Source organism: Pseudoalteromonas sp. 2CM39R (assembly GCF_023161845.1).
This window is the reverse complement of sequence record NZ_JALNTM010000009.1, coordinates 113,689-171,359: the sequence shown is the minus strand read 5'-3', so window position 1 is coordinate 171,359 and position 57,671 is coordinate 113,689. Positions and strand designations below refer to the sequence as shown.

Here is a 57,671-nt window from a genome sequence, read left to right as displayed (position 1 = left end):
GTCTTTGTAATTTTTTGCATGTACTGCAATATTGGCATATTCACCGTAGTCTTGATCCATACGACGTTTAAAACGAAAAGAGAAAACACCTCTGTAGCTCCAACGCAACTTCAAGAAATCGCACCAAATTACAGGTTTATTAAGTAAAGCAAATTCAAAAAGAGCGGAAGATGCATCACTTATAAGTAAGTCAGCCTGATCTAAAAATGGTAATAGTGAATAGTCCTCAACCCGAGCAAGATAAACATTATCGTAGTTTGACCAATGCTCTAATAAATCACGTTGCTTTTGATAGCGGCTTTTACATATTGAGAAATAGTGAGGTTTGATCAGAATGTTAAATTCAGAAAATTGCTCTGGCCAGTTTTTTGGAAAGCGCTCGATACTACTTGGGTAGAATGTAGGAGCATAGAGAATAGTCTTTTTACTTTTATCAAATTTCGTTAAATCTAAAGCACCATCAAGAGGCACTTGATTAAAAATATCGTCAAGTTTACAAAACCCCACATCAACAAAACAATCATCTGGATACATATTTTGTAAACGCTTAAGGCGATATTGCCCCTCAACAAACCTGACTGTCATGGCTTGTGATGATTTGGTGTAATAACTAGATTTAGGCCCAATGCCATGCCCTAACTGAGCGCTTTTAGACACTTTGTGTAAACGGTCTAAAAACTCGAATGAGTTTGCAAAAAACACCCAATCTGCTCGCTCATTTTCGTAATATTCTATAGCTTGCTTTTGATTATCAACCCAAATATGCTCAAGTTCATTGTCATCTATGATTTGCTGGATTGTTTGTTCATGGCTATTGCGATAAAAAACAAACCTACTAGTTATACCTTTACTAAGTAGTTTTTTATATACCGGAATATATTGCGGTAAGTAGTAGAGACTTTGGGTATCGAAAATTATATTCATAAAAGCTAAACAATCTTTATTATTTTTTTGTGAGATGACAGTAATAGAACAAAAAACTTTTAAAAAAGCTATTGTACATAAATTACTTTATTCTTTCAGCTTACATTCCAAGTTTGTTCTAGCTAAATATCAATTACCTCAGGGCGAAGTGGTGCTAAGCGACTAAGGATTTTATTTTGTACCGTTTGCGGGATCTGTTGTTCGTCCATAGCATTAATCAAAAGCTCTACCACACGGTTAAAGTCTTTTTCAGGGATGTTCATTCCGGTGTGGATATCAACCATATTATCGCCTTTGTATTCACAAGGACCGTCGGTGACGCTACACAAATGAGTAATAAAGCCTTGTCGAAAATGGGCGACATTCGTTTGTTTAAAATAAGCTAAAATTTGTTCGTCACGGCCTATTTGATTGATAAAACTATCAACCAGTTTTTCAACTCCTTGTTCACCATTAATTTGCTGATACAAGGTGCTATTGTTGCTACTTGCACAACCAACTAACATAACGGCAAATACAAATGTAAAAAGTGTTTTCATCATTACCAATACCCTGTTACAGAAAGATACCAACCTGTTTGATCCTTAGCCCCAGCAATACTTCCTAAGTCTAACCAAGCAGCAGTCACGCTAACATATTTATTAGGAAACCAAGCAACAAACACATCCTGCCAATCTTGCTCCCCTAAGCCTAGGTTATTGGACTTTTCACGATACTCAACACCAACGGCTATTTGGTGGGTTAAAAACACAGCTGTCGATGCTTCAAATAACAATTCTTTATCGCTATCAGGGCCGCCAAAGCCTAACAAGCCAAGCTGATTAGCATCGCTATAACGAAAGGTGGTGTTCCAAAACCAGTTATACCCAGCAAGCGCGCCCAAATGTAATTTACTAGCAGCAAGGTATACATCTGTACCGCTGGTATCTTTGGCGCCGAGTAAGTTTGCGATACTGCCGTCATCCAGTGATTTATGTTGTACACCCAAGCTCAATTGCGGCCATTTACTGTAAACGATATCGCCGTATAAGCGTACTTTTGCCCCTGTAATTGATTGCTCAATATCGGTATTTAATGCGGGAACTTCAAAGCGTTGCTCTGCGTAACTAAATTCAACGCGATCATAAATATTTAGCTGCGCGCCACAAACATCTAAGCGGTAATCACTCACATCAGCGCGGCTGCAAAAACCATTTATTGCTATTTCATCATCACTAGCATAGCCTGCAAGCTGCGCCCAAGGGACAATACCACCACCCGCACTACCTTCAACTTGTGAGACACCAGGCGTTGCTAGTAATTTACCCGATGCAGCTAATCCTGAACTTGCAAACGCAAGGCAAGTTAACCCAAATAACCAATTAAGACGCTTCATTGTACACCTCTAACCACTGCAAAAACTGCTCTGATTTTAGTGGCCTACTTAAATAATACCCTTGTGCATAATCGCATTTATTTTGCACTAAAATATCCAGTGAATTTTTGTTCTCAACCCCTTCAGCAACAACCGAAAAGCCCAACTGATGACCTAGAGTCACCGTAGATTGCACTATGTATTGATCTTGACGTGACTGATCTAATTGCAAAATAAAACACTTATCAAGTTTTAGCTCATCAATCGGTAATGACTTTAAACGCCCAAGCGATGTTTGCCCTACACCATAGTCATCCAACGAGATTTTAACCCCCAAGGTTTTGAGGTTTTCTAGCGCCTTAATACCTTGCTCTTCGTTCTCAATCATATCGCGTTCTGTAAGCTCAATTGTGATCAAGCGCCCATTAACAGCATGTTTTTCTAACTGTTTAGCAAGGTGTGAGTAAAAGCTTGGGTATGCAATATCTTGCGCAGAAACATTAATTGCAGCCTGCATAGTAATACCTTGCTGTTGCCATGCAGCAACTTGAGACACTACGGTTTTAACAACCCAAGAAGTTAACTCAACAATCACCCCCGATTGCTCTGCTAAATCAATAAACAGCTCTGGTGAAACCCACTGACCATCTTTGCGCTGCCAGCGGATTAACGACTCAACTTTATCAATGCTATTAGTTTTAATATTTAATTTAGGTTGATAGGTCATGAACAGCTGACCGTCATCATCAACAAGGGCTTGCTTAAGTTCATCAATTATTGCAAGGCGCTCAAGATGCTCTTCGTCTTCACCTTCTTGATAATAATGAATAGTTTTATGCTCGCAAGATGCGGTATCAACAGCAATTAACGAGCGACGCATTAAGTCCTCAGGGCTGACATTTTGTGAAAGGCAATGCACTACCCCAACACTAAAACGTAAGGTAATATTCAAACCTTGAATCAAATAACCTGCTTGTAGCTGAGCCACAAGCTTCATTACTGAATCTTTAAACTGTTTCGCTTCGTCTGCTGGCAATAAGGCTAAAAACTCATCACCACCTATTCGAGCATTCACCCCTTGGTAATGGGCAGAGTATTCACCAATACGCTCAGCAACCGCTTTTAAACAATCATCACCAATACGCGGGCCTAATTTATCATTGATATGACGAAGACCTCGGATATCTATAGCAACCAGTGTGTACTCGGCCCCTTCGGCAAACAAGTTTTCCATATTTTCTAACATAGCAGAACGGGTATAAAAGCCGGTTAATGAATCATGGCTAGCTTGAAAACTTATTTGCTGTTCACGCTCTTTGATGTCGTTACCCATGTTGTTAAAGGCATCAATTAAAGTGGTGATTTCGCTACTTTGCTTTTTACCTACAAATTCAGCTTTATAGTTGCCACGGGCAAATTGCTGAGCAAGTAAAGTAAGCTTTGAAAGCGGTGTCGTGAGGTTTTTAGCTAAAATTCCACTGGTCAATACGCCTATCACAACCGTAATAGCAGCAAGCACAATAATGGTAAAAAACAGCTGTTCAAACTCACGATAACTCTGGGTTAAATCAGCACTTAATAGCACAGAAACTAGGTGTCCGGGCAAAGATGGTAGTTCAACCAGGCGGTTTCTATAAACTGGCTTTTCACCAAATATGCGCTGCGTTGTCTCGTTATTAAAATGCGCTAATACAGAAGTGCTTTGTGGTTGCTTGGACAGCGATGTTTCTACCACACCATCATCTTCACCAATAAAACTCACATCCATTGTGGTGAGGTTTTTAAGCTCTGCAGCAACAAGGTCGTTAATCTCGAACCCCACTAAACTGTAGGCAACAGTTCGCGGTGCGCGCACAGGCAATAAAATAACTTGGTAAAGGGTTTGATCAAGTACAATGAAATTTGATTGTTCAGCATCAATGAGTAACTCATTCATCAATGCAGAAAACTCATCTGGCATATGATTAAATTCAGTATTTGCTGAAACCAATTGCCCTGATAAATCCACAAGCAACATCAAATCAGCATTTATTCGACGACTGTGGTTATTCAATACACTACTAATGGTATCGGCGTCTTGAGTTGCGACCGCTTGTTTAAAGCCAAAATCTGCGGTCAGCACCTTTGCAGCCGTTAATAACAGGCTTTCTTTAGCGCTTAAATATTGCTTAAAAACATTTTCAGCGACATTAATATCCTCACGCAACTTTTGATCATTAAAGCGGTTTGTAGACCACCAAGAGCTCGCTAAACTGACTAAACTAGTTAATAAAACCAGGCTTACGCATAAGGCTATGATCCGCCCTCTTAAACTATGAATCATTATCTGCCTTAAACATCTCACCAAACGTATTACGCGGTGCAGGTTCATTCGTATTAATTGTAATATCAGCGACTTGCTCAGTTACAGTGACTGATAATTTTTTATTGATTTCACTTGCTTGGTTTGGGTGCCAAATCGTTATACTAGTTGGAACAGTAATACCTTTTAATTGTACTTTGCCATCCTCTGCTGTTTTTAGTGTATTAGCGCTATTTGCGACATAGATATAACCCACCATAGAGTCGTGAATATTACAGCCTAAGACTACAACCCCGGTGTTATCAAACAACTCTGGTTTTTCTGGACGGTCAGCGTAAAGCTTAATATTAAAAGGTTTAGCACTTGAAAAAGAATAAACATGATGGCGGATATTATCGCTATTAGGAAAATCAACAGACTGCCCTTGCTGTATCACCAATACATTAGGTGAAAACTGCTTATTTACCTGATCCATCACAGCAACGGGTAATTGCGTGCTCGGTAAGTTCGCATTATTTTCTAATTCGATTACAGCATCAGCCAAAGGCTTACCAAATTGATCACGAACGGTAAATGAAATATCAGCAGCGAATGCAGTTGCTGCGCTGCACAGAACTACAAAAGAACATACCGTGCGAGCACAGTGCGCAAAAAACGTCATAATTGAACCTTGCTTAGCCTAGTTTGCTAATAAGTATAGATTAATCTTAGCTTAAGTTAATGAGAGAGGGTATGAAAAGCAAGAAAAAAGCCAAGCAGTTTTAGTAGAAAACCAACTTGGCTTTAATAATATTGACTTAGAGCATATCTAAGTTAAAAAATAGCAATTAATTGTGCTTAATTAAGCCGTATTCTTTATCTAAAATAGCGATTACTTCACTACGTGGGTCGCTTGGAATAGTAATTTCTTGACCAATGATTTTACTCGCAATGCCAACGTAAGTATCAGACACTTCAAGCATCACTGATTCTGGCAAGGTGTAGTCTTTAGCAAGCTGCTCACGCTCGTCCATGCGGTCTTTATTTAATAACACATCGCTGTCTGGCACGTTATTAATTAATAATTGGCGGAAACCCTCTTTTGAGTTTTCAATGATTTTACCGTCACGGTAAGCTGGGCCATCCCAGATACGTGATGAGTCTGGTGTACCTACTTCATCAATGTAGATAAGCTTATCTGAACCATCAATGTCTTCAACATAACCAAATTCAAATTTAGTATCGACAAAGATTTGGTCAAGCTGTGCAAGTTCATCACTGATCAGCTTAAAGCCTTCAACAAGTAGTTGCTCATATTTAGCGACATCGTCTTCAGACTTGAAGTTAAAAACAGATAAGTTATTGGTGATGTTTTCACGGGTAATGTTCACATCATCTACTTCAGGAATATCAGCAACACCGGTGATAATGCCTTTCGTTGATGGCGTAATTAACACTTCATCTAGCTTTTGGTTCGCAGCTAGTCCCTCTGGTAAGTCAATACCACAGAAATTACGCGTGCCTTTCGCATAATCACGCCACATACTGCCAGTAATATATTGGCGAGCAATGGCTTCAACTTTTACAGTACTTGCTTTACGCACAATCCATACATAAGGGTGTGGAATATCAACAATATGGTTACCAGCAAGGCCTGCTTTATCAAATAACTTAAACCAATGAGATGCCACAGAGTTTAGCGCAATGCCTTTACCAGGAACACCATTTAAACCGTTTTCACCTTGCCAAATACAATCAAACGCAGAAATACGGTCAGAAATAACCATAATAGCTAGCTCAGTTCCTTTTGGAACTTGATAACCTTTGTCATTAATTAAACGAGCGCTGTCTTCATCAGTTAACCAATAAACTGAACGCACTTTACCACTGTGTACCGCACCTTTAGTACGGATCGGTAAATCATCGTTTACGTCTAAAACTTTATAGCTAGTCATGCTATCTCCGATAGTATTTGGCATGCTCTTGTGAGCACATGTATGGGATTGGGGTTATGGCCGCCTATAATAATCTAGACGCTTTGAAAGCTCAATCATTGCACTATCATCATCAGCCTGCGGATGTAATAAAAACCATAAAAATTTAAACTTTCAGTAATTTTGCTGTCATAAACATTATTTCGCTATACTAGTGCCCTCGAAATAGGAGGTTTTCTTGGATTACTTAGCAGCTACCGCAGAAAAAAAATATTTAATGTTTATTTCGCAGAACTATTCGTATGCGATCTTACGCCCATTGCAACGGGAGATTTTAGCTCGTGGTGGTGAAGTTAAATGGTTTTTACATGGAAAAACTGTAAATCGTGATTTTCTTGATGAAACCGAGCAAACCTTAGATAGCGTCGAGGCTATACACGATTGGCAACCCGATGTACTTTTTGCACCTTCTAATAGTATTCCCACTTTTATACCTGGCGTTAAAGTTGGTGTATTCCATGGCTTTGATGCAGGAAAGTTAAACAGTAAAGGCCAAAATGACCACTTTAAAATCAGAGGTTGTTTTGATTTGTACTGTACGCAAGGTCCAAATACTACTGCACCTTTCCAAGCTTTAGCTAAAAAGCATGGCTTTTTTCAAGTAAAAGAAACCGGCTGGCCAACACTCGACCCTTTTTTTAGTGAGATTGAAAACAATCCGTATAAAAACCCAGACGACAACAGAAAAACACTCTTAATTTGTTCGACTTTTTCAAAACGCCTGTCTCTTGCACCTAAATTATACGAACAAGTAAAAGCGTACAGTGAGCAAGGTAAATGGCGAATTTTGGTGCAATTTCACCCGAAAATGCCAAGTGAGCTTGTTGAACGATACAAGGCTCTACAAAACGACAATCTAACTTTTGTCGAGACAGATAATGTATTACCACTCTTACAAGCTGCTGATGTCATGCTGTGTGATACCTCATCTATTTTGCTTATGTTTATCTTACAAAGAAAGCCTGTCGTAACTTTCTGCAATCAAGCTCCCGGCGAGCACCTTATTGATGTCACAGATGTCGATAAACTAACTGAAGCGATTGATTATGCCTTCACACAGCCTGCTGAATTAATGGCGAAAATTGAGCACTTCTGCCAGCAACTGCATCCATATCAAGACGGCTTATCGAGTCAACGTGTACTTGCTGCTAGCAATGAATTACTATTGAGCAATCCTGCACTTAAGCCGAAACCACGTAATTTTATTCGTAATTTTAAAATGCGTAGAAAATTAAATTACTGGCGATGGTAACAATTCATAGGTCGTTATGATCACGCTTGAAAATGTGCTTTTTAAATGGCACGCAAAACAATCCGAGCCGACGATCAATATTACTAAGCTAGATATTGATCAAGGCGAACATGTTTTTCTTCACGGTCCGAGTGGTTGTGGTAAATCAACGTTATTATCATTGCTTGCTGGCGTCACAGTGCCAACACAGGGCAATATCGAGCTGCTTGGTAAAGCGATTAACCAACTTAGTAATACTAAACGTGACCGTTTTCGTGCCGACCATATTGGCTATATTTTTCAAAACTTTAATTTACTACCCTATTTATCGCCCATTGAAAACGTGACTTTGGGTTGCCAATTTTCAAAGCAAAGGCAAAAAAACGCATTAAAAAATAGTGCAACAATAGCCGCTGAAGCAAGCCGCTTACTGAGCGCTTTAGGGCTAAATGATAATTTGCAACATCAAGCCGTTGCACAGCTGAGTATTGGCCAGCAACAAAGAGTTGCCGCTGCGCGAGCCTTTATTGGCAGCCCTGAAATTATTATTGCAGATGAACCTACCTCAGCACTCGACACACAAAATCGCCAAGCATTCGTAAAATTGTTATTTGAGCAGGCAAGCGCAGCAAATAGCACGCTAATTTTTGTTAGCCATGATGAAACATTACAAACGCTATTTACCCGCAGTATCAGCCTTGTTGAGTTACAAGGAGGCACAGATGCTACTCATTAAACTCGCCACAAAAAGTTTATTAAACCGAAAGGCCAGCGCCCTACTCACCCTATTTACCATTGCTATCAGCGTAATGTTATTGATGTCGATTGAGCGGGTTCGAGTTGATGCTAAGAGTAGCTTTAGCAATACAATTTCTGGCACTGATTTAATTGTCGGTGCGCGTACCGGTGATATCCAGTTGCTGCTGTCTTCGGTATTTCGAATTGGTCATGCTAACAATGGTGTGAGTTGGAAAAGTTACCAATACATCTCTGGGCAACGAGGTGTGAAATGGGCTATTCCTATGTCACTTGGCGACAGCCATAAAGGTTTAGCTGTACTTGGTACTAATAAAGACTATTTTGAGCACTATCGTTTTGCTAAAAAGCAGTCGTTAAGTTTTTCACAAGGTCATGAATTTAATCACTTATTTGAGGTTGTTTTAGGTGCAGAGGTTGCCAGCAGCTTAGGCTATCAGCTAGGCGATGAAGTGGTGATTGCGCACGGCATGGGCAATACCAGCTTTCATAATCATGACGATAACCCATTTAAAGTGGTCGGTATTTTAAATCCAACGGGCACGCCTGTTGATAAAACCCTGCATATTCCACTTGCAGCAATTGAGGCGATTCATGGTGGTCATGCTCATCAGCATGAAGCCGCTCAGGCTGATGCAAATGACCACGACCACGACCACGACCACGACCAGCATGATGATGTTGATTTAGTTGGCACACCAAAACAAATAACTGCTTTTTTACTTGGTTTCGATTCACCACTTTATACCTTACAAGTACGTCGTAATATCAACCAATACAAAGATGAGGCTCTGCTTGCCATCATGCCGGGGGTTACTTTGCGTGAACTATGGGAAATGCTCTCTATCGTTGAAAAAATCTTGCTGTTATTTTCTATTGTTGTGGTACTGATCAGTTTGCTTGGCATGTTAACTAGCCTGCTTTCAAGCTTAAATCAACGCCGCAGAGAACTTGCAATTTTACGCTCTGTTGGCGCAAGACCTTGGCATATTTTCACCTTGATCAGTGTCGAATCATTACTCATTACAGGGCTTGGCTGCATTGTTGGTATCGCATTATTCTATGCTTTAATGCTACTCGGCGCAGATTACTTGCAAAGCCATGCCGGAATAAGCCTAAATATAGCCTTATTGTCATCCTATGAACTCATGCTTTTAGCTGCGATAATGGTTGCAGGCTTTATTGTTGGGTTAATTCCCGCAACTCGCGCGTATTTCTACTCTCTTGCTGATGGTATGAGTATTAAAATTTAAGGAATGTTATGCCGTTTTTTCGAAAATTCGTCGCTTTAGTCGCATTAGTTGTGTGTGCTGGAGCTAATGCTGGCGCACCTAAAGAAATCTTCTGGGAAGATTTAATTCCAAAAGGTCATGTGCAAATCGACACCCAAGCGCAAGCAAATCATGAAGGCTCTGAACAAAACTGGGTGCAACCAGACCTTGATGCGCCTGTAGTAAAGGAACTTAATGGGAAGTCAGTGAGTTTGCCTGGTTTTGTTGTTCCGCTTGAAGGCGACAGCGAAGTGATCACCGAGTTTTTATTGGTCCCTTATTTTGGTGCTTGTATTCACGTACCACCACCGCCGCCAAACCAAATTGTGCATGTCACGATTAAAGACGGCGTACCAATCGAAAGCCTATACGATGCGATTGTCGTGACTGGCGTTATCAGCACCGAAACCTGGTCTGGTGAAATTGCTCAAGTCGGCTATAAAATGAAAGCCGTTGGTGTAGCACCATTTGAGTTATAAGTTTTTAAAAGGGCATGTTTTTGCATGCTCTTTTAATTAATCTACCACTTTTTCTTTTTCCAGTTCCTGTTCGCTTAATTCATACCATCCGCCACCAAGAGCTTTATAAAGCGTTGCTAGGCTTTGCAGACGATCATTCTTTGCCTGCGATAACGCTATTTCTGCCGAAAATAACTGGCGCTGTGCATCCATTAAATCAAGGGAGCTGGCAACACCATTGCTATACCTAAGGCGTGCTAAGCGATAATAATCTTGGCTACTGAGCACCAAGCTTCTTTGCGCATCATAGCTTTGCTCTGCAGACTGATAATTCGAAAGCTGATTGCTCACTTCTTGCAGTGCCACCAGCACTGTTTTTTGGTATTTGATACTTGCCTGATAAGCCCGCTGTTCCGCAACCGTTAAATTTGCCTGATTGCGGCCCATATTAAATATTGGCATTAACAGCTCTGAGCCCAGCAACCAAACCTGCGAATTACTGGCAAGCAAATCACTAAAATCAGTACTTTCACTGCCAAGCTCGGCATATAAATTAAGTTTTGGAAATAAAGCCGCTTTTGCGACCCCAATTTCAGCCATGGCCGCTTGCCATTGATACATTGCTTGCTGCACATCTGGTCTACGCTTTAACAGTTCACTAGGTAGTCCTGTGGGTAATTGCTTAGGAAGGGTTTGCACAGATAACTCATTCCCCCCTTGCACATCAGCATTGGCATCACCAATCAAAAACTTTAACTGATTAATAATCCGCCTTTCACTGTGCTGTAAAGGCGGGATCTTCACTTTCGCTGACTCTAATTCAACCTCAGCTTGGCGCTGTTCTAGCCCTGAAATAATACCGCCTTTTTTACGGATACGCGCAATTTCAAGCTCCTTCTCGCGAAGCTTAATCGTACTCAGGCTAATTTTTAATTGCTCTTCAACTTCTTTGAGGGCAAAAAACTGCTGCGCAACATCAGCAATCAAGGCGAGCTGCAACGCGTTTCTTGCTTGCTCTTGGCTATAATAATTTGCCAGTGCGGCTTCGCTTGCGCGTCGGTTGCCGCCAAATAAATCTAGCTCCCAACTTAAGTAACCTTTTAAATCAAAGGTATTTTCTGGGCTGCTATTAAGCTCTTCTTCTCGCTCTGAAGTAAGCCCTACATTCACATCAGGCCATAAAGCGGCATCAGTAATTCGATACCGAGCTCGCGCTTCAATAATTTTCGATTGCGCAATTAACATATCTTGGTTGTTAAGAAGCGCTTGGCTAATCAGCTTTTGCAAATGTGGGTCGCTATAAATTTGCTTCCAGCCCGCTAAAGCCTCCGATTGAGGTGTAGCTGCTGCCCCCATAAAATTAGCAACTTCACTATGCTCTGGTGCTTCAAAATCAGGCCCTACAGCACAGCCATGAATACAGGCGAAACAAAGCAATGGTAACAATTTATGCATCGACTTGCTCCTTTACTACTTTAGAGGCCGGTGTTTGCTGTTTTTTCACAAAGCGTGCAGCGGTAATAAAGAAAAGCGGCACTAATATTATGCCGATAGAGCTTGCCAGTAACATACCCCCTAAAATAGGCATAGATACTGACTGTCGACCAACCGCTCCGGGGCCAGAAGCAAGTACTAACGGCAATACACCAAGTACAAAAGAGGCTGCAGTCATTAATATAGGCCGAAAGCGAGAACGGGCGGCTTCTATTGCTGCATCAGCGGCGTCCATACCTTCTTGATAAAGCTGATTTGCCACCTCAACAATCAAAATTGAGTTCTTTGCCGCAAGGCCGATCAAAGCAATAAAAGCGACTTGGAAGAATAAATTGTTTTCATGTCCCGTCAATAAGGTCAATACAGAGGCTCCCAACATGGCAATCGGGCTTATTAGTAGTACAGCAAACGGCAAGCTCCAACTTTCATAGAGCGCCGCTAAAAATAAAAATACAAACACGATAGCAAGGCTGATAGCGATACTTAGCTGACCCGATGAGCGAATTTCTTGATAGGTTAATCCTGTCCATTCATAGCCAAGGTTAGGCGGTAGTTTTGCCATTTCTTCTTTAATTACGTTAATTACATCACCCGATGCATAGCCTTCAGCTGGCGATACATTCACCATGGCACTGGTAAACATATTAAAGCGATTTATTGCAGACGGACCGGTTGTTAAATTTAACTTAGCAAGCACATTTGATGGCACCATAGCGCCATTTTTTGAACGCACATAAAATTCGTTGAGGTTTTCAGGGCGTGCCCTAAATTCATCTTCAGCCTGAACTTTAACCCGATAAACGCGACCAAATAAATTAAAGTCATTAATTGTTGATGAGCCAGTAAGCACTTTCATTGTGCTGTAAACATCGGCAATCGGCACCTCTAGTGCCATGGCTTTTTCTCTATCTAACTCCAAAAATAGCTGAGGTACAGAACCACGCAGTGAGCTACTTGCTTTAGCAACTTCAGGGCGGTTATTTAAATTTGCCAACAGTACCTCGAGCGATTCAACCAGACTCGTTAAGTTGCCTCCTGTTTTTTCTTGCAGCGCAAACTCAACACCAGAGCCCGAACCAAGCCCTGCCACAGCCGATGGCTGAAACACATTAAATTCAGCATCTGGAATGGCATACAACTGCTCACGAATATCATTCATCACACTTGTGACCGTAAAACCTTGCTCTGCACGCACTTGCCAAGGCTTTAAAATCACCTCCATTTGACCATGTGATTGCGCACTACCAGCACGGCGGTTTTCACCCGCTAGCGTGAATGAATAAGCTACCCCAGCATGGTTCATAACAAATTGGTTGGCTTTACTTATCACCTCATTGGTACGTGAGACCGTTGCCGCATCTGGCAAGGTAATATCAACAAAAAAGCGTCCTTGATCTTCTTGCGGCATAAAGCTGCTTGGTAATTGGTTAAACACAAAGTAACAGCCACCTACCATTATAAAAAAGCCAATATAACTACGTTTTGCTTTTTCAGAGCATGCCTTTACAAGCCAGGTGTATTTTTCGCCAACACCTTCAAGCCAATTATTAAATTTAACAAAAATCTTATTGTTTGATGGGGGGCTAGGTTTTAAGAAAATCGCACATAAAGCAGGGCTCAAGGTTAACGCAACTAGGGTCGAAATGAGTACCGCCACGGTAATTGAAATCGCAAACTCTCGGTACATAATGCCCGTAATACCGGCTAAAAATGACACCGGCACAAACACCGCAGCAAGAACTAAAGAGGTTGCCACTATGGCGCCAGAAAGCTCTGTCATCGCTTGCTTAGTAGCAGCAACTACCTCCATATTTTGCTCATTGATCAGTCGCTCAACACTTTCGACTACAACAATCGCATCATCAACGACGATGCCGATTGCCAATACCATAGCCAATAAACTGACATTGTTTATGGTAAATCCAAATGCAGCCAAGGCGATAAAGGTACCCACTATTGACACCGGCACAGCTAAAGCGGGTATTAAAGTTGTTCGCCAGTTTTGCAAAAATAAATACACCACTAAAATCACTAAGATAAGCGCTTGAATAAGGGTATTGATCACCTCATTAATCGACAGCTTGATAAACTCTGATGCATCATAAAATAACTGCCATTTCACTCCCTTTGGAAAAGCCGCGCTCAGGCGTTCCATCTCAGCCTTAACACGCTCGGTAACCGCTAACGCATTAGAGCCTGGTAACATATAAACCTGCAAAATAGTGGCGGGCTGTTCATTTAGTTTTGAATTTAAAGTGTACGCTGACGATGCCAACTCAACCCTTGCAACATCTCGCAAACGGATCATCGAGCCATCACTATTCACTCGCAGCATAATGTTATTAAATTCATCAACCTTATTAAGCCGACCTTGTGCTCGCACCGGAAAGTTAAGCTTAATTGCATCGCTCATTGGCTGAGCCCCGATCTCCCCAGCAGCGGCCTCTTTATTTTGTGCCTTGATTGCTGTGGTCACATCATTCACGGTTAATTCGTAGCCCGCTAAAATATCAGGCTTTAACCAGACCCGCATAGCATAAGAACGTGAGCCTGTGTTACGCACTTTACCCACCCCAGGAACACGCTTTAAAGCCGCCTCAACATTGATGCTGGCGTAGTTGCTCAAATAGATTTCGTCATAGCGAGGGTCATCAGAGGTCAGTGCCAGTTTCAACAGCTCAACGGAACTTTCATTAGATACATTCACCCCTTCAGTTTGCACATCAACAGGTAAATTACTGCCTGCTTGGCTTGCGGTGTTTTGCACATCAACAAGGGCGAGATCTGGGTCGGTGCCAACATCAAAGGTGAGTGTGATCCCAACACTGCCGGAGTTAGTTGCCTTTGACTCCATATACAACATATTCGGTGTGCCATTTAATTCTTGCTCAAGAGGAATGGCTACCGACTCCGATGCAGTCTCAGCCGTTGCGCCAGGGAATGAAGCAGACACTTTAACCGACGGCGGAGCAATATCAGGGTATTGATCAATCGGTAGAGTAAAGAGCGAGACCAAGCCTGTGAGTAAAATAACTAACGAAATAACGATAGCAAACACTGGACGCTTGATAAAAAAATGCGAAAACATAGTTAAGCTCCCTGCTGATTTTTTTCATCATCTTGTTTGCTTGGTTTATCTGGCGCCAGTGGAATGGAGCCCGTGTTTGGCGTTGATTGGCGTTTTTCAAACTCGGCTAACGAAATCGCCTTGACTTGCTGACCATGACGAATGCGATGCAAACCTTTCACCACCACTTGCTCACCCGCACTCAAGCCACCGCTAGCAACAATTCCTTGTTCACCGTAATGCTCAACAACAATAAAGCGCCGCTCTATCTCACCTGAATCAAGTACCACCATCACATAAATACCACCCTGTTCAACTTGTGTAGCTTCCTCAGGGACGACAATGGCATCTTTCAACTCAGATAATTTAATCCGTGCTTTTGTATATTGCCCAGGTAATAGCTCACTATTAGGGTTAGGTAGCTTTGCTCTTACTTTAAAGGTGCCCGTTTTCGGGCTAATTTTAGGGTCGGTAAAACTCACATCGCCCCAATATCGATACTCGCTGCCATCAGGCAAAGAAATACGTACAAAGCCTTCTAGCGCCTTGCCTTGTTGTTCGGCTTGTAACTGCTCCATCATGCTGGTCATACGCCGCTTGGCATTCAAATAATCAAGTGCCGACATATTAAAATTAACGAAAATAGGGTCTATTTGCTGAATGGTAGTAAGGAGTGAAATACCATTACTGCCGACCAAAGCACCGAGATCGGCTTCAGAGCTACCAACCATGCCACTAATTGGCGCCGTAATGCGGGTATATTCTAAATCGAGCTTGGTTTCTTCAAGTTCTGCTTGGGTTGCTGATAATGACGCTTGCGCTTGCTCTTGAATAGAAATTGCATTGTCGTAGTCGAGCTGACTTGCTGCGTCTTGCTCATAGAGGGGTTTTAAACGAGTAACATCGCGCTTTGCTTTAGCCAGCGCTGCTTGGTCTTTTTGCAGCGCCGCTTTAACGCGATTAAGCTTAGCTCGGTAAGGTCTATCATCAATGGTGTAGAGTAAATCACCTTCGTTTACCCAGCTACCTTCAACAAATTCTACGCTTTGTACAAAGCCAGTGATCCTTGCGCGTACTTCAACATCAAGTGATGCGTCTGTACGCGCCACGTAATTCCCATACAGCGGCACATCAAACTGCTTAACCTCAGCGGTAACAACTTCTTCAACGATAACTTGAGGTTGCTCTTTAGAACAACCCAGCAGTGCCGCTAAGCACACGCACCCTATGACGTATTTGTTTAATAGCATACAACCTTCTCATTCCTTAAGCCTGTCTCTATCTTGCTATCTGTTGCAATACTACATAGATGAGGGATTCTTTGTTATTTTTGACAATTAGAGCAGTACACAGTGCTTCTTTGCCCTAATCTAATTTCTTTTAATGGCTCTTTACACATTACACATGGCTCACCTTTGCGACCATAAACTAGTAATTGCTGGGCAAAATAACCTGGCTTACCATCACTTTGAGCAAAATCTTTTAATGTTGTGCCGCCTTGCGTGATAGCCTCAGCAAGTGTTTCTTTAATAATAGGCACTAATTGCTGATAACGCTTTAAAGACACCTTGCCGGCTTCTCGTTTCGGGTGAATTCCGGCCTTAAATAACGACTCATTGGCATAGATATTACCTACACCAACTACCACAGCGTTATCCATAATAAACTGTTTTATCGGTACTTTTTTATTTCTAGACTGTTCGTAGACACGCTTTGCAGCGAACTCATCGGTAAGTGGCTCCGGCCCAAGCTTGGTTAGCAAGGTATGACATTCGCCTGGTGCTTGCCATAAGCAGGCACCAAAGCGACGCGCGTCGTTGAGTCTTAGCGCTTTACCTGAGGCTAAAATAAATTCGATATGGTCGTGCTTTTTTAATGGCTCATCTGCGCTCACAACTCGTAAGTTGCCCGACATTCCTAAGTGCAAAATAACACTACCCAGCTCACAACCGAGTAATAAATATTTTGCTCTACGCTCCACTGAAGTAACTTTAAGTCCTTGTAATTGATATACATCATCAGGCACAGGCCAACGCATACTGGCGTTATGAATATTTACTTTGGTCACTGTTTGGTTAAGCACATGCGGCGTTATTCCCAAACGGCTAACTTCAACTTCTGGTAATTCAGGCATCTGTGACTCTCTTAAAACGGGTATAACGGAAATAACTTAGCAGCATCAGCTTGTTCAAGCTCAAATACTCGTTGTAACCGCTTATCTAATAAATAGTATTGCTGATCTATGTTGTACAACTGATACACCGCTGGCAACTGCTCCCCGGCTAGCCACACGGAGGCAACATAATCAGCCGATGTCTGTGAAATTTTACTAACAGGGAGACTGGCAATAGTCAGTTTTTGATGTTGCCAAAGTTCAACAAGTTGTTCGAGCTGCTGCTCATCACCTTGCCATGTGGTTTCTTGCAGTGATTGGCTACGCCAAGAGGTGCCGATACGCTCGATTTTTAATTCTGGAAATGCCATCGCCAAAATAAAGCTTTGTTCTGGGAGTAATGCTTGTACTCCTTCTTCAACAGGCTGTGTATTGAGCTTTTTATGTAAACCATTGAAGAAAAAAATCATCAATAGCATCGAAATAATCACCACATTATTCCATGCTTTTCGGCTCAAGCGCATCAGTATCTTCCTCAGTTTTCAATATCTTAAAGTGTAACCAAAAAGGACATTAATTGGCAGTTGTAATTGATCAACAAAATTTCATGTCTGTTATGTATCAATCTGTCGATACTTTGCTAAAATATCCGCCAAATTTAAAGGAGTTCCGTCAATGTCAATGTATGTAGTGGGTCATAAGATCCCTGATTCAGATTCAATTTGCGGTGCAATTGCGCTTGCTTACTTAAAAAACCAGATCAATGAACCTGCGATCCCGACGCGTTTAGGTGAAGTATCACCTGAAACACAATTTATCCTAGATAAATTCGGTTTCGAAGCACCTGAGCTAAAACTTAGCTACGCAGGCGAAGACGTTTATATCGTTGACCACACAGAAAAAACACAAGCACCTGATGACATCGATGAAGCACGTGTTGTAGGTGTTGTTGATCACCACAAATTAGGCGACTTAACATCATCAACACCACTAGAATGTTGGATCCGCCCAGTGGGTTGTTCAAACACTATCATCAAAATGATGTATGACTTCTACAACGTAGAGATTCCAAAAGATATCGCAGGCATCATGTTATGCGCTATCTTAAGCGACACTGTAATCTTTAAATCACCAACGTGTACAACAGCTGATATCAAGTGTGTTGAAGCACTTGCTGAAATCGCTGGCATCGAAGATTTCAAAGAACTTGGCATGGAAATGTTCAAGGTTAAATCAGCAGTTGACGGCACGCCTGCACGCGATTTAGTAATGCGTGATTTCAAAGACTTCAACATGAACGGTAAGCTAGTAGGTATTGGCCAACTAGAAGTTATCGACCTTGCTGTATTTGATGAGATCAAAGCAGACCTTGAAGCTGACATCGCAAAGCTTAAAGAAGAAGGCGGTCGCCACTCAGTATTACTCCTGTTAACTGATATCATGAAAGAAGGCTCTGAAATGCTAATTGCGTCTGATGACGTATCAGTAATCGAAGCTGCCTATGATGTTAAATCAGAAGACGGTCGCGTATGGTTAGATGGCGTATTAAGCCGTAAGAAGCAAGTAGTACCACCACTACAAGACGCTTTTGCAAAAATCTAATCAGAACTGTTAGATACAAAAAAGCCGATGTTACATCGGCTTTTTTTGTGTCTGAAATTTTCGCGGTAGTTAGATTTGCGTTGCATTACGCTGACGTAACACTTCAAATAAACAGATACCGGTCGCAACTGACACATTTAAACTAGATACCGAACCAGCCATTGGGATTTTGACTAATAAATCACAATGCTCACGAGTAAGGCGGCGCATACCATCCCCTTCAGCACCCATAACAACAGCCATTGGCCCTGTTAGGTTTGCATCAAATAACTCTGTATCTGTTTCACCGGCAGTGCCAACAACCCAAACGCCTGCATCTTTAATTTCACGTAGCGTACGCGCAAGATTGGTTACTTGCACCAATGGTACTGTTTCTGCTGCACCGCATGCTACTTTACGCGCTGTGCCATTAAGTTTTGCAGACTTATCTTTAGGAACGATAATCGCGTGTACGCCCGCAGCATCTGCACTACGTAAACAGGCACCTAAGTTGTGCGGATCAGTAATGCCATCAAGCACCAATAAGAAAGGCGTTTCTTCACGGGCTATGATCTCATCAAGATCTTTTTCGTTATACATGCGCGCCGCTTTCACATTAGCGATAATGCCTTGGTGCTGCTCACCATTTGCTTTATTATCAAGCGCTTTACGCTGCATAAATTGTACAGAAATACCGAATTTACGTGCTTGGTCAATAACCGGGTTTAAACGTTTATCTTCACGCCCTTTTAAAGCATATATTTCTAAAAAGCGCTCAGGCTCTTTTGCTAATATTGCTTCAACTGAGTGAAAACCAAAAATTAATTCATTACTCACGTATTATTTGCTCCTCGGCCATTATGTTTACGGGCATTCTTACCCGGTCTTTTTGCCTTTTTGGTGGCTTTTTTCTTGCTCTTCTTTTTGCCGGCTTTTACAGCATCAGCTTGTTTACTATTAGGCTTTTTACGCCCTTTAGAAGGTGAAGACTTGCCACGTTTTTCATTCTCTTTGTCGCCTGATTTTACCTCAAAGCTGCCTGACTGCGCTTTTTTACCAGGAATTTTACCTGCTTTAAGCTGGGCACGAACACTTGGTTTTGCAGGGGCACTGCGGCCACGACGACGCGCATAACGGTCTTGTTGCGCCTCACCTGCTAACACTAAATTTATGCGTCGCTCATCAAGACTGACAGATGACACCTGAACCGTTAATTTATCGCCTAAACGATAAACGGTGTGAGTTTGTTCACCAATCAAGCAATGCTTAGCACCATCGTAATGGAAGTACTCATTGCCCAGGTTAGTTACATGGATCATGCCGTCGATTTGTAAATCATCTAAGCGTACAAATAAACCAAAGTTAGTTACCGATGAGATCACCCCACCAAATTCGTCACCAACATGGTCTTGCATAAATTCACATTTAAGCCAATCAGCTACTTCGCGAGTCGCATCATCAGCACGGCGTTCAGTGGTTGAACACTGCTCACCTAAAATATCAACTTCGTCATCAGTGTAGGCATACTCACCCGATGTTTGCTGACCTTGCGCTTTAAGCACCGCTTTGATTGCACGGTGAACCACTAAATCAGGATAACGACGAATTGGCGATGTAAAGTGGGCATACGCCGGTAAAGCTAAACCAAAGTGACCAATGTTATCTGGCTGATAAACCGCTTGCTTCATTGAACGAAGCAACATGGTTTGAATAAGCTCAGCTTCTGGGCGGTCGCCTAATTTAGCTAACACTTGGGTTATTTCTTTTGGTGTTGGCTCATCGGAAATCGCGGTTTCGATGCCAAGCTCTGATAAAAAGTTTCTGAAGAAACCAAGCTTTTCAGCATCAGGCTCATCATGCACACGATAAAGCGCACTCGCCTCGTGCTTTTCTAATAGTCGGGCTGCCGATACGTTCGCTAAAATCATGCACTCTTCGATAAGTTTGTGTGCATCATTGCGAACCACTGGCACGATTGATTCGATCTTACGATGTGCATTAAACACAAAGCGCGTTTCTAAGGTTTCAAACTCAATCGCACCACGCTCTTGGCGAGCAGCTTTAAGTGCCATGTACATTTGCTGTAAGTCAGTTAAATGTGGCACCATCTTGGCGTACTCTTCACGCAGCTTTTCATCGCCTTGTAAAATCGCATTCACTTTAGTGTAGGTAAAACGAGCGTGTGAATTCATCACCGCTTCGTAAAATTTATACCCAGACAACTTACCCGCTTCTGACACCGTCATCTCAGCAACCATACATAAACGGTCAACTTCTGGGTTCAATGAGCACAAGCCATTAGATAGCACTTTTGGCAGCATTGGAATAACTTGCTCAGGGAAGTAAACTGAGTTACCACGTTCAATCGCTTCTTTATTCAGAGGCGTGTTCATTCCTACGTAGTGCGACACATCGGCAATGGCCACCCATAAACGCCAACCACCTGATGGTTTGCGCTCACAATAAACGGCATCGTCAAAGTCTCGGGCATCTTCACCGTCGATTGTAACTAGCGGTAAGTCACGTAAATCAACGCGACCTTGCTTTGCTTGTTCATCAACAAACTCACCTAAATGAGCAACTTGCTTTTCAACCGCTTCAGGCCAAACGTGGGGAATATCGTGATTGCGAAGTGCAACTTCAATTTCCATACCCGGTGCTAAATGCTCACCCAGTACCTCAGTGACTTTACCTACCGCATTCATATGTCGGCTTGGGTTTTGAGTAATTTGCACCTGCACCATTTGGTTGTGGCGTGCACCATTTTCACTACCCGGTAGAATCATAATATCTTGCGTTATGCGTGGGTCTTCAGCCACAACAACAGCAATACCATGTTCAACAAAATAGCGGCCAACAATCGGCGCACGCTCATTGGTTAATACCTTAATAATGCGTGCATCGCATTTGCCACTTGAGCCTTTGCGATTGCCTTTAGCAAGCACAATGTCACCGTGCAACACCATATTCATTTGGTGCTTCGCGATAAACCAATCTTTACTCTCACCTTCAACTTCTAAAAAGCCGAATCCGTCACGATGACCAATGACCTTGCCTTTAACTAGGCCAGATTCATCAATCAATGCGTAGCATTTAAACTTATTGAAATACAGTTGACCATCGCGTTCCATAGCACGTAAACGACGTTTGAACGCAATTTGACGCTCTGTATCATTCACATGTAATTCGTCACAAAGTTGTGTGAAGTTTGCTGGTTTGGCGCGAGATTCTAAGTGAGTAAGTATAAACTCACGGCTAGGGACGGGGTTTTCGTACTTTTCTTGTTCTCGACTGAGATTTGGATCCTGTTTTGACATTCACTATCTTGTTAGTTGGTTATGTTGTTATTTTAACCCATAACCTAACAATGAGACAGGCAAAAGCTATGAAACTTTTAAGAAATTAATTAAACCTGTTTTCGCACTCAAATTGTTCTATAATTTAATAGCAAAAATAAGGACCTTATAACCACCCTTTTTGTCTTGCTATGCGAGCAGCATCTACTCGGTTTACCGCGTTTAGTTTACTCATTGCTTCTGAAAGATAATTTCTAACCGTACCTTCTGATAAAAACAATGTTTTTGCAATATCTTGAGTTTTTAAGCCATCAGCGGCTAATTTTAATGCTTTGCGTTCTTTATTAGTCAATGGGTCAGTGTCAGATAATGCAAGTAAAGCAAGTTCGGGATCAATGACTCTTCGGCCTTGATTGACTGATTTTATTGCATTAATTAAATGCTCTGAAGGCGCTTCCTTCAAAATAAAGGCGCTAACATCTGCTTTCATAGCACGTTTTATGTAACCTGCTTTTGAAAATGTAGTTATTATCATGGTTTTAATATCAGGATGGCGCTTACTCAGTATTTCTACCAATTCGATGCCTGACATATTGGGCATTTCAATATCTGATAACACAATATCAATCTTATTTTGTTCAATAAATTTAAGTGCAGCTTTGCCATCCTCTGCTTGCCCAACGACATTAATAAATGGATCAAGTCCAACAAGCGCACTAATTGCTTCCCTAACCATTTGCTGATCTTCAACAATGAGTAAATTAATCATGATAAATTCGCTTGAAAATTCATAGTCAGGCTAAACCCTTTTTTATTTTCCAAAATAAGCTCTCCGCCAGGTGCTTCAGTACGCTGCTTAATGCCATTAATGCCATTGCCACTTTTAAATGTGTTTACTATACCGTTATCCTTAATTGATATTAGTTTCTTACTAATATCAATTAAAACTTCATTCCCTTTACTATGTCTTAGAATATTAGTGCAAGCCTCCGTAACAATAAGCGATACGGTTTTTTGGGTTGCTGTCGATAAGTTTGTTAATTCATTGTTTACTATTACATTAAAGCCATTTTGTGTTAGCTCTTCTTGCAAAAACTCTAACTGTTTAGTGAGGTTAAACTGTTTCATATTTGTTACTGCTTTACGAATATCACTGAGTAAATCTCGGCTAATGGCCGCCACTTGCTTTATTTCACTCTGTGCTTGCTCAACGTTATCATTAACAATTAACTTTTCGGCTAGTTCTGCTTTTAGAGCAATCGACGATAGACTGTGACCAGCTAAATCATGAAGGTCTCGTGCAATGCGTTCACGTTCAGCAATCATTGCCAACTGTTCTATTTGATGTTGACTTTTTTGTTCACTTAACTGATGTATTCGTTCACGCCTCTCAGCACGTCCCATAAAATAAAGTGCAATGCTGATGATGAGTGCTGGCGCAATAAAATATGGATTATTCAAATCAAATAAATACACCGCGAGAAAAATACTTAAAGCAACAGCAACTAGCCCTAAAACGCCTTTTTTTTGTCTAAAGTTGAACCCAAAAAAATAGCAAGCAAAGCCAAATAAAGTTTGTGTTCCAAGAGTTAAATATGTACCAAAAGTTGCGATGATAACAATTATAGACACTGGAATGAGCGCATCTTCACCTTTTGCGTTAGCAGCTTTAACATAGTAAAAAATAAAAGTTATATATATCATAACTATAATAAAAGTATCTAAAGCTGCGAATTGCTCAAAATTTAGAATCAACGGTAAAAAATAAAAACTTGAAAAAACAAGTGGCCCCCAGACCCAGTAAGGCTTTTTTTCAATTGCTAAGCTTTGTCTAAAACTATCACTTTTCATTTATGCTCAATCCCATTTTTTGGCTTTTTTAAATCTTATCTAAACTTGGGCAGCATATGGCTGCCCACGATTAGTTACTGCTTATTTTTATTTATCAAAATTTTAGGCCATGTATAGTTTGGTGCAAGGTCAAGTGATGTTTGCCAATCTTGCACTGCTTTTTGTACATCATTTAGTGCTAAATATGTTAACCCACGCCAGACATATGCTTCCGCCTGCCCCCATTTATAACCATCATTATTATCATTTTGATAGTGAATAAGAGACGCATTCAATGAGCTTAGCGCTTGCTGTTTACTTCCACCAAACATGCTAGGTGTGTTTAAAGCAATTATACCTTTAACTAGATGAGCACGAGGATTACTTTTGTCAATTTGCACCGCATTATTTAACGCATTGTTCGATTTTATGCCGTAGTAAAAACCTGTAATAGGTTTAATCGAAATACGATAACCATACACTTGAGCAAGCAATGCGTTTGCCTCACTTTTATCTACGTCAAGTTTATCGTCTAAAAGCGCAGTTTGTGCAATATCAAGTAGGGCAAGCGCTTTTTCAGTTTCACCCATGATATTATGTGCAATAGCAAGGCGATAATTCACAAGCGCTGCATCATACCCTGCTGCATTTTTTGCTATTTCGGTAAGTTCTGACAAGTTATGCTGTTGAGATGCAAGTTCAATACTATCTATAGTACTTTGTTCAGCAAATACGTAATTTGTGTTAAATGTAATTGCCGCAGCGAATAACGCGTAAATATTTTTAGTAATTAGATTCATAGCTATACCCTTTATATTAATGAATGACAAACCGACATGTATCGGTACAGGTATAGTGTTACTTAAAAAAAAATGAGTGTTTAACGACATTTGTAAGCAATACATCATGACAATTGTCATAAAAAAGCTATGAAACTTTAAGAAATTGATTAATTCTGCCAAAAATGAAGCTTTGATATTCTTTGCAACAAACACTCTGTGTTAATATTTTCGGAAAATAACAACAAGCTAACATAATTATATGGATATTAACTTAACCCACTACCTCGCAACGATGGCCTACAACAGCGCCTATATTGGTCTGTTCATTGCGATCATAGCCGTTGCAAAACTGTCGTATAACTTAGCAACCCCTTATAACACCACCAACCAGTTAACCGACAATGCCAACAGTGCCTTGGGTTTATCTATTGGCGGCTACTTAGGGGCAATTACCATTATTTATGGCTTTGTTTTAGCTGGGCCTAGCCAAGGTTTGCTAAGCGACTTGATGAATGTATCACTGTACAGTGTATTTGGTATGGTGCTGCTCACTTGCTCACGTATTTTAAATGACAAATTACTGCTGCGTTTGTTCTGCAACCAAGAGCAATTAATTAACCAACAAAATGAGGCTGTGGGCTTAGTACAAGCAGCAAACTATATGGCCGCAGCACTGATCATTGGTGGTGCATTAACCGGTGAAGGCAGCTGGTTATCTGCCATAGTGTTTTATTTTTTAGGGCAACTAATGCTGATCATTTTTGCCAAAGGCTATGATCACCTCACTGCTTTTAATCTTCATGAACAGCTCGAAAAAGGCAACAAAGCCGTTGCACTTAGCTTTTCAGGCACTATGTTGGCGTTAGCTATTATCTTGTGTCATGCGCTCATTGGTGGCTTTCATACTTGGCAACAAAGCTTAAGCTTATTCTTTATTGACGCATTATTTGGCTTTTTAATTTTACCAATTGTGCGTTACCTCGTTGATAAAATTATCTTTAGCAAAATTTCACTCGACCAAGCAATGCACGACAAAAACACCGCCGTTGCGGTTATTGAAAGCAGCATTGCAATCTGTGTTGCTGTTATCATCACTATCGCTATTTAAGCTTATTTATGGAGTAATGGATGAACATCTATAAGCTTTTTATTATTGCCGCTATCACATTTGTTGTTTGCTTAGTGATACGTGCAGATCTACAAGCGCCACTTATTAGTGGCCAATATGGCAACTTTAAAAACTACGACGGACAAGACAAACCTTACCTATTTACTGTGCCAGAAGATGGCCAAATGATGCGCTTAGAAATTAAAGGCAGACTACCTTTAAACTCATGGAAAGCCATTGATATCGAAGTTTTTGACCCTGATGGTCACTATTTATTTAGTTACTCTGATGAACTTTGGGCTGAAACCGGACACGATTCAGATGGTAAATGGACTGAGTACCGTGATTATACTCATCACGATGTCCACTTCCCAAAGAAAGGGCAATATAGCGCCTACGTCAGTAGTACGTTTGGCCCAAATAAGCGTGCCGAACATTTTAGTTATACGTTTCGTATTATCCCAATCAAAGGTAACAGTAATTTTATGCTACCGCTGTTATGGATTTCTGGTTTCATTGGTGGTGTTGCGCTGTTTGTAATACTGCATCGTTTAGAGGCTGAGCGTGAAGGCTCAGATATTACTTATAAACCAATCAATAAATTGAACCCTGAAGCTATAAAAGCAATGGAGTCGCGCATCTCGGTTTGGCCTATTGTGTTACTGTTTTTTGCACCCGTGCTCTTCTTTTCATTCTTGGCATATAGCAAAGGTGACAAAGAGCAAGATTGGCAAGTTTACTCCTATCACCACCTCACGATAAGCGTTGATAAACAATTGCGTGAACAAAGTATTGGCAGTGCAGGTTTCCGTTCACGAGGCGGCCCAGGTGGTAAATAAGTCAATACGCGAAAGCCACATTTTACTGTTTAGTATTTTTGTTGCTGGCCTTTGCTCAATTATCTATGAACTACTGATCGCAACCACTGGAGCCTACTTTTTGGGTGATAGCATCACCCAATTTTCCCTAACAATTGGCGTCTATATGGCGGCAATGGGAGTTGGCTCTTATTTTTCGCGTTTTGTGCCTGATAAGCCATTGCTGGTGTATTTTATTGGTTTTGAGCTTGCGCTTGCACTACTTGGTGGCTTAAGTGTGCCATTGCTGTATTTCTGTTATGCGTTTGGTTTACCACTGCAAGCAATTAGTATTTTACTCACTACGCTAATAGGGATTTTGATTGGCTTAGAAATTCCGCTGTTAAGTCGCCTAATGGAAAAACATTATGCGCTAAAAGCAAACCTCGCCAATGTGTTATCTATTGACTACTTTGGCGCCCTGCTTGCGACTTTATTGTTTCCTTTTCTATTTTTACCTTGGCTTGGGGTTTTTAAAACAGCCTTAAGCTTTGGCTTAATGAATCTAAGTATTGCGCTGTTATTGCTGTGGTACTTTATCGACCATATCAGCCCAAATCGTCGAAAAGTGCTTAGACTCACTTTAGTTTTAGTCAGCTCAGTATTAGTGCTTTGCTTATTTGCTAGTAAACAGCTCACCCATCTTTGGCAAAGCCAAATCTACGATGATCGTGTAGTACACTCGGAGCAAACGCCCTATCAGCAAATCGTACTGACTCGTCATAAAGATGATATTCGGCTTTATTTAAACGGTGGCTTACAGTTTTCATCGATTGATGAGTATCGCTATCACGAAGCGCTTATTCATCCCGCTATGGTGCGCCATGGTAATGCCAAACGTATTCTAATTTTAGGCGGTGGCGATGGCTTAGCAGCCAGAGAGCTTTTGAAATACCCGCAAATAGAATCTATTACCCTAGTCGATTTAGACCCAGCAGTCGCTAGGCTTGCGCAAACTAATCACAACCTGACAACACTTAACAAGCACTCACTCAGTGACCCTAAAGTGACGGTTATTCATCAAGATGCTTATGTGTTTATTGAGCAAAACGAACAGCTGTTCGATATTATTTTTATTGATTTACCGGATCCAAAAGCAATCAATCTTGCACGGCTTTACAGTCAGCAGTTTTATCAACTAGTAAAAACACGACTACCAAATAACGGTATTGTAGTGACCCAGGCCACCAGCCCATTTTTTGCGAAGCAAGCATTTTGGTCTATTAATAACACACTCAGTGCAGCGGGCTTTGCACACACCCTGCCTTATCATTTAAATGTGCCCTCTTTTGGCGAATGGGGCTTTGTTATGGCTTGCAACTTGAAGTGCAGTAACCAACAAGTATTGCCAGTTAAAACCCGCTTTTACCGCCCTGAAAATGACGCACAATTGTTCATTTTTACCCCGGATATTAGCGCTAACAATGAAAAAGTATCGACGCTTGATGAGCCTAATGTGCTGCACTATTACTTGCAGGGGTGGAAATATTGGAACTAAACGAATGGATTAGCCCATTTGGGGAGTTTACAAAGTAAAGGATTACCGTTACAAAGAGAGTTAATAACAACAATAACAAGGTTTGTAATGCAGGCGCACAAACAGAGCCTTATATACTTACATATTGCAGTACTCCTATTTGGTGGTACTGCATTATTCGCAAAGCTAGTCAGCTTAAGTGCATTAGATATTACCGTTTACAGAACAGCAATTGCAGGCTGTGCCTTACTGATCTTACTTACAATTCAACACAAAGCGATTAAGCTTCACTCGCGTCGCGACTACCTTATAGCCTTCTTACTTGGCGTCACTGTTGGAATACATTGGCTCACCTACTTCGCAGGTATGCAACTAGCAGGTATTGCAGTCGGTATGATTGCCTTTTTTACTTACCCTGTTATCACGGTATTTTTAGAGCCTTTATTTCATGGCAGTAAACCACAGCTCAAAGATATTTTTAGCGCCTTGGTGGTGATGCTTGGTATTTATTTACTTATTCCTGATGCCAGCTTAGGCAATGATGTCACCCTAGGCATTGCTATTGGCATTTTGTCAGCGTTCTTTTTTGCGTTTCGAAATATCGTTCACAAGCGTTACTTTAGCCAATATGGCGGCCCACAAACCATGCTTTATCAAACTTGGATCGCCTGCATTATGCTGTGCGCCTTTGTCGAAGTACCGCCATTACAAGTTGATACAATAAATTGGCTGCTATTAATTACCGTAGGGGTTATTTTTACAGCAGCACCGCATTCACTGTTTGCAGCAAGCCTAAAAAACTTATCAGCTTCAACCGCTGGTTTGATATCGTGTTTGCAGCCTTTATACGGTACGTTTTTCGCTTTTTTAATTTTGCATGAGCAACCTTCAATTAGCACTCTTATTGGTGGCGCACTGGTGATTAGTGCCGCTTTTTATGAAACATGGTCAGTGACTCGTAGGTATAAGCAATGATGAAAGTATTCGCTCACAGAGGTGCCAGTGGTACCTACCCAGAAAATACTCAAAGCGCCATTATCGCAGCTGTTGATTTAGCAGTAGATGGCATCGAAATTGATGTGCAAAGCTGCCTTGATGATTACATGATTATTCACGACACTTGGCTTGATCGTACAACCTCTGGTCGCGGTAAGGTAAATGCCTGCTCAAAAGAGCAAATTCAACAATACGATGCAGGCAATGGTGAGTGCGTGCCCACTTTACAACAGGCAATCGATTGGGTTGGTGATAAAACCTTACTTAATTTAGAGCTTAAACATACTTTTTCGTTAGACAAGTTTGTAGAGCTTATTGAGTCAAATGTCAGTGCAGGGAAAATATCTCGGGATAACCTATTAGTCTCTTCATTTGATCACCACCAACTGATGTGGCTAAAGCAAAAATTGCCGTGGGTAAAGATAGGTGCACTCACCGCTTCTATCCCAATTAATTACAGCGAGTTTGCGCAAAAACTCCATGCCTATAGTATTCATGTAGATAAAAACTTTATAAACCATGAGTTTGTTGCTGACGCAAAACAACGCGGCCTTCAAGTTTATGCTTACACGGTCGATAAAGTGGAAGATATCGAATTAATGCTAGAGTATGGCGTAGATGGTATTTTTACTAATTTTCCGTGTCATACACAAATGACACTGCAGTCACTGTAACTCAACAAAACTAAGCTATACTGTTGAATTATGTGACATTGAATAATAAAAAATTACGCCAAAATGAATCAACACAACACCTTAATGAGTAGCTATATGCGCATTTACAATTTTATCGAACAAACTTTCTTTTACACTCTTACACGTAAAATTGTCGGTAATTTAGGTTTTGTGTTTGCGTTTCAAGCCATTACTTTGATTTGGCTTTATAGCAGCCTTTCAGAACAGCAAGCTGGCATGGGACTATTTTGGTTAATGACCTTTGTTATCATCGCGAGCTTTATTTTTACTATTTTCTATATGCGCTTTTTAATTGTGCGCCCAGTGCAAGCAATGCGCGATACACTTGAGCAAATCAACCGCCATGATGCCGATTTATCTGCCAAGCTACCGCATTTTACCTATGATGAGTTTCGTGATTTAAGTGAGCAGTACAATACCTTTACAGTTCATTTAGCAAACCTATTAGCCACCACTTACCAAAGCGCTCAAGCCAGTGCAGATAGTAGTTCAAAGATGACTCATTCAATGCAGCAAACCGCAGAAATGAGCCACCAGCAAATAAAATTCAGCCAAACCATTACTGATTCAAGCAACCAAATTACTTCAAGCCTTGAGAATATCTCAGTAAACACTGACAGCGTGCACCATGTTAATAGTGAACACTTAAACTTTGTTAAGCACTCAGCCACTGAGTTATCGGCATTAGTTAAAAAGGTAGCGATGATTAGCCAAATTTTGGGTAACTTCTCAGCAACAGTGTCTGGCCTTAAAGAAAACAGCGAGAACATTCGTGCCATTTTAAAAATGGTTGAAGAGTTTTCTGATCAAACTAATTTGCTTGCTCTAAATGCTGCAATTGAAGCGGCACGTGCCGGTGAAGCAGGCCGAGGCTTTGCGGTGGTTGCCGATGAAGTTAGATCGCTATCGGTTAAAGTAAACGATGCAACTCGCCAGATCAGTGACTTTATTAATCAAATGAATAGCCTTGTTAGCGAAACCAATAAAGAGTCTGAGCAACTAATTAGCCACTCGAGTGAAGCGGAAACAGCCATTAGCAACACCTCAACAGGCTTTAGCAATATGCTTGGCGAATTTGAGCAAAACCAACAACAACTACAACAAATTGTCAGCGCGGTGCATTTACTAGAGCAAACCCAAACCCAGACCCATCAAACGGTTGAGCAAATAGTGGCTTTGGGTGAGCAAGCTAAACAGCAAATTGATGAATCACTTGCTGATTGCCAGCAGTCACACAAACTGAGCCAACAAACCCAAGAGCAGTTAAAACGCTTTGTGTGATCGGCTTTTAACTGCTGCTCTGAGTCAAACTATGTTAAAGTAGCCGCTTCTTGGCTACTTTTTTATTGACCGTGACAACACCCGCTATTGATTATGAACAACTCGCACTGCAAATAAAGCAATGGGGTAAAGACCTTGGCTTTGCAGAAGTCGGGATCACTGATATTGACCTAACGAAGCATGAAGCTCAGCTACAGCGCTGGTTAGATTTAGGCTATCACGGTGAGATGGAATACATGGCAGCCCATGGTATGAAGCGAGCGCGCCCAGCAGAGCTGGTACCTGGCACGCAGCGAGTCATCTCAGTAAAAATGAACTACCTGCCGCCTGATGCAAGTTTTGCTAAAAACCTCAAACAGACTGATAAAGCGTACATTAGTCGCTATGCATTAGGTCGTGACTACCATAAGTTAATTCGCAACCGTCTGAAAAAGTTAGGCCAAAAAATAGAGCAGCAAGTTGGCCAGCTCGGTTTTCGCCCTTTTGTTGACTCAGCCCCCGTGCTTGAAAGACAACTAGCCGAAAAAGCAGGCTTGGGCTGGCGTGGAAAACATAGTTTATTAATCAATAAAGAAGCGGGCTCTTGGTTTTTCTTAGGTGAGCTGTTTGTGGATATACCGCTACCTATTGATGAAGAAAATAACTTTGAAGGCTGTGGTAAATGCGTTGCCTGTATGACGCTGTGCCCAACCGGTGCGATTGTTGAGCCTTATGTAGTCGATGCCCGTAAATGTATCTCTTACCTTACGATTGAACTGCAAGGCGCGATTCCAGAAGAGTATCGCCCACTGTTAGGAAATCGCATTTATGGCTGTGATGACTGTCAGTTAGTGTGTCCATGGAATCGCTATGGTCAGCTCACCGATGAAGCCGACTTCCACCCAAGAAAGCAACTTAAAGATCAAGACCTACTGACTTTATTTGCTTGGGATGAAGCAACCTTTCTTAAAAATACCGAAGGCAGCCCTATACGCCGCATTGGTCACGAGCGCTGGTTAAGAAACCTCGCTGTCGGATTAGGTAACGCTGATTACAACGAGCAAATAATCGAAGCTTTAGAGCAAAGGTTAACAACAGCTACAGCTTTGGTCGCTGAGCATATCGAGTGGGCGCTTGATCAGCAAAAAAATAAACGCCAGTTAAAGCTTCGTAAAACTGCGCGCTTAATTCGCATTGTTGAAAAAGGCCTACCCAGAGATGCTTGATGACTAGTTCAAGCTTTGCCCTATCGCGTTAATAATAGCGATAAGTCATTCTCAATTTCTTTAAAGGCCGCTTTAACCCCTTTTACAGACTCCTCTCGAGCCACTGAGTTCTGAATGGTTTCGTCGACCTTTTGATAGATAAACACCTCTTGGTCTTCATCTAAGCCCATGGTCGGTATGCGACTTTCTAAGTCTTCTTGAAGCCGCTTAAATACAGCTTCGTTATTGATACGGTTTTCATTTAAAAGCTCAATCAAACCTGTAAATTTGCTGTGCACCTTACCTACAGCATCATTTAACTGTTGTTGCTGTTGAAGAAGCTCTTTCTTCGTGAGAATCGCTTTTAGCTGTTGCTCTGTAACACTGACTAAAAAACAGATATGGTCTCGAATTCGACCATGCTTATCGGGGTCTTGCCCAGGCATATTTAAGATAAGCAAACTAATCATTTCATAGTTTACTAAAATCCGATTTGAGAACTCATGTAAACGACCTTTGCTTTTCAGCATTTCAAACAGCTCGATCACTATCGGCGAGCACACACCCGACACAGAGAAATGTAATACTTCGTTATCTAACCTAAACTCCACATTACTTTGTAAATCAAATGCACCTAAACAGTTTAAAAAGGCTTTGCCGAGTTCATGTTCGTTATCTATTGATCCTATATGCTCAATATAATTAACAATTTGTCCCATTTCACTGCTGTTTGCCATGGCATTAAATGCCGTTGACGTAGCATCTTCAACTTGTTGTTCTAGCGATTCCTTTTCAATTAGCACTTGATTTAAATGTTGTAACTTAAGCTTGAGCTCATTATGGCTAAATGGTTTAACAATGTAGTCTTCTGCACCAACAGAATAACCTTCCATGCGCTCCTCAACGGTGCCTCTGGCTGAGACAAACATCACAATAATTTTTTGCGTGTTGGGGTTTTCTTTCAGCTTACGACAGACATCGTAACCACTCATTTGTGGCATGCTCACATCGAGTAAAATCACTTGAGGGTCGAACTCTTCAACGACTTCTAAGCATTCTGGGCCGCTATTAACCATTTTCAGCTCAAAATCGAGATCCTCAAGGATCTCTTCAATAATTTCTAAATTAAATGGTTCATCATCAACCGCTAAAATACGTTTCAAGGCCATGATTATCTCTTCCGTTTTATTAATTCATCGATATAGACTGTTGTTCATTTGCCAAGTGTTGCGGCAAGTCTATTTCTAAGGGCAGCCGTACCAAAATAGTGGCGCCCCCGTACTCATTGTTACTTGCCGAAATAGTGCCTTGATGTAAGGCTACAAATTCCCGGCAAATAGCTAATCCAAGCCCAGTGCCTCCCGCACCACTGTTGGTTTTACTGCTTTGCTCAAACTTAGCAAAAATCTTTTCAAGCTCTTGTTCAGGGATCCCTATTCCACGGTCAATAACAGCGATCTCGGCCATCTGCTCATTCACCGCTAAACTAATATCAATTTCGCTATTCGGCTCACTAAACTTCAGTGCATTACCGATCAAGTTACGCATAATTTGATTAATTTGTTCTTCGTCGCACTCAAGCACAATGCCTTGTTCAAAACCTATAGGCCGAATAGCAATACTTTTTTCAAGGGCTGTGCCCGACACATCATCAATGCTGGTTTTTATAACATTGCTTAAGTTATGCTTTTGCGGATTGAACGGGAATTTCCCGACATCGAGTTTTGATAGATCGAGTAAGTTATTCAGCAGCGATAATAATCGCTCACCACTTTGTTCAATTCTAGATAGATACTTGTTTAACTTGTCTTTACTTAAATCGTCATTAGCAACCTTATCAAGCCCAAAGCGAGCAAAGCTTAAAATAGAATGCATAGGTGTTCTAAGTTCATGAGACATGTTCGCTAAAAACTCAGATTTACTATGATTTGCCGCTTCTGCCACATTTTTAGCATGCTCTAACTGAGCAGTACGGGCTTTGACCTCTTCTTCAAGCAAATCTTTAGCTTCAACGAGTAAATCTTCTTTCTCTTTAAGATGCGTAACGTTCTTAAAGATCACCGCTAGCGCAATTTCTCCGTGGTGGTCGATTTCGTTAAACGAGCCAACTAAAGGCACCTCACTGCCATTTTTCTTGAGTAGTCGTAAGTCACAACTAAATTGTCGGTTTTTACTTAAAGTCGCAATCTTATCTTTGATGCGCTCAGTTGAAGCCACATCAAAAAACTCAAATACCGAGCAATTCTCAAACTCTTTCAGCGGTTTTTCAAAAAGCTGCTCACAGGCGTCGTTAGTTTCTATAACCTTACCACCACGCTCAAATAGAATAATGGCATCGGGTGTATGCTTAAAAATAACCCGCAGTAAGCTGTCTTTTTCTATGAGCGCATCAACTGTATTTTGCAAACGTTCTACTAATTCAGTGTTATGACGCCTTAATAGCTCTGTTTGCCAAAGCTTGTGTACGGACTGCAATAAAGTATTATCATCAACCGGCTTGATAAGAACATCTTCCACCCCTTGGCGAATAGCTGCCACCATCGAGACTTGGTCTGGTTTAGAGGTATAAAGCAAACAGCGACTATTAGGCTGGCGTGTTTTGAGCTTATTAAAAAGCTCAAGCCCTGTGCCATCAGTAAAAGTAAAGTCACTAATGAGTAAATCAATGTCGTGGTCTTTAATAATATTAAGGGCTAATGAAGTGTTACCTGCACTGAAGGTTTTAATATGCGCCCCTTTGAGGTTTAGGGCAATTTGAGCTAAGCGCTCTTCGCAGTGATCTACAAGTAACACAGTAGGAAGTTGAAGAATATTATCGCTGTCGAGCTCAAGTACCCCTTCTAATAGTGAGCTGATCTCTTTATTTGCAAAGAAGGGGTAAATAACCACAGCATTAGGCAATAGACGGTTTACTTCACTAAAATGTTCTAGCAAATCACTACGCTGCGCTTTGGGCGCTAAAAGCATGAAGTGCTCTTGTGAGAACACTCCCATTAGCGTTTTAATAACAGTGGTTGGCACACCATGAGAAGCTGCAACAAGATCAAAATCTTGATCTAAAACCGCATCATCAACCAATGCAAAATGTAATAGCTCAACTCGACAGCCAATTAGCTCTAACAACACCTTAACCCGCATTGCTAAAACACTATTGCTGTCAACAATTAAAATTCTTCGCACAGTAGACTAGACTCGCTTAATAATAAATACCTATTTTAGCGTAGCCTAAAATCGTAATGGGTCACAATTTGTACCGCATTTTTTATTAGCTTTTTAGCTAATTAACTGTCTAACCGCTTACCTAAAATAGTAAGGCTATAGGCTTTATCATCCATGATCGCAATCTCAGGAAGCTCTCCCCAGACCTTGTAATCAAAGCGATTAAACAGTTTTATACTTGGTAGGTTATGGCTAAAGATAAAAGCTAATAACACCTTGATATCAAGTATTTTTGCATGCTGTTCTGAAAATGTAAGCAATTGTTTACCTAACCCTTTCCCTTGAGCTTGCTGAGTGATGTAAATACTAATTTCAACGGTACCATCGTAGGCTGGTCGACCATAAAACGATTTATAACTCAGCCAAGCAAGCACTTTACCTTGTTGCTCAAAAACAAAGATAGGTCTTTTCTCTGTATGGCTATCAAACCAAGCTTGTTTGTCTGCAACCGACACCTCTTCAGTATCTGCGGTTACCATACGCCCTGGGATAGTCTCGTTATAAATAGCGACTATGTCAGTTAAATCGTTTTGTATTGCTTTGCGAATCGTCATAAATAGCTGAAATTAAATGATCACTTTGCTGCATATTAGCGTATATTCATCACAAATAACTAGCGGGAAATAACTATGTATAAATATGCTTTGTTACTTGCAGCAGGTCTAATAACAACCAACCTTGCAGCACAAACTACTGAGGCTACGCCAACGGCTAAAGCAAGCAGCCAATGTGATGACTTTACCAATGTTACAATGAGAAAGTTACGCTCAAAAGAGTCAATTAACTTCTGCGAATTCAAAGACAAACCACTCCTAATAGTCAATACCGCTAGTAATTGTGGTTTTACCGGCCAGTTTGAAGGCTTAGAGGCTATTCATAAAGAATATAAAGACCAAGGCTTGGTCGTATTAGGGTTCCCATCAGATGACTTTTTCCAAGAAGAAGACGATGAAAAAGACACTGCAAAAGTATGTTTCATCAATTATGGCGTAACCTTTAATATGCTTGCTACCAGTGCCGTTCGCGGTAGCGATGCAAACCCGATATTCAAGCACCTAAACGAAGCAACCAGCTCACCTAACTGGAACTTTTACAAATATTTAGTGTCTGCTGACCGTAAGACAGTACAGCGCTTTAATAGTAAAACTAAGCCACAATCGCAAACTTTACGCGATGCAATTGAAGCTGAGCTGACTGCAAAATAAATTTAATTTTTCGTTCGGTAAATATTGAACTAAACTAGTAATTTAATACTAAAACACACATTAGGAGATGTTATGGCAGTAGCCAGTGCAAGACACATTCTCGTAGACAGTGAAGCTCACTGTTTAGATTTAAAACAGCAAATTGAGCAAGGAGCTGACTTTGCAGAGCTTGCTCGTGCTCATTCTAATTGCCCATCAGGTCAAGACGGTGGTGCATTAGGTGAGTTTGGCCCTGGCATGATGGTTCCAGAGTTCGACAAAGTCGTATTCTCTGCACCAATTAACCAAGTACAAGGCCCGGTACAAACTCAGTTTGGTTATCATCTTCTAGAAGTAACAAGCCGTACTGACTAATTGACAAATTGACTTCAAAAAGCCGCTTCACAGCGGCTTTTTTTTGCAAAGGACACCATCATGCAATTACTAGGCTCTACTACCTCACCTTTTGTGCGCCGTATTCGGATTTGGGCGGCACTTAATAACCTACCTATTGATTTTGTTAATTTGGATATTTTCTCTGAGCAAGACAGACAAACCATGATTGCTCATAACCCTGCCAGAAAAATTCCTGTATTAATCGACCATGATTTTACCTTATGTGATTCCAACTCAATTATCCGCTACTTGCTCGAGAAAGCTGATCAGCCGTTACTTAGCTGGCAGCAAGAGAACTACTTAACCATTATCAATGCCTGCAATGATTCACTGGTAGAAATTTTACTTTGTCAGCGTTCAGGGTTTAATACCAACAGCGACAAACTATTTTTTAATTTACAGAATGAACGAATTGTTGAAACATTAGCCTATTTAAATACTCATTTATCGGAGCCAGTATTTAAAAGCTGTGAATACCTCAACATCAGTTTATACTGCTTGCTAGATTGGATCCGCTTCCGCGAATTAACTGATTTTAGCCAACTAGAAAACTTAGTTGGTTTTTATCATAAATTCGCCGATAAAGCGGCGGTACAACAAACAGATCCACGAATATAAAGATAAGGGTTACGCAAATGAGCGATATCGAAATTGAATCAGAATTAGTTAGCTTTGTAGAAAAAGTTCGTTTGAACGAATCTATGTGGGCACTGGGTGCCGAAGATGGTGGTTTTGTTGTCTGTGAATCAAACCAATTTAGCGACACAGATGTGCTATTACTTTGGGGCACTGAAGACGCTGCAAAAGCACAATGCAAAGACGAGTGGCAAGACTATACGCCCGTTGAAATTGGCCTAGACGAATTTCTTGATGAGTGGGTTGAAGACCTTAACGAAGATGATGCGCTTGTTGGTTTAAACTGGAACGATGATCAAGTATGCGTTGAAATCGAACCGGTTGGTTTAGCTAAAGCTCTTTGCGATTAATAGCAATCCTTAAGCTTATAACGACACAGCCGTATTTATGGCAGTGTCGTTAAGCTGGAAACTTGATACTTATATTGATTTTAACAATAGAACCACTATTACTTGCAATCAATGCCTTGCCTAAATCGCTTTTAATTCCAACTGAAGCTCGCATCTTGAGGTGGTTTGGGTATATCAGTTATACTCTTCGACACATCTTTATTATCAAGGTATTAGGTTGAAGTCCCATCTTGGTCGTAGGCCCTTTTCGGCCATGGAATTACATACCCTGTATAATGGTTACATTTACGGTGATCAGCGTTTAGCACGTGAACAAGCTAAGCATTGGCACTTTTGGCTGCCTTTGTTTGCCTATTACACCGGTGCCTACAGCGATGAAATTGGCCATTTAACCCTTGATAATATTGTCACCCTTGATGGAATTCGCTGCTTTGATTTTCATACACATGGCAAGATAAAACCCCGCTATGTGCCTATCCACAATGCATTACTCGATGCAGGACTTGACCAATACTTAGGCTATTTAAATGAGCAAAATCAGCAACGACTGATGTTTGATTTACCCGCTAAATCTGGTCGCTACAGCGAAAAAGTACGTATTTGGTTTTCGGGTGAAGGTGAACGCGCTGGTTATTTACAAAAGTGCGCTATTCCTACTGTTGATCAGCAAGGTATGAAAACCGCGATAAGCAGCTTACGGCTCAACTTTGAACAACAAGTGCGAATTCATGCACTGCAAGCCAACTGCAAAGACGCCTTTAACTACTTGCTTGGTTTTAAAGATTTCAACGAGCAACGCTTTGCTGATATGCAGTTATTAAATACCGTGCTGCAAAACATACGACAAATAAACCCGCAACTGCATTGGCAGCGTTTCATTGACCGCCATAATTAACTGACAAACTTTGTTACTAACTATTTATTACTGTTCAAATTAAAACCTGATAGCATGGTGATTCGCCCCTCATAGCAGGTGCCTTTCTAACAACAAAAAATCAGGGATACTTATGTTCTTAAAAAGCCTATTAACGGTGAGTGTTGCACTTGCTGTTAGCTCTGCCCATGCCAATGAATATGTTATCGAAAAGCTTGCCAAGCCTAGCTCACAACAAGTAGAACTTACGCTTGATCCTGCCAAAGACAATTTTTCTGGTCATACCGAAATTGCTTTAGAGGTTCTAAAAGCAACGAATTATATCGAATTAAACGGTATTGATTATGCAGTTAGCATGGCGAAAATTTTAGGTGCAGAAAACTGTGACCTAAGTGCTGAAATGCTAAAAACAGGCAAAGTTAAATTCGCTTGTGAAGAAAAAATTCAGCCAGGTAAATACACTTTAAAAGTTGATTTTACCGCACCTTATAACCGCCAAAGTGTTGGTTTATATAAAACTTTAGATCAAGGCACACCTTATCTTTTCACGCAATTTGAAATGAGCGATGCGCGTCGTGCATTCCCGGTTTTTGACGAGCCAAGTTATAAAATTCCATTTCAGCTAACTATCACAGCGCCAACATCACAAAAAGTGTATGCCAATACACCGGTTTTAAAAACCAAAGTTGATGGCGATATGACAACGCACTTTTTCGACAAAACACCACCGATTCCTTCTTACTTAGTCGCTATGGCTGTGGGCCCGTTTGAAGAGCTTGAAATTAAAGGCATGCCAATCCCTGGCCGCGTATTGACTCCGCAAGGTAAAATTCACCTTGCTGATTACGCAAAAGAAAATATGCCGCGCGTGTTAAAAGCACTAGAAGATTATTTTGGCATTCCTTACGTTTACAAAAAGCTAGACTCAGTGGCAGTGCCAGAGTTTCCATTTGGCGCAATGGAAAACGCAGGCCTAGTGACTTATCGTGAAGACATTTTACTAGTAGACCTAGCAACAGCAACGCGCAGCAAAAAAGAGCGTAATGTATCAATCATTGCCCATGAGTTAGCTCACCAGTGGTACGGTAACCTAGTTACTATGAAGTGGTGGAATGATTTATGGTTAAACGAAGCATTCGCAAGCTGGATGGCAGCGAAAATCACTGCACAAATCAACCCAGAATTTGAGTCTCACTTAGACTTACCACAAAACCATGTAATGGCACTGGATGCGCGTTTAAGTACTAAACCTATTCGTAAGCCAATCAAAACTGAAGCTGACATCATGGATGGCCTTGGCCTTGCCTACAGTAAAGGGAGTGCGGTTTTATCTATGGTTGAAAACTGGATTGGCGAAGAGGCATTCCAGCAAGGTATTCGTGCTTACTTGAAAAAATTCTCTTATAAAAATGCAGAAGCTGCTGATCTATGGCAAGCACTAGGCGAAGCGTCTAATAAAGATGTGGCAAGTGTTCTTAAATCGTTTATCGAACAGTCATCTTTCCCACTTATTAAAGTAACGCAAGATGGTAAGAAAATTAATATCAGCCAAAGCCGCTTTGTAAATGCTGGCGTTGATGCACCAGCACAACTTTGGAATGTTCCGGTTGCAATTAAGTATGGTGCGGGCGACAAAGTTAAAACCGCGAGTGTACTGCTGAATAAAGAAACACAGCAACTAACTCTCGACTTTGAACCTGAGTGGATCTACCCAGATCAAGGTGCCATGGGTTATTACCGCTGGGTATTAGATGATGCTCAGTTTAATGCCCTACTAGAGAACGCTGCTGACAAGCTAACGGTACGTGAGCGCTTAGCGCTACTTTCTGCGGTTGATTCATTACTTGATGCAGGTGTTATCTCTGCGGCTCACTTAATGCAAACTTTAGAAGCCTTTGTAAGTGATGCTCACCCATTAGTAGCAAACACAGCATTGGGTTACCTTGCTGCTCAAAAACGCGTATTCGAAGACGACAGCAACCGTGACTTATGGCCTAAATTTATCCGTAACAGCATTGCACCAGCTGCTAAACAATATGGTTTAACAGCAAAAGCAGGTGAAGATGCCGCGGTATCGCAATTACGTGCGCAAGTTATTGCCCGTTTAGGTTTTGATGGCCAAGATCAAAAAGTCATTGATACCGCAAAAGCACAAGCAGCACTGTACTTAAACAACCCTGAAAATGTTGACCCATATTTAGCCTCAACTTACTTAAACCTTGCGGCTTACCATGGCGATGCGAAGTTACTTGAAAAGTACAAGCAAACCTTTAAAACCACAAAGGATCCACAAGTTCGTACTAAGATGCTGGCAGCGATGGGTTACTTTGGTAAACCTGAGTTACAAAAAGCGGTTCTAGAGTACAGCTTAACAGATAACGTAACAGCTTCAGATATGCGTACGTTATTAGGTGGGTTAGGCTATGGTAAAGAACGTGAAGCACTGTTTATTGCGTGGATTTACAACAATTACGATGCCATCACTAAGAACTTACCGCCGTTCTTTGTACCAAACTTACCGTTTTTCACCACTGCAAGCTGTGATGCGAAAAGCTTAGAGAAAACCAAAACCTTCTTCAACGATAAAATCACTGAAGTACCAGGGTATGCACGTTCTCTTAGTAAGCTTGAAGAAAGCATTAATGATTGTATTGCACTGAAAAACCGTGAGTTAAACTCAGTGAATAGCTTCCTTAAGCGCTAATTAAAGCAAATGCGAAAAGGGCCACAATGTGGCCCTTTTTTATTGCGCTAAAATAGCAGTTAACTTAGTTATAAATTGCTCTGCAGCTTCAGGTGAGGTGACTTTAAATGCAATACCATAATGAATGGGCTGTGCACTTTTATGAATGCGAGTTGGAAAACGGGTCATTTCACTACTGTGAAAATAGTCTTTGATACGCGTAATGCCCTCTATTGACTCGAAATCAGCACTGAATACTTCAAATATAGGTCTAATAACAATTTTTGCTTGGCCACTTTGCTCATGAACATAAAATGCCTCTTTAGAGCTAGCTGGCATAAATTCGTTAATATTTTTAATCTTGAAATTACTGCGGCAGCCCGCTTTAACCAGCTGTACACTCACTTGCTCGGCAGAAAAAGACAAAGGCGTTCCTTACATATAACGTGGATAGTTTAGCCACAGTACAGCAATCAGGCAAAAACCGTTACTCATTTATTACATACAAATGCCAGTTTGCTCTGTTTGTAATTTAAACGCGAAATTGAACCTTCACAAAAGCGTCTTAAATCAAGCCACTGTGATACCACTTCAGGCTCAGTCAAACTGCGCTTATGAACTCGGTTATTAACCGCATAGGCTACAGTGTCTTTGTCAATTAAAGCAAAGTCTTGCACCGACTCAGGTAATCTAAATAAATCACTAACTTCCTCAGTTTGCGGCGCAAAGCGTGCGACCCAATGTTGGTTGTTTTTGTTATAACTAAATAAATAACTGTTTGTGTGCTTATCAAAAATTAAAGTACGACCAATATCACCGGCAATGACACGCGGTTTAGCAGCTGCAACACGAGTGTATTGCAATGTATGCGGCTCACCTAAGATAAACATGATCAGGTCTTCATCAGCGCCCCAAGCGTGGTAGCCAACCGGCTCAATCCATTCAAAAACTCGGCTAGCAACAGATTCTTCTGCTAATGGATACTGCCATAACTTTTGCTTGCCATCTGCTTCAACCACGATTGCCGACAAGACTTGCTGATTTGGCATCAGCGTAGGCGAGTATTCACTGACAGGCGTGTTGGTGATATTCACGCTAGTTTTTGTAGCAAAGTCATAAAACGCAATATCGGTTTGTGACTGGCCATTTTCGTCAACAACCTCATGGGTATAGTAAAGCCCTGTATCAACTAAAAATGGTTGATTATTATAAGCTTTATCATCTGTTACTCGCGACACCTGCATACCATATGGGGTGTCTAACTCGGCAAGTAATATTTCGCTTTTAGGCATCGCTGCATGTACGTGACTGGTAAAAAATGTCCCTGCTGCGACGAAAAGTAAAGACGAAATCAATTTCATGTTGTTCTCTCGTTTTAATTTTTATCAGCCCATGATAGCGTTAATTAATCCGCCAGTCACTTGACCTTACCATGCTCGACCTTTATAACTAGGACGTGTTCGTTTTTTATCAGTTTCTACTGATTGATTTTATGCACGATAATACCAATCGAGCTAAGTAACTGACCATTTAACACGCTAGAATGGTTAACAATTCAAGCCGACTGGTATCAACAATAACGAGAATAATTATGTCAGCTAAACACCCAATCATCGCTATTACCGGTTCATCTGGGGCGGGGACTACCACAACCACCAATGCAATTAAGCACATTTTTAGAAGCTTAAGCATTGATGCAGCCTTCATTGAAGGCGATAGCTTTCATCGTTATACACGTCCAGAGATGGATAAAAAAGTCCGTGAAGCACAGCAAGAAGGTAAGCACATTAGCTACTTTGGCCGAGAAGCTAATGATTTTGGCGCCCTTGAGGAGCTTTTTTACCAATATGGCGAAACCGGGCAAGGTAAAATCAGACGCTACTTACATACTTTCGACGAAGCGGTCCCTTATAACCAATTACCGGGCACCTTTACACCTTGGCAAGACTTAGAATCAAATACAGATATCTTATTCTATGAAGGTCTACATGGTGGTGCTGTCGATGAGAATCATGATGTTGCTAAGCATGTCGATTTATTGATTGGTATGGTGCCTATTATTAACCTTGAGTGGATCCAAAAGCTCATTCGCGACACTTCTGAACGAGGCCACTCTCGTGAAGCGGTAATGGGCTCTATTGTGCGCTCGATGGACGATTACATAAATCATATTACTCCGCAGTTTTCGCGTACTCATATTAACTTCCAGCGAGTGCCAACGGTTGATACCTCAAACCCATTCAGCGCAAAAGATATTCCTTCTTTAGACGAAAGCTTTGTTGTTATTCGCTTTCGTGGCATAGATGACGTCGATTTTCCGTACTATTTGAGCATGATTGAAGGCAGCTTTATGTCTCGTATCAATACCCTTGTGGTACCTGGAGGCAAAATGGGCTTAGCAATGGAGCTTGTGCTAACGCCGTTGATCAAAGATATTATTTTGAAAAAACGCGCCCTTGAAAATTTAGCCCCGGTTGACTTGCCGATTTAACTCACTCGGGTACACTGCTGACTCTGGTGAAAACAATGGAGTCGTCGGCTTGAAACAAACTTTACGTGTTATTGTTGGTTCAAAGAACCCCGTTAAGATTAACGCGGCTAAACATGTCTTTAGTCTTTATTTCCCAAATCATACCATTGAATGCAAAGGTGAAGATGCACCTTCTGGTGTGCCTGATCAGCCGCTAGGCGAAGATGAAACCCGTATCGGCGCTGAAAATCGTGTTAAGTATTGCCAAGATCACTTTGACGCCGACTTTTATGCAGCAATGGAAGGCGGCGCAGAACAGTTTAGTTATGGCGCTGCAACCTTTGCCTTTGTAGTGATTGCAAACAAGCAGCAATTTAGTGTTGGTCGCAGTAGCAACCTGCCGTTACCGCAACCTTTTTACGATGCCTTGCTAGCTGGTAAAGAACTAGGTGATGTCATGGATGAGGCATTCAATACCGTTAATATCAAACAACAAGGTGGTGCTATTGGCTTATTAACCAATCATCTTGCCACGCGCGAAAGTACTTATGTACAAGCGCTGACATTGGCCATGGCGCCATTTTCACACCCTACCCTATTCAACCAGTAATTAGGATAACCATGAAGTATAGCCACGTATTATTCGATGCAGATGAAACGCTATTTAGTTTTAATGCATTTGAAGGTTTAAAAGTGATGTTTGCACATTACGGCGTAGAATTTACTGAATCAGATTATCATCATTACCAAGCAACCAATAAGCCGCTTTGGGTTGCTTATCAAAAGCATGAAATTACCGCCAGTGAGCTACAGATAACTCGCTTTACAGAATGGGCTAATAAACTCGATGTGCCAGCAAAAGCACTTAACGATGGCTTCTTGGATGCTATGGCATCTATTTGTGTGCCATTACCTGGTGCAGTTGACTTGCTTACAAAGTTAAAACCTCACGCCAAGCTAGGCATTATTACCAATGGGTTTGCTAAGTTACAACAAAAACGCCTAGAGCACACCGGTTTACAGGATATGTTCGATTGGCTGGTTATTTCAGAATTAGTCGGTAAAGCAAAGCCTGCCCCAGAGATTTTTCAACATACATTTCAATTGATGGGGAATCCGCCAAAAGAGCAGATTTTAATGGTAGGTGATACCGCTGCCAGTGATATTTTAGGTGGTCACAATGTGGGTATCGACACGTGTTGGTTACAACACCCAGGAGTTGAGTTACCAGAGGACATTAAACCAACTTATCAGATCAATCAGTTGGTTGAGCTTGAAGCTATTCTAGGGTTATAAATCTTGATAATAGTTTGGCAAAAAAAAAATGACGCTTAAAGCGTCATTTTTTATAACTGTAATATGCTTGCGATTAAGCTGTCGCTACTTCTAGGCCTGGTGCTGGCATAGTCACTGGGGTATCGAATGTTGCCCATTCCCATGCTGACTCAGTCGCCATAATTTTACGAAGTAGTTTATTGTTTAAATCATGGCCTGATTTATAAGCCGTGATTTTACCTAGAATGTTGTGGCCAGTCATAAACATATCGCCCACACAATCTAAGATCTTGTGTTTAACAAACTCATCGCTATAACGTAAGCCGTTTGGATTAAGTACTTTAAACTCGTCCAATACAACTGCGTTATCCATGCTACCACCTAATGCTAGGTTGTTAGCGTGCATATACTCGATGTCTTTCATAAAGCCGAAAGTACGTGCGCGGCTGATTTCTTCAGTGAAGCTTTGTGCCGTGATATCTAAACCGATACGTTGGCGGCTTTCATTGATTGCTGGATGATCAAACGCAATTTCAAAATCGATGTGGAAACCATCGTATGGTTCGATCTCAGCCCATTTATCGCCTTCTTCAATACGTACTTTTTCTTTAATACGAATAAAGCGCTTAGCTGCATTTACTTCTTTAATGCCGCCTTTTTGTAACAAATAGATGAATGGTAATGCACTACCATCCATAATTGGTACTTCTGAGCTGTCTAATTCAACAATTAGATTATCAATACCCATTGCCGCTACCGCCGCAATAAGGTGCTCAGTCGTTGATAAACGAACGCCATCTTTGTTTGTTAAACAGGTACACAGTTGCGTATCACCAACGGCTTCTGGTGTTGTTTCAAAATCAACAACCGGATCAAGGTCTACGCGACGAAATACTATCCCAGTATTTGCGCTCGCAGGTCGGAGAGTAATAGTGACCTTCTCACCTTTATGAAGTCCAATTCCTATGGCTTTGACTACTTCTGCAATCGTACGCTGTTTAATCATAGGTTCGCTCACTTATAGTTACAGTTAGACGGCGAATTGTATCATAAATACATCCAGCTGCCAATTTGTTTATTTATCGAACAAAATAACCAGTAAAAGTCTATTTAGTCAGCTTGCTTTCTAAGAAAAGCAGGGATATCGAAATAATCTCCCCCTTCTGACTTATCAGATTTTTTGCTGCTCTCAGTGCTACTAGATACTGAGCTGCTCGATGTACTTTGTTGTACTGGCTCTTGCTTTTCAGACGCTGATGACATGCTTACATCATCGCTGCTACCTTGACTTGCAAAGCTTGGTACATACATGCTGCTAGTTGTTTGGTTCATTGAACTTTGTACATCAGAGCCTGATGCTTTCTTAAAGCCATTATCTACAATACCAAACTGTGGACGACGATCGCCGCCTAAACCTGTTGCAACAACCGTTACACGTAACTCGTCGCTCATTTCAGGGTCAATTACCGCACCAACAACCACTGTTGCGTTTTCTGACGCAAGTGCTTTAACGTGGTTACCAACAATTTCAAATTCTTCAATCGCAATATCCATACCTGCAGTGATATTAACTAGGATACCTTTAGCACCTGTTAAATCGACATCTTCAAGTAGTGGGCTTGAGATAGCCGCTTCTGCTGCTTCTTGCGCACGGTCAGGACCAGACGCAGATGCTGTGCCCATCATCGCAGTACCCATCGCTGACATAACTGTACGTACGTCGGCGAAATCCACGTTGATTAGACCAGAACGTGTGATTAGCTCTGCAATACCTTGTACCGCACCAAATAAAACGTCATTCGCTTTTGCGAAGGCATCTAATAGTGTAGTGCCTTTGCCTAAAACTTTAAGCAATTTATTGTTCGGAATTGTAATAAGTGAGTCTACAGTTTCTGACAATTCATTAATGCCTTGTTCAGCAGCTGCAGCACGCTTTTTACCTTCAAAGTCAAACGGGCGCGTTACAACTGCAACCGTTAAAATGCCTAACTCTTTAGCAATTTTAGCAACCACTGGCGCAGCACCTGTACCAGTACCACCGCCCATACCAGCTGCGATGAATACCATGTCAGCGCCTTCAAGGCTGGCACGGATAGTCTCAGCGTCTTCTTCAGCAGAGTTACGACCCACTTCAGGGTTAGCACCCGCACCTAGACCAGAGGTGATTTGTGTACCTAGCTGTACAGTTACATCTGCTGATGAATTACGTAATGCTTGTGCATCCGTATTCGCAGCAATGAAACGTACGCCTTCAATTTGTTGTTTTACCATGTGCTCAACAGCGTTACCGCCGCCACCGCCCACGCCAATTACTTTAATGACAGCTTCTTCGCTGTGCTGTTCCATCATATCAAACATGTTTACTCTCCGACTTGAGTCTTAAAACTCACCTTGGAACCACTTAGTAATACGGTTCCACCAATTATTATCACCTTCAGCTTTCGACTTTTGTGCATTCATCGATTGCATTGTACGGCCGTATTGTAACAAACCAACCGCGGTCGCGTACGAAGGATCATCTACATAATCTGTCAAACCAACAATCCCGATTGGTTTGCCAATTCTGACTGGCATTTGGAAAATGTCTTCTGCCACTTCCATTGCACCCGTCATTTTTGCTGTTCCGCCAGTAATGACGAGACCTGCAGCAATTTGGTCTTCAAAACCTGAGCGGCGTATTTCTTCCATCGCCAACTCGAATAATTCTCTAAAACGTGGCTCAACAACCTCAGCTAAGGTATGGCGCGACATAATACGCGCAGGTCGGCCACCAACACTCGGTACTTCAATAGTGTCTTCGTTGCTTGCCATTTGGCTACTCGCACACGCATATTGTACTTTGAGTGACTCAGCATGTGATATAGGTGTTCTAAATATTTTTGCAATATCACCAGTCACTTGGTTACCTGCCACTGGAATAACCGCTGAATGACGAAGCGCACCATTAATATAAATGGTGATATCCATGGTGCCACCACCGATATCTAACACGGCTACACCGAGCTCTTTTTCGTCATCTGTGAGTACTGAATAACATGATGCCAGTGCAGTGAAGATCAACTGATCCACTTCAAGCCCACAACGCTCTACACATTTCTCGATATTCTTTGCCATATCGTTTGAGCAAGTAATGATGTGCGCGCGAGCTTCCATACGCACACCGCTCATGCCAAGTGGGTTTTTAATCCCTTCTTGCATATCGATGCTGTATTCTTGTGGCAATGCATGTAGCATTTTTCGTTCTGCCGAAATAGGCACTGAACGAGCAATGTGAATGACATTTTCAATATCTTCGTCAGTCACTTCCGTGTTGTTAATTGCCACTACACCGCTTTCATTTTGGCACTGGATATGTTTTCCAGAAATACCTAAATAAACAGAGCTAATACGACAATCAGCCATCAACTCAGCTTCATCTATAGCTCGACGAATCGATTCAGAAACAAGGTTAAGGTCGTTAACGCCGCCTTTATCCATACCATGCGATACTTGGCTGCCAACACCCACAATGCTTAGTTTGTTATCTGCGGTGATTTCACCAACGGTGGCCACAACTTTCGATGTGCCAACGTCTAATCCAATCACTAGGTTTCTTTCTGCTGACTTGGTCATGCCTTACTCTTATTTTCTAATTGTTCTTCTTGCACTGGCTTCCAGCTCACTGCAAGACCGGTATCATACCGTAAATCAACAACATCGATTTGTGCATCTGCACGTTGTTCCATGCGCGGATACACGTCAATAAAACGCTGTACACGCTTTGCTTTTTCTTTGCGGCCTAAGTTCAGGCGAATGCCGTTATCAAGCCATAACTGCCACGAAAAGCGCTCAGAAAGCGCTAAACTGGTCAGCTCTAAGTTATTCACTTTGAGCATTTCTTGAAATTGAGTAAAAGCAGTCCACGCCTCGATTTCACTGCCTTCTGGGCCATATAGCTGTGGCAAGCTTGTAGGTAATTTATCACTACTTGCTTGGAACACTTCGCCAGCTTGGTTTAACAGTAAATCACTGTTCCAATGCGCTACAGCTTGATGCTCAACAACATATACTTGCAAGGTATCTGGCCATTGCTTTCTGACCGATGCCGTTGCCACCCACGGTAAGCCTTGTACTAAGCGTTGCACATGTTTTACGTCTAATTCAAAAAAACTCGATAAGTCGGCTTTTTTTATTGCACCAATAATTGCTTTCTCATCAGTATATTGGGGTTGCCCAAGTACTGATAAGTGCTTTATTTGTGCGTCTTTGTTCTCTACCAACCAATCTGAGACACCTGTGGTGATTTTTACTAATGCAAAAATCACTACTAGAAAAAAGCTCACACCAAAAATCAACGACCAATTTAGCTGCTGTTTTAATTGTTGCGCTTTTTCTAAAAAAGGATGCATATTAAAGGGTTTGCTCCAAAATGCGAACAACTAATTGTTCAAAGCTTGCACCATTAGTTTTTGCTGCCATTGGTACTAAAGACTTTTCCGTCATGCCTGGTACCGTATTTACTTCTAATAAGTAAAAGTTACCTTGCTGATCACGCATTGCATCAACACGACCCCAACCACTTGCACCGACTAAATCAAATGCTTTTAATGCCATATCTTGCAACAATTCAGTTTCTTGCACAGATATATCTGCAGGGCAATGATACTGAGTTGTATTCGATTGATACTTAGCTTGATAGTCATAAAAACCATTTGGCGTCGTCATCTCAATGACAGGCTGAACATCTTGCCCTAGTACAGCAACAGTAAATTCACGGCCAGTGATCCATTGCTCAACAAGCACTTGGCTATCAAACTTAAATGCAGCGTTAAGCGCAGCATCGAGTTGCTCCGCACTGTTTGCTTCTGCCATTCCAATGCTTGAACCTTCATGTGACGGTTTCACCATCACTTTACCAAATTCATTAATAATCGCTTGGCTATCAAACTCATGGCGGCTATCAACAACAGCATAAGGTGCTGTGCTCAGCCCCATTGCTTTAAATAAATGCTTACAACGTACTTTATCCATCGCAAGCGCAGAACCTAAAACATCACTGCCTGTATATGGAATACCCATAAACTCAAGTGCACCTTGAATAGTGCCATCTTCACCACCACGACCATGAAGGGCAATGAATACACGTTCAATGTTTAATTCTTTTAATTGCCATAACGGCTGATCTTTCGGATCAAAAGCAATGGCATCAACGCCAGCACTTTGCAAAGCATTCAATACAGCTTGGCCTGATTTAAGAGATACTTCTCTTTCGGCAGATGTGCCGCCGAAAAGTACCGCTACTTTGCCAAATTTGTCACTTAACTGGCTCATACGTTTACCTGCTTTAGTTGTTCAATAGACAACTCGGTTGCTGCTAACTTTTTCACTAACTGGCCTATGTTACCAGCGCCTTGTGTTAAAACTAAATCATTATCTTGCAGTGTATTTGCTAGGACACCGGCAAGCTCAGAGTTACTAGCAACATGTAATGGCTCTTTACCACGTTGGCGTAAACTACGACATAAACTCTTGCTGTCGGCTCCCACGATTGGCTCTTCACCTGCTGAATACACATCTAGCAGTAATAACTGATCAACATCAGCCAGTACTTTGACAAAGTCTTCGTATAAATCACGGGTTCGACTATAACGGTGCGGCTGATAAATCATCACTAAACGTTTATCTGGCCACCCTTCACGAACCGCCGCAATCGTCGCCGCAACTTCTGATGGGTGATGACCATAATCATCAACTAACATGACATTACCGCGTTCATTTTCAAAGCTTCCGTAATGCTGAAAACGACGACCCACCCCTTCAAATTTTGTTAGCGCTTCTAAAATTGCATGGTTAGCGATGTTTTGATCTTTAGCGACCGCAATCGCAGCAGTCGCGTTAAGCGCATTGTGCTTACCCGGCATATTAAGCGTAACTGCTAGGCTTTCACCTTGCTTATTTACAACACTAAATGAGCAAGTATTCGCTGTTTGGCTAAAATCAACCATGCGGTAATCAGCTTCTGCCGACTCACCATAGGTAATAACAGGACGCCCAAAGCGAGGGATCAGCTCTGCAGCAACCTCAGAATCAATACACACCACAGCTAAACCATAAAACGGTAAGTTATGAATGAAATCAACATACGTGTCTTTCATTTTTTCTAAGCTACCGCCGTACGTATCCATGTGATCTTCTTCAATATTTGTGATCACAGATACCATAGGCTGTAAATGTAAGAATGACGCATCGCTCTCATCAGCTTCTGCAATTAAAAAGTCACTTTTACCAACTTTGGCATTACTCCCAGCACTGTTTAGCAAGCCACCAATAATAAAGGTTGGATCCAGGCCTGCTTGTGCATAAATGCTCGCGATTAAACTCGTGGTTGTTGTTTTACCATGAGTGCCTGCCACTGCAATACCGTGGCGAAAACGCATTAATTCAGCCAACATTTCTGCGCGGCGAACAATTGGAATACGCGCCGCTTTTGCTGCTTTAATCTCAGGGTTTTGCTCGTTAATCGCACTTGATACCACCACCACGCTGGCATCTTTTATATTGTTCTCATCATGACCAATAAATACTTCTGCACCCACTTTAATTAAGCGCTCAGTCATCGCACTGTGCGCAATGTCTGAACCTGTGATGCGGTAGCCTTCAAAAGCAAGTACTTCGGCAATACCACCCATGCCTGCGCCACCAATACCCACAAAGTGGATAGTGTCGATACGACGCATCGCAGGACGAGTGTTGTTTTCTTTCATCGTGCTTTCTTTCACTACTAATCTCTTCTATCTGCTAGTTGCTCACAGCGTTTTGCAACATTGGCTGTGGCATCTAAAATAGCAAGCTGTTTTGCTTTACTTGCCATTGTTGAAATTTTTTCTGGTGCATTTACGTAAGGCGTTAATAACTCAACAACCGCCGCTTGGTTAAACTCACTTTGCTGCATAATCAACGCAGCTTGCTCAGTCACTAAATACTTTGCATTGGCAGTTTGATGGTCATCTACAGCATGCGGAAAAGGCACAAATAAGGCCATTCTTCCTGCTGCCGCAATCTCACTCACCGTTAATGCACCAGCACGGCAAATTACCAAATCGGCCCATTGATATGCACTATCCATATCATCAATAAATTCAGCAACTTTACTATTTTCAGTTAATCCTAACTGTTGATAGCTGGCAGTCACATTCGGTTCATTATTTTTACCCGTTTGGTGCCATATATTAAGCGTTGTTAGCGCTGAAAGTTCACTGAATACTGCAGGTAAAGTCTCATTTAGTACCTGTGCACCAAGTGAACCGCCTACCACCAGCACATTAATTGGTGTCGTTGTTTGCTTAGCAGTGACATTAGCGACACTTGCTCTGACTGGGTTACCCACTACTTCACATTGTTCTTTTGCAAAAGCTGATGGAAAAGCTGCCAGCACTTTGTTGGCAAACTTCGCTAGCCAGCGGTTACTCATGCCTGCAACTGCATTCTGCTCATGAATAACCAAAGGAATTCCTAAGCTCTTTGCTGCAATGCCAGTAGGTCCGGTCACATAGCCACCCATAGCAAGAACAACATCAGGCTTTTGAGTTTTTAAAATTTTACGTGCTTGAAAAATCGCATTCATCACCATAAAAGGTGCTTTAATCAGGCGTTTAATTCCATTTCCGCGTACACCTTTTACATTGATAAAATCAATCTTAATGTTGTGCTTAGGTACTACCCTTGCTTCCATTCTGTCAGGCGTGCCAATCCAGCTAACTTGCCAGCCTTGCTGTTTTAAAAAGTCAGCCACGGCAATACCTGGAAAAATATGGCCACCGGTACCACCTGCAACAACAAGTAACTTTTTACTCATCGTTTACCTCCACGTGAGGTTGCCTGCTTAGTCGCCATCTTTGTTTCAAAGTCTATTCGCAAAAGTACACCTGTTGCTATGGTCATAATTAATAAGCTAGAGCCACCGTACGAAATAAACGGTAGTGTTAAGCCTTTGGTTGGCAAAATACCTGCACTTGCACCAACATTTACCATGGTTTGAAACGCAAACCAGATACCAATAGCAAAGGCAAAATAGCCTTCGTACTCTTTGCCACATTGCAGCGCTTTTTGACCAATTAACAGGGCTCTGAATACAAATACAGCAAGCACAATCAAAATACTAAATACGCCAAAAAAGCCGAGTTCTTCACCAATCACTGCAAATATAAAGTCATTATGTGCTTCGGGCAGGTATTGCAGTTTTTGTACGCTATTGCCTAAGCCTTGACCAAACCAACCACCTTGGCTGTACGCCATTAGCGATTGTACTAACTGATAACCTTTACCGAATGGATCTTCCCACGGTTCTAAAAAGCCTGTTACACGAGCCATACGATATGGTTCAGCGATAATTAGCACCACCACTGCAGCAATACCCGTTAAGATAAGGCCAAAAAACTGCCATAACTTAGCACCCGCTAAAAACAACAAACCAACTGTTGTCACAAATAGTACAACTACAGTTCCTAGGTCTGGCTGCATCAAAATCAAAAACGCATACACACCAAATACAGCTAATGGCTTAAAGAAACCTTTTAAGTTCTCTTGTACTTCTTCACGTTTACGCACTAAGTAACCAGCAATGTAGCTAAAGAAATACAGCTTGGCGGCTTCAGCGACCTGAAAGCCCACTGGGCCAATAGGTATCCAACGCTTTGCACCGTTCACTTCACGGCCAACAATCAGCACCAAAACCAGCAAACCTAAACCCAGCAACAATAAATAGGCGTTACTGCGCTTCCACCAATCCATAGGCACGTTAGTGGCAATCCAAAACAAGAAAAAGCCCATAATTAAGAACATGCCATGGCGAATGATAATGTGATACGGATTATCAAATAATCGCTCTGCTGTTGGCATAGAGGCACTGGTTACCATCACAAAGCCAACGCCAATCAACATCAACATGCAATACAATAACGGCACATCATAAAGTTGCGGCGATTGTTTTGGTGTTAATGCTTCACGGATGTCAGCAAATGCAATCATACTGCCTCCGCCAATACGCACTGCGCAAAATCATCACCACGTTGCATATAATTGTTATACATATCAATGCTGGCACATGCAGGTGCTAATAAAACGATATCGCCACTGCTGCTTAACTGTTTTGCTAGTTTCACCGCTTCATGCATGTTAGTGGTTAGGTGGCCTTTTTCAGTTAGAGCCACTAACGCTTTAGCATCTTTACCAAAACAAACAAGCGCTTTTACTTTGTTGTTTAAGTATGGCTTTAGGGCATCTAAATCAGCTCCTTTTGCATCACCACCGGCAATCACAACTAATTGCTTTGCTTGACCTGCTAAGCTTTCAATCGCAGCGATGGTTGCACCTACGTTGGTCGCTTTTGAATCGTTAAAGTATTTTACTTCATTAATTTCAGCAACGAACTGACAACGGTGTGCAAGCCCTGTAAAAGCACTAAACGCTTGCTGGTAATGCTCTTTAGCAATATCAAACGGGCTCAGTAATGCCATCACCGCTAAGGCGTTTTGTTGATTGTGTGAGCCAACAACATTTAAGCAGCTTGCTGGTAATACTGGCTTACCGTGTGCTGCAAAGTACTGCTCACCTTGATGTTCAACCAAGGCAAAATCTGCATTAGCGAGCGCAAAGCTCACTTGAGGCTGCTTTGCAGTATGCGTTGCCACATCAATGGCATTAACTACCGCAAGCTCAGAGCCGTTATAAATACTTTGCTTAGAGTCAATGTATGCTAGATAACTTGAATAACGATCGAGGTGGTCTTCACTCACATTCAATACACAGGCACTTTTCGCTTTTAAGCTGTGCGTGGTATCAAGTTGAAAACTCGACAGCTCAAGTACATACACATCATAGTCTTGCGATAGTAAATCAAGTACCGCAGTACCAATGTTACCACCAAGGCCAACTTTATAACCGGCCGCTTTAAGCACTTCAAACGCCAATGTAACTACAGTCGACTTACCATTTGAACCTGTCACCGCAACAATTGGTTTATCGGTTAAACGAGCAAAAAGCTCGACATCACCAATCACTTCAACACCAGCATCAATCGCTTTTGCTACTGCAGGTGTCGCGAGGCTTAGACCAGGGCTGATGATAATAATGTCATTGCTGGCTAAGTCTGCCTGCTCTAAATCACCAAAGTGAGTCGTTAACTCACTGGCATGCTCATTTAGCCAATCAGCACCCGGCGGCGCTGTGCGGCTATCAACAACAATTGGCTTGATATTCTGAGATAATAAAAAACGCACAATGCCCAGACCGGTTACACCGAGTCCGAGCACTGAAATTTGTTTGTTTTTAATCTCGTTAATAACTGTCATTTACCTGATCTTTAATGTCGCAAGGCCAGCAAGTACTAGCACGATTGAAATAATCCAAAAGCGCACAATTACGCGCGGCTCAGGCCAACCCTTTAATTCATAATGGTGGTGAATAGGCGCCATTCTAAAAATACGTTGACCACGTAATTTGTAAGAGCCCACTTGTAAAATCACCGACAATGCTTCCATTACGAACACACCACCCATGATGATAAGTACCAGTTCTTGGCGAACCAGCACCGCAATAATACCCAAAGCACCACCGAGTGCTAATGAGCCTACATCACCCATAAATACCTGTGCTGGGTAGGTGTTAAACCATAAGAAACCAAGTCCAGCTCCCACAATTGCTGTACACACAACCACAAGCTCACTGGCGAGTGGCAAATGCGGAATATGTAGGTAGCTTGAGAAATTAACGTTACCTGTTAAATAAGCAATAATGGCAAGCGCTGCCGCCACTAAAATGGTTGGCACAATCGCTAAACCATCAAGGCCATCTGTTAGGTTTACCGCGTTCGACGTACCTACAATTACAAAGTAAGTCATCACGATATAAAACAACCCTAGCTGTGGTAACACGTCTTTGAAAAACGGCACAACTAATGAGGTTTCGCTGCCTTGCTGCGAGGTAAAATAAAGCGCACTGGCAACCACTAACGCAATCACTGATTGCCAAAAGTACTTCCACTTCGCAATTAAGCCTTTAGGGTCTTTGCGGATCACTTTACGGTAGTCATCAACAAAGCCAACCACACCTAACGAGCCCACGACAAATAAGGTTGCCCAAACATATTTATTTGAAAGGTCTGCCCACAGTAATGTGCTAGTAAAAATCGCTCCTAAAATCAAAATACCGCCCATAGTTGGCGTGCCTTTTTTAGATAGGTGTGACTCTGGACCATCGTGACGAACCACCTGACCAATCTGCATTTTTTGTAATGCACGAATTAGCTTAGGGCCAAAATAAAGTGAAATAAGTAGTGCTGTTAAAATACCTAAAATCGCGCGCAGTGTTAGGTAAGAAAAAACATTAAAACCGCTGTAATACTGTGTTAAATACTCGGCCAGCCAAACTAACATGACGATACTCCATTGTTGCCATTTTGCTGGCTATTTACTAAATCTGTGACCACAAGCTCCATACGAGAACTGCGCGAACCTTTTACAACAACTGTGGTTTTTTGCGTCGATTGAGCAAGTTCACTTTGTAATTGTTGTAATAATTGTTCACGGCTTGAGAAGTGGCGGTTTGGCTTTTCAAATACATCACTGGCTGATTTACTTAGTACACCTAGGCTATAAAGTTCATCAATGCCTTTTTGCTGTGCATATTCACCGACTTGTTGATGATAAAAACGCGCTTCTTCACCAAGCTCGCCCATATCACCTAACGCAAAAATACGACGCCCCGGCATATCACTTAATAAATCAATTGCCGCTTTAACGGATTGCACATTCGCGTTGTAGGTATCATCAATAACCGTCAATGTGTCTGACACTTTAAGGACGTTTACACGACCTTTAACTTCGCCCATGGTTGCCAGCGCTGATGCAACACTTTCGAGGCTTACACCCAGCTCAGTGGTTAACGCGGTGGCTATCAATGCATTTGCAATATTATGTTTGCCCGGTAATGCCAGTGTGACAGGTACTTTTTTATCTTTATTACAAAGCACAAAAGAAGCACGGGCTTGCTCATCAAGCACCACATCTTCTGCCCAATAATCTAATTGTTGGCTAGTAGAAAAACGTTTTACGTTGCGATCAGTTAATTTATCAAGCCAAAAATCGGCATAATCACTGTCGCAATTAACTACGGCAACACCATCAGGCTTTAAGCCCTCATAGATTTCGCCTTTGGCCGTTGCTACACCTTGTAGTGAGCCAAAGCCTTCTAAGTGAGAAGCTGCAACATTACATACCACAGCAACATCAGGTTTCGTCATTGCTACTGTGTATGCAATTTCGCCAATGTGGTTGGCACCTAATTCAATCACCGCATACTGGTGCTGTGGCTCAAGACGTAATAACGTGAGTGGTACACCAATGTCATTATTAAAGTTGCCTTTTGTGGCCAGTACTTCACCATGACCAGATAAAATCGCCGCGCACATTTCTTTAACGGTCGTTTTACCCACGCTACCTGTGATAGCAATTGTTTTTGGTGCAACCTGTGCCATCACAGCTGCGCCAATGTGGCCAAGCGCAATACGTGTGTCACTG

At 41.6% G+C, this 57,671-nt stretch carries 53 protein-coding genes (2 of these 53 only partly in view); 21 read left to right on the top strand and 32 right to left on the bottom strand.

The window, feature by feature from the left end:
- From MTF66_RS20480 to MTF66_RS20455, 6 genes are all read right to left on the bottom strand, one after another.
- On the bottom strand, positions 1 to 924 hold the 5' portion of the coding sequence (locus tag MTF66_RS20480) for a CDP-glycerol glycerophosphotransferase family protein (RefSeq protein WP_248528338.1). It extends 141 nt beyond the left edge of the window; only the first 924 of its 1,065 coding nucleotides appear in the window; its start codon is at positions 922 to 924; its stop codon lies off the left edge, out of view.
- 122 nt (positions 925 to 1,046) lie between these two features.
- Complete coding sequence (locus MTF66_RS20475) at positions 1,047 to 1,466, bottom strand: group 1 truncated hemoglobin (RefSeq protein WP_105180163.1); 420 nt, start codon at positions 1,464 to 1,466, stop codon at positions 1,047 to 1,049.
- On the bottom strand, positions 1,466 to 2,299 hold the full coding sequence (locus MTF66_RS20470; protein WP_054561012.1) for a DUF3034 family protein: 834 nt from the start codon (positions 2,297 to 2,299) through the stop codon (positions 1,466 to 1,468). Before MTF66_RS20470 ends, MTF66_RS20475 begins: the two co-directional genes overlap by 1 nt.
- A complete protein-coding gene (locus MTF66_RS20465; protein ID WP_248528335.1) occupies positions 2,286 to 4,601 on the bottom strand; it encodes an EAL domain-containing protein in 2,316 nt (771 codons plus the stop codon). The genes MTF66_RS20470 and MTF66_RS20465 overlap by 14 nt, the downstream gene beginning before the upstream one ends.
- On the bottom strand, positions 4,591 to 5,241 hold the full coding sequence (locus tag MTF66_RS20460) for a methylamine utilization protein (RefSeq protein WP_054561014.1): 651 nt from the start codon (positions 5,239 to 5,241) through the stop codon (positions 4,591 to 4,593). The genes MTF66_RS20465 and MTF66_RS20460 overlap by 11 nt, the downstream gene beginning before the upstream one ends.
- Before the next feature lie 166 nt (positions 5,242 to 5,407).
- Positions 5,408 to 6,514, bottom strand: coding sequence for a phosphoribosylaminoimidazolesuccinocarboxamide synthase (locus tag MTF66_RS20455; protein ID WP_248528333.1), 1,107 nt, complete (start codon positions 6,512 to 6,514; stop codon positions 5,408 to 5,410).
- 217 nt (positions 6,515 to 6,731) lie between these two features.
- Here MTF66_RS20455 and MTF66_RS20450 point away from each other — a divergent pair, with 217 nt between their 5' ends.
- Genes MTF66_RS20450 through MTF66_RS20435 form a run of 4 tightly spaced genes read left to right on the top strand, consistent with a single transcriptional unit; the run spans position 6,732 to position 10,290 of the window.
- A complete protein-coding gene (locus tag MTF66_RS20450; RefSeq protein ID WP_248528330.1) occupies positions 6,732 to 7,805 on the top strand; it encodes a CDP-glycerol glycerophosphotransferase family protein in 1,074 nt (357 codons plus the stop codon).
- A gap of 16 nt (positions 7,806 to 7,821) precedes the next feature.
- Positions 7,822 to 8,520 (top strand): ABC transporter ATP-binding protein, encoded by a 699-nt coding sequence (locus MTF66_RS20445; RefSeq protein WP_248528328.1) that lies wholly within the window; start codon positions 7,822 to 7,824, stop codon positions 8,518 to 8,520.
- Entirely contained in the window at positions 8,507 to 9,793 is a 1,287-nt protein-coding gene (locus MTF66_RS20440) for an FtsX-like permease family protein (RefSeq protein WP_248528326.1), read from the top strand. Before MTF66_RS20445 ends, MTF66_RS20440 begins: the two co-directional genes overlap by 14 nt.
- Positions 9,794 to 9,801: 8 nt before the next feature.
- Positions 9,802 to 10,290, top strand: coding sequence for a DUF3299 domain-containing protein (locus MTF66_RS20435; protein WP_248528323.1), 489 nt, complete (start codon positions 9,802 to 9,804; stop codon positions 10,288 to 10,290).
- 36 nt (positions 10,291 to 10,326) lie between these two features.
- On the opposite strand, the gene MTF66_RS20430 is transcribed toward MTF66_RS20435, so the two are convergent.
- From MTF66_RS20430 to MTF66_RS20410, 5 genes are all read right to left on the bottom strand, one after another.
- Entirely contained in the window at positions 10,327 to 11,724 is a 1,398-nt protein-coding gene (locus MTF66_RS20430) for an efflux transporter outer membrane subunit (protein ID WP_248528321.1), read from the bottom strand.
- Positions 11,717 to 14,851 carry an efflux RND transporter permease subunit gene (locus MTF66_RS20425; protein WP_248528318.1) on the bottom strand — a complete coding sequence of 1,045 codons (3,135 nt, stop codon included), beginning with the start codon at positions 14,849 to 14,851 and terminating at the stop codon, positions 11,717 to 11,719. Before MTF66_RS20425 ends, MTF66_RS20430 begins: the two co-directional genes overlap by 8 nt.
- A 2-nt stretch (positions 14,852 to 14,853) precedes the next feature.
- Entirely contained in the window at positions 14,854 to 16,080 is a 1,227-nt protein-coding gene (locus MTF66_RS20420) for an efflux RND transporter periplasmic adaptor subunit (protein ID WP_248528315.1), read from the bottom strand.
- Between the two features lie 74 nt (positions 16,081 to 16,154).
- Complete coding sequence (mutM, locus tag MTF66_RS20415) at positions 16,155 to 16,964, bottom strand: bifunctional DNA-formamidopyrimidine glycosylase/DNA-(apurinic or apyrimidinic site) lyase (RefSeq protein WP_248528312.1); 810 nt, start codon at positions 16,962 to 16,964, stop codon at positions 16,155 to 16,157.
- Positions 16,965 to 16,975: 11 nt separating this feature from the next.
- A complete protein-coding gene (locus MTF66_RS20410; RefSeq protein WP_054552702.1) occupies positions 16,976 to 17,467 on the bottom strand; it encodes a hypothetical protein in 492 nt (163 codons plus the stop codon).
- A gap of 151 nt (positions 17,468 to 17,618) precedes the next feature.
- On the opposite strand from MTF66_RS20410, the gene MTF66_RS20405 reads away from it, so the two are divergent.
- Entirely contained in the window at positions 17,619 to 18,545 is a 927-nt protein-coding gene (locus MTF66_RS20405; protein WP_055020763.1) for a manganese-dependent inorganic pyrophosphatase, read from the top strand.
- Between the two features lie 69 nt (positions 18,546 to 18,614).
- Here the strand turns inward: MTF66_RS20405 and rlmB are convergent, their stop codons facing one another.
- The 5 genes from rlmB to MTF66_RS38610 all read right to left on the bottom strand — a co-directional run bounded on the left by rlmB (position 18,615) and on the right by MTF66_RS38610 (position 24,645).
- Positions 18,615 to 19,361, bottom strand: coding sequence for a 23S rRNA (guanosine(2251)-2'-O)-methyltransferase RlmB (rlmB, locus tag MTF66_RS20400; protein ID WP_054561023.1), 747 nt, complete (start codon positions 19,359 to 19,361; stop codon positions 18,615 to 18,617).
- Entirely contained in the window at positions 19,358 to 21,841 is a 2,484-nt protein-coding gene (gene rnr / locus MTF66_RS20395) for a ribonuclease R (RefSeq protein ID WP_248528309.1), read from the bottom strand. Before rnr ends, rlmB begins: the two co-directional genes overlap by 4 nt.
- Before the next feature lie 145 nt (positions 21,842 to 21,986).
- Positions 21,987 to 22,589 carry a DNA-binding response regulator gene (locus MTF66_RS20390; protein ID WP_248528305.1) on the bottom strand — a complete coding sequence of 201 codons (603 nt, stop codon included), beginning with the start codon at positions 22,587 to 22,589 and terminating at the stop codon, positions 21,987 to 21,989.
- Complete coding sequence (locus MTF66_RS20385) at positions 22,586 to 23,671, bottom strand: sensor histidine kinase (RefSeq protein ID WP_248528302.1); 1,086 nt, start codon at positions 23,669 to 23,671, stop codon at positions 22,586 to 22,588. The genes MTF66_RS20390 and MTF66_RS20385 overlap by 4 nt, the downstream gene beginning before the upstream one ends.
- 74 nt (positions 23,672 to 23,745) lie before the next feature.
- Positions 23,746 to 24,645, bottom strand: a complete 900-nt coding sequence (locus MTF66_RS38610; RefSeq protein ID WP_248528300.1) for a tetratricopeptide repeat protein — start codon at positions 24,643 to 24,645, stop codon at positions 23,746 to 23,748.
- 46 nt (positions 24,646 to 24,691) lie between these two features.
- On the opposite strand from MTF66_RS38610, the gene MTF66_RS20375 reads away from it, so the two are divergent.
- The 7 genes from MTF66_RS20375 to queG all read left to right on the top strand — a co-directional run bounded on the left by MTF66_RS20375 (position 24,692) and on the right by queG (position 32,051).
- Complete coding sequence (locus MTF66_RS20375; protein WP_248528298.1) at positions 24,692 to 25,540, top strand: DUF350 domain-containing protein; 849 nt, start codon at positions 24,692 to 24,694, stop codon at positions 25,538 to 25,540.
- Positions 25,541 to 25,560: 20 nt separating this feature from the next.
- Positions 25,561 to 26,379, top strand: coding sequence for a hypothetical protein (locus tag MTF66_RS20370; protein WP_248528295.1), 819 nt, complete (start codon positions 25,561 to 25,563; stop codon positions 26,377 to 26,379).
- A complete protein-coding gene (locus MTF66_RS20365; protein ID WP_248528294.1) occupies positions 26,369 to 27,895 on the top strand; it encodes a polyamine aminopropyltransferase in 1,527 nt (508 codons plus the stop codon). Before MTF66_RS20370 ends, MTF66_RS20365 begins: the two co-directional genes overlap by 11 nt.
- An 87-nt stretch (positions 27,896 to 27,982) precedes the next feature.
- Complete coding sequence (locus MTF66_RS20360) at positions 27,983 to 28,849, top strand: DMT family transporter (RefSeq protein WP_248528291.1); 867 nt, start codon at positions 27,983 to 27,985, stop codon at positions 28,847 to 28,849.
- Entirely contained in the window at positions 28,846 to 29,544 is a 699-nt protein-coding gene (locus MTF66_RS20355; protein WP_138598853.1) for a glycerophosphodiester phosphodiesterase family protein, read from the top strand. The genes MTF66_RS20360 and MTF66_RS20355 overlap by 4 nt, the downstream gene beginning before the upstream one ends.
- Before the next feature lie 84 nt (positions 29,545 to 29,628).
- Positions 29,629 to 30,846, top strand: a complete 1,218-nt coding sequence (locus tag MTF66_RS20350) for a methyl-accepting chemotaxis protein (RefSeq protein ID WP_248528504.1) — start codon at positions 29,629 to 29,631, stop codon at positions 30,844 to 30,846.
- A gap of 71 nt (positions 30,847 to 30,917) precedes the next feature.
- Complete coding sequence (gene queG / locus MTF66_RS20345; RefSeq protein ID WP_248528501.1) at positions 30,918 to 32,051, top strand: tRNA epoxyqueuosine(34) reductase QueG; 1,134 nt, start codon at positions 30,918 to 30,920, stop codon at positions 32,049 to 32,051.
- A gap of 20 nt (positions 32,052 to 32,071) precedes the next feature.
- On the opposite strand, the gene MTF66_RS20340 is transcribed toward queG, so the two are convergent.
- The 3 genes from MTF66_RS20340 to MTF66_RS20330 all read right to left on the bottom strand — a co-directional run bounded on the left by MTF66_RS20340 (position 32,072) and on the right by MTF66_RS20330 (position 35,803).
- A complete protein-coding gene (locus tag MTF66_RS20340; RefSeq protein ID WP_058585888.1) occupies positions 32,072 to 33,199 on the bottom strand; it encodes a PleD family two-component system response regulator in 1,128 nt (375 codons plus the stop codon).
- Between the two features lie 19 nt (positions 33,200 to 33,218).
- Complete coding sequence (locus tag MTF66_RS20335; protein WP_058585986.1) at positions 33,219 to 35,168, bottom strand: ATP-binding protein; 1,950 nt, start codon at positions 35,166 to 35,168, stop codon at positions 33,219 to 33,221.
- A 143-nt stretch (positions 35,169 to 35,311) separates the two neighbouring features.
- Complete coding sequence (locus tag MTF66_RS20330) at positions 35,312 to 35,803, bottom strand: GNAT family N-acetyltransferase (RefSeq protein WP_248528288.1); 492 nt, start codon at positions 35,801 to 35,803, stop codon at positions 35,312 to 35,314.
- A 75-nt stretch (positions 35,804 to 35,878) separates the two neighbouring features.
- Between MTF66_RS20330 and MTF66_RS20325 the strand changes: the two genes are divergently transcribed.
- The 6 genes from MTF66_RS20325 (at position 35,879) to MTF66_RS20300 (ending at position 41,393) form a co-directional block, all read left to right on the top strand.
- Entirely contained in the window at positions 35,879 to 36,454 is a 576-nt protein-coding gene (locus MTF66_RS20325) for a glutathione peroxidase (protein ID WP_054561036.1), read from the top strand.
- A 72-nt stretch (positions 36,455 to 36,526) separates the two neighbouring features.
- Complete coding sequence (locus MTF66_RS20320; RefSeq protein WP_054552716.1) at positions 36,527 to 36,808, top strand: peptidylprolyl isomerase; 282 nt, start codon at positions 36,527 to 36,529, stop codon at positions 36,806 to 36,808.
- Positions 36,809 to 36,868: 60 nt separating this feature from the next.
- Positions 36,869 to 37,447 (top strand): glutathione S-transferase family protein, encoded by a 579-nt coding sequence (locus MTF66_RS20315; RefSeq protein WP_248528285.1) that lies wholly within the window; start codon positions 36,869 to 36,871, stop codon positions 37,445 to 37,447.
- A gap of 17 nt (positions 37,448 to 37,464) precedes the next feature.
- On the top strand, positions 37,465 to 37,815 hold the full coding sequence (locus MTF66_RS20310; protein WP_054552718.1) for a DUF2750 domain-containing protein: 351 nt from the start codon (positions 37,465 to 37,467) through the stop codon (positions 37,813 to 37,815).
- Between the two features lie 217 nt (positions 37,816 to 38,032).
- Positions 38,033 to 38,710 (top strand): hypothetical protein, encoded by a 678-nt coding sequence (locus MTF66_RS20305; protein WP_062566485.1) that lies wholly within the window; start codon positions 38,033 to 38,035, stop codon positions 38,708 to 38,710.
- Positions 38,711 to 38,822: 112 nt separating this feature from the next.
- Positions 38,823 to 41,393, top strand: a complete 2,571-nt coding sequence (locus MTF66_RS20300; RefSeq protein WP_248528282.1) for a M1 family metallopeptidase — start codon at positions 38,823 to 38,825, stop codon at positions 41,391 to 41,393.
- Between the two features lie 39 nt (positions 41,394 to 41,432).
- Here MTF66_RS20300 and MTF66_RS20295 read toward each other — a convergent pair whose 3' ends face one another.
- Entirely contained in the window at positions 41,433 to 41,798 is a 366-nt protein-coding gene (locus tag MTF66_RS20295; protein ID WP_175078692.1) for a hypothetical protein, read from the bottom strand.
- 65 nt (positions 41,799 to 41,863) lie between these two features.
- Complete coding sequence (locus tag MTF66_RS20290) at positions 41,864 to 42,733, bottom strand: hypothetical protein (protein ID WP_248528281.1); 870 nt, start codon at positions 42,731 to 42,733, stop codon at positions 41,864 to 41,866.
- A 230-nt stretch (positions 42,734 to 42,963) separates the two neighbouring features.
- Here MTF66_RS20290 and MTF66_RS20285 point away from each other — a divergent pair, with 230 nt between their 5' ends.
- The 3 genes from MTF66_RS20285 to yjjG are packed head-to-tail and all read left to right on the top strand — an operon-like array spanning position 42,964 to position 45,138.
- Positions 42,964 to 43,863, top strand: coding sequence for a phosphoribulokinase (locus MTF66_RS20285; RefSeq protein WP_054561042.1), 900 nt, complete (start codon positions 42,964 to 42,966; stop codon positions 43,861 to 43,863).
- A 49-nt stretch (positions 43,864 to 43,912) separates the two neighbouring features.
- Positions 43,913 to 44,452, top strand: coding sequence for an inosine/xanthosine triphosphatase (yjjX, locus tag MTF66_RS20280; RefSeq protein ID WP_054561043.1), 540 nt, complete (start codon positions 43,913 to 43,915; stop codon positions 44,450 to 44,452).
- Positions 44,453 to 44,463: 11 nt separating this feature from the next.
- Positions 44,464 to 45,138, top strand: coding sequence for a pyrimidine 5'-nucleotidase (yjjG, locus tag MTF66_RS20275; protein ID WP_248528279.1), 675 nt, complete (start codon positions 44,464 to 44,466; stop codon positions 45,136 to 45,138).
- Positions 45,139 to 45,211: 73 nt separating this feature from the next.
- Here the strand turns inward: yjjG and lpxC are convergent, their stop codons facing one another.
- The 11 genes from lpxC to murF form a co-directional block, all read right to left on the bottom strand.
- Positions 45,212 to 46,123, bottom strand: a complete 912-nt coding sequence (gene lpxC / locus MTF66_RS20270) for a UDP-3-O-acyl-N-acetylglucosamine deacetylase (RefSeq protein ID WP_036971181.1) — start codon at positions 46,121 to 46,123, stop codon at positions 45,212 to 45,214.
- A 104-nt stretch (positions 46,124 to 46,227) separates the two neighbouring features.
- Positions 46,228 to 47,475 carry a cell division protein FtsZ gene (gene ftsZ / locus MTF66_RS20265; RefSeq protein ID WP_130050555.1) on the bottom strand — a complete coding sequence of 416 codons (1,248 nt, stop codon included), beginning with the start codon at positions 47,473 to 47,475 and terminating at the stop codon, positions 46,228 to 46,230.
- 21 nt (positions 47,476 to 47,496) lie between these two features.
- The gene (gene ftsA / locus MTF66_RS20260) at positions 47,497 to 48,729 is read right to left on the bottom strand and encodes a cell division protein FtsA (protein WP_054552726.1); all 1,233 of its coding nucleotides are present in this window, start codon (positions 48,727 to 48,729) and stop codon (positions 47,497 to 47,499) included.
- Positions 48,726 to 49,505, bottom strand: coding sequence for a cell division protein FtsQ/DivIB (locus tag MTF66_RS20255; RefSeq protein ID WP_248528277.1), 780 nt, complete (start codon positions 49,503 to 49,505; stop codon positions 48,726 to 48,728). The genes ftsA and MTF66_RS20255 overlap by 4 nt, the downstream gene beginning before the upstream one ends.
- A gap of 1 nt (position 49,506) precedes the next feature.
- Positions 49,507 to 50,427, bottom strand: coding sequence for a D-alanine--D-alanine ligase (locus tag MTF66_RS20250; RefSeq protein ID WP_248528275.1), 921 nt, complete (start codon positions 50,425 to 50,427; stop codon positions 49,507 to 49,509).
- Positions 50,424 to 51,860 (bottom strand): UDP-N-acetylmuramate--L-alanine ligase, encoded by a 1,437-nt coding sequence (gene murC / locus MTF66_RS20245; protein WP_282454150.1) that lies wholly within the window; start codon positions 51,858 to 51,860, stop codon positions 50,424 to 50,426. Before murC ends, MTF66_RS20250 begins: the two co-directional genes overlap by 4 nt.
- A 17-nt stretch (positions 51,861 to 51,877) precedes the next feature.
- Positions 51,878 to 52,951, bottom strand: coding sequence for an undecaprenyldiphospho-muramoylpentapeptide beta-N-acetylglucosaminyltransferase (gene murG, locus MTF66_RS20240; protein ID WP_248528271.1), 1,074 nt, complete (start codon positions 52,949 to 52,951; stop codon positions 51,878 to 51,880).
- Entirely contained in the window at positions 52,948 to 54,123 is a 1,176-nt protein-coding gene (gene ftsW, locus MTF66_RS20235; protein ID WP_054561050.1) for a cell division protein FtsW, read from the bottom strand. The genes murG and ftsW overlap by 4 nt, the downstream gene beginning before the upstream one ends.
- Positions 54,120 to 55,445 carry a UDP-N-acetylmuramoyl-L-alanine--D-glutamate ligase gene (murD, locus tag MTF66_RS20230; RefSeq protein WP_248528268.1) on the bottom strand — a complete coding sequence of 442 codons (1,326 nt, stop codon included), beginning with the start codon at positions 55,443 to 55,445 and terminating at the stop codon, positions 54,120 to 54,122. The genes ftsW and murD overlap by 4 nt, the downstream gene beginning before the upstream one ends.
- Positions 55,446 to 56,528, bottom strand: a complete 1,083-nt coding sequence (mraY, locus tag MTF66_RS20225) for a phospho-N-acetylmuramoyl-pentapeptide-transferase (RefSeq protein ID WP_054561052.1) — start codon at positions 56,526 to 56,528, stop codon at positions 55,446 to 55,448.
- A protein-coding gene (gene murF / locus MTF66_RS20220; protein WP_248528266.1) for a UDP-N-acetylmuramoyl-tripeptide--D-alanyl-D-alanine ligase crosses the window boundary here: on the bottom strand, positions 56,522 to 57,671 show its 3' portion. The gene runs 239 nt beyond the window's last position; the window shows 1,150 of its 1,389 coding nt (coding positions 240-1,389); its start codon lies off the right edge, out of view — the gene reads right to left on this strand; the stop codon is at positions 56,522 to 56,524. Before murF ends, mraY begins: the two co-directional genes overlap by 7 nt.

What these genes read in the sequence shown, in the direction of transcription:
- MTF66_RS20475 (WP_105180163.1), bottom strand. Translation starts at nt 1,466, where the DNA reads ATGATGAAAACACTTTTTACATTTGTATTTGCCGTTATGTTAGTTGGT.
- MTF66_RS20470 (WP_054561012.1), bottom strand. Translation starts at nt 2,299, where the DNA reads ATGAAGCGTCTTAATTGGTTATTTGGGTTAACTTGCCTTGCGTTTGCA.
- MTF66_RS20465 (WP_248528335.1), bottom strand. Translation starts at nt 4,601, where the DNA reads ATGATTCATAGTTTAAGAGGGCGGATCATAGCCTTATGCGTAAGCCTG.
- MTF66_RS20460 (WP_054561014.1), bottom strand. Translation starts at nt 5,241, where the DNA reads ATGACGTTTTTTGCGCACTGTGCTCGCACGGTATGTTCTTTTGTAGTT.
- MTF66_RS20455 (WP_248528333.1), bottom strand. Translation starts at nt 6,514, where the DNA reads ATGACTAGCTATAAAGTTTTAGACGTAAACGATGATTTACCGATCCGT.
- MTF66_RS20445 (WP_248528328.1), top strand. Translation starts at nt 7,822, where the DNA reads ATGATCACGCTTGAAAATGTGCTTTTTAAATGGCACGCAAAACAATCC.
- MTF66_RS20440 (WP_248528326.1), top strand. Translation starts at nt 8,507, where the DNA reads ATGCTACTCATTAAACTCGCCACAAAAAGTTTATTAAACCGAAAGGCC.
- MTF66_RS20435 (WP_248528323.1), top strand. Translation starts at nt 9,802, where the DNA reads ATGCCGTTTTTTCGAAAATTCGTCGCTTTAGTCGCATTAGTTGTGTGT.
- MTF66_RS20430 (WP_248528321.1), bottom strand. Translation starts at nt 11,724, where the DNA reads ATGCATAAATTGTTACCATTGCTTTGTTTCGCCTGTATTCATGGCTGT.
- MTF66_RS20425 (WP_248528318.1), bottom strand. Translation starts at nt 14,851, where the DNA reads ATGTTTTCGCATTTTTTTATCAAGCGTCCAGTGTTTGCTATCGTTATT.
- MTF66_RS20420 (WP_248528315.1), bottom strand. Translation starts at nt 16,080, where the DNA reads ATGCTATTAAACAAATACGTCATAGGGTGCGTGTGCTTAGCGGCACTG.
- mutM (WP_248528312.1), bottom strand. Translation starts at nt 16,964, where the DNA reads ATGCCTGAATTACCAGAAGTTGAAGTTAGCCGTTTGGGAATAACGCCG.
- MTF66_RS20410 (WP_054552702.1), bottom strand. Translation starts at nt 17,467, where the DNA reads ATGCGCTTGAGCCGAAAAGCATGGAATAATGTGGTGATTATTTCGATG.
- MTF66_RS20405 (WP_055020763.1), top strand. Translation starts at nt 17,619, where the DNA reads ATGTCAATGTATGTAGTGGGTCATAAGATCCCTGATTCAGATTCAATT.
- rnr (WP_248528309.1), bottom strand. Translation starts at nt 21,841, where the DNA reads ATGTCAAAACAGGATCCAAATCTCAGTCGAGAACAAGAAAAGTACGAA.
- MTF66_RS20390 (WP_248528305.1), bottom strand. Translation starts at nt 22,589, where the DNA reads ATGATTAATTTACTCATTGTTGAAGATCAGCAAATGGTTAGGGAAGCA.
- MTF66_RS20385 (WP_248528302.1), bottom strand. Translation starts at nt 23,671, where the DNA reads ATGAAAAGTGATAGTTTTAGACAAAGCTTAGCAATTGAAAAAAAGCCT.
- MTF66_RS20375 (WP_248528298.1), top strand. Translation starts at nt 24,692, where the DNA reads ATGGATATTAACTTAACCCACTACCTCGCAACGATGGCCTACAACAGC.
- MTF66_RS20370 (WP_248528295.1), top strand. Translation starts at nt 25,561, where the DNA reads ATGAACATCTATAAGCTTTTTATTATTGCCGCTATCACATTTGTTGTT.
- MTF66_RS20360 (WP_248528291.1), top strand. Translation starts at nt 27,983, where the DNA reads ATGCAGGCGCACAAACAGAGCCTTATATACTTACATATTGCAGTACTC.
- MTF66_RS20355 (WP_138598853.1), top strand. Translation starts at nt 28,846, where the DNA reads ATGATGAAAGTATTCGCTCACAGAGGTGCCAGTGGTACCTACCCAGAA.
- MTF66_RS20350 (WP_248528504.1), top strand. Translation starts at nt 29,629, where the DNA reads ATGAGTAGCTATATGCGCATTTACAATTTTATCGAACAAACTTTCTTT.
- MTF66_RS20340 (WP_058585888.1), bottom strand. Translation starts at nt 33,199, where the DNA reads ATGGCCTTGAAACGTATTTTAGCGGTTGATGATGAACCATTTAATTTA.
- MTF66_RS20335 (WP_058585986.1), bottom strand. Translation starts at nt 35,168, where the DNA reads ATGCGGGTTAAGGTGTTGTTAGAGCTAATTGGCTGTCGAGTTGAGCTA.
- MTF66_RS20330 (WP_248528288.1), bottom strand. Translation starts at nt 35,803, where the DNA reads ATGACGATTCGCAAAGCAATACAAAACGATTTAACTGACATAGTCGCT.
- MTF66_RS20325 (WP_054561036.1), top strand. Translation starts at nt 35,879, where the DNA reads ATGTATAAATATGCTTTGTTACTTGCAGCAGGTCTAATAACAACCAAC.
- MTF66_RS20320 (WP_054552716.1), top strand. Translation starts at nt 36,527, where the DNA reads ATGGCAGTAGCCAGTGCAAGACACATTCTCGTAGACAGTGAAGCTCAC.
- MTF66_RS20315 (WP_248528285.1), top strand. Translation starts at nt 36,869, where the DNA reads ATGCAATTACTAGGCTCTACTACCTCACCTTTTGTGCGCCGTATTCGG.
- MTF66_RS20310 (WP_054552718.1), top strand. Translation starts at nt 37,465, where the DNA reads ATGAGCGATATCGAAATTGAATCAGAATTAGTTAGCTTTGTAGAAAAA.
- MTF66_RS20300 (WP_248528282.1), top strand. Translation starts at nt 38,823, where the DNA reads ATGTTCTTAAAAAGCCTATTAACGGTGAGTGTTGCACTTGCTGTTAGC.
- MTF66_RS20290 (WP_248528281.1), bottom strand. Translation starts at nt 42,733, where the DNA reads ATGAAATTGATTTCGTCTTTACTTTTCGTCGCAGCAGGGACATTTTTT.
- MTF66_RS20285 (WP_054561042.1), top strand. Translation starts at nt 42,964, where the DNA reads ATGTCAGCTAAACACCCAATCATCGCTATTACCGGTTCATCTGGGGCG.
- yjjG (WP_248528279.1), top strand. Translation starts at nt 44,464, where the DNA reads ATGAAGTATAGCCACGTATTATTCGATGCAGATGAAACGCTATTTAGT.
- lpxC (WP_036971181.1), bottom strand. Translation starts at nt 46,123, where the DNA reads ATGATTAAACAGCGTACGATTGCAGAAGTAGTCAAAGCCATAGGAATT.
- ftsZ (WP_130050555.1), bottom strand. Translation starts at nt 47,475, where the DNA reads ATGTTTGATATGATGGAACAGCACAGCGAAGAAGCTGTCATTAAAGTA.
- ftsA (WP_054552726.1), bottom strand. Translation starts at nt 48,729, where the DNA reads ATGACCAAGTCAGCAGAAAGAAACCTAGTGATTGGATTAGACGTTGGC.
- MTF66_RS20255 (WP_248528277.1), bottom strand. Translation starts at nt 49,505, where the DNA reads ATGCATCCTTTTTTAGAAAAAGCGCAACAATTAAAACAGCAGCTAAAT.
- MTF66_RS20250 (WP_248528275.1), bottom strand. Translation starts at nt 50,427, where the DNA reads ATGAGCCAGTTAAGTGACAAATTTGGCAAAGTAGCGGTACTTTTCGGC.
- murC (WP_282454150.1), bottom strand. Translation starts at nt 51,860, where the DNA reads ATGAAAGAAAACAACACTCGTCCTGCGATGCGTCGTATCGACACTATC.
- murG (WP_248528271.1), bottom strand. Translation starts at nt 52,951, where the DNA reads ATGAGTAAAAAGTTACTTGTTGTTGCAGGTGGTACCGGTGGCCATATT.
- ftsW (WP_054561050.1), bottom strand. Translation starts at nt 54,123, where the DNA reads ATGATTGCATTTGCTGACATCCGTGAAGCATTAACACCAAAACAATCG.
- murD (WP_248528268.1), bottom strand. Translation starts at nt 55,445, where the DNA reads ATGACAGTTATTAACGAGATTAAAAACAAACAAATTTCAGTGCTCGGA.
- mraY (WP_054561052.1), bottom strand. Translation starts at nt 56,528, where the DNA reads ATGTTAGTTTGGCTGGCCGAGTATTTAACACAGTATTACAGCGGTTTT.